At 69.3% G+C, this 56,352-nt stretch carries 53 protein-coding genes and 2 tRNA genes (2 of these 55 only partly in view); 28 read left to right on the forward strand and 27 right to left on the reverse strand.

Features of this window, described 5'->3' with window-relative positions; all coding sequences use genetic code 11:
- Positions 1 to 308 carry the beginning of an SGNH/GDSL hydrolase family protein gene (locus ACFUTX_RS06175; protein ID WP_378861506.1) on the reverse strand. Its footprint begins 547 nt before the window's first position, so 308 of the gene's 855 nt are visible here — the first part of the coding sequence; it begins with the start codon at positions 306 to 308; its stop codon lies off the left edge, out of view.
- 127 nt (positions 309 to 435) lie between these two features.
- Between ACFUTX_RS06175 and ACFUTX_RS06180 the strand changes: the two genes are divergently transcribed.
- The 5 genes from ACFUTX_RS06180 (at position 436) to ACFUTX_RS06200 (ending at position 5,999) form a co-directional block, all read left to right on the forward strand.
- Complete coding sequence (locus ACFUTX_RS06180; RefSeq protein WP_378862854.1) at positions 436 to 2,367, forward strand: DEAD/DEAH box helicase; 1,932 nt, start codon at positions 436 to 438, stop codon at positions 2,365 to 2,367.
- 113 nt (positions 2,368 to 2,480) lie between these two features.
- Positions 2,481 to 3,569 carry a VIT1/CCC1 family protein gene (locus ACFUTX_RS06185; protein ID WP_378861508.1) on the forward strand — a complete coding sequence of 363 codons (1,089 nt, stop codon included), beginning with the start codon at positions 2,481 to 2,483 and terminating at the stop codon, positions 3,567 to 3,569.
- Between the two features lie 82 nt (positions 3,570 to 3,651).
- Positions 3,652 to 3,736, forward strand: a tRNA-Leu gene (locus ACFUTX_RS06190).
- Positions 3,737 to 3,826: 90 nt separating this feature from the next.
- On the forward strand, positions 3,827 to 5,128 hold the full coding sequence (locus ACFUTX_RS06195; protein ID WP_378861510.1) for a M20/M25/M40 family metallo-hydrolase: 1,302 nt from the start codon (positions 3,827 to 3,829) through the stop codon (positions 5,126 to 5,128).
- 46 nt (positions 5,129 to 5,174) lie between these two features.
- The gene (locus ACFUTX_RS06200) at positions 5,175 to 5,999 is read left to right on the forward strand and encodes an undecaprenyl-diphosphate phosphatase (protein WP_378862857.1); all 825 of its coding nucleotides are present in this window, start codon (positions 5,175 to 5,177) and stop codon (positions 5,997 to 5,999) included.
- 10 nt (positions 6,000 to 6,009) lie between these two features.
- Here ACFUTX_RS06200 and ACFUTX_RS06205 read toward each other — a convergent pair whose 3' ends face one another.
- Entirely contained in the window at positions 6,010 to 6,876 is an 867-nt protein-coding gene (locus tag ACFUTX_RS06205) for a PAC2 family protein (protein ID WP_378861512.1), read from the reverse strand.
- A gap of 167 nt (positions 6,877 to 7,043) precedes the next feature.
- Between ACFUTX_RS06205 and ACFUTX_RS06210 the strand changes: the two genes are divergently transcribed.
- The 9 genes from ACFUTX_RS06210 to lnt all read left to right on the forward strand — a co-directional run bounded on the left by ACFUTX_RS06210 (position 7,044) and on the right by lnt (position 16,959).
- The gene (locus tag ACFUTX_RS06210; RefSeq protein WP_378862860.1) at positions 7,044 to 7,691 is read left to right on the forward strand and encodes an HAD family hydrolase; all 648 of its coding nucleotides are present in this window, start codon (positions 7,044 to 7,046) and stop codon (positions 7,689 to 7,691) included.
- Positions 7,688 to 8,728, forward strand: a complete 1,041-nt coding sequence (locus ACFUTX_RS06215) for a tRNA (adenine-N1)-methyltransferase (RefSeq protein WP_378861514.1) — start codon at positions 7,688 to 7,690, stop codon at positions 8,726 to 8,728. Before ACFUTX_RS06210 ends, ACFUTX_RS06215 begins: the two co-directional genes overlap by 4 nt.
- Positions 8,729 to 8,737: 9 nt before the next feature.
- Positions 8,738 to 9,670 carry a hypothetical protein gene (locus ACFUTX_RS06220; protein ID WP_378861516.1) on the forward strand — a complete coding sequence of 311 codons (933 nt, stop codon included), beginning with the start codon at positions 8,738 to 8,740 and terminating at the stop codon, positions 9,668 to 9,670.
- 53 nt (positions 9,671 to 9,723) lie between these two features.
- Complete coding sequence (locus ACFUTX_RS06225; protein WP_378861518.1) at positions 9,724 to 10,719, forward strand: helix-turn-helix transcriptional regulator; 996 nt, start codon at positions 9,724 to 9,726, stop codon at positions 10,717 to 10,719.
- Positions 10,716 to 11,678 (forward strand): helix-turn-helix transcriptional regulator, encoded by a 963-nt coding sequence (locus ACFUTX_RS06230; RefSeq protein WP_378861520.1) that lies wholly within the window; start codon positions 10,716 to 10,718, stop codon positions 11,676 to 11,678. Before ACFUTX_RS06225 ends, ACFUTX_RS06230 begins: the two co-directional genes overlap by 4 nt.
- 88 nt (positions 11,679 to 11,766) lie before the next feature.
- Positions 11,767 to 12,024, forward strand: coding sequence for a twin-arginine translocase TatA/TatE family subunit (tatA, locus tag ACFUTX_RS06235; RefSeq protein WP_378861522.1), 258 nt, complete (start codon positions 11,767 to 11,769; stop codon positions 12,022 to 12,024).
- A gap of 66 nt (positions 12,025 to 12,090) precedes the next feature.
- Positions 12,091 to 12,852, forward strand: a complete 762-nt coding sequence (gene tatC, locus ACFUTX_RS06240; protein ID WP_378861524.1) for a twin-arginine translocase subunit TatC — start codon at positions 12,091 to 12,093, stop codon at positions 12,850 to 12,852.
- Positions 12,849 to 15,344 carry a DEAD/DEAH box helicase gene (locus ACFUTX_RS06245; RefSeq protein WP_378861526.1) on the forward strand — a complete coding sequence of 832 codons (2,496 nt, stop codon included), beginning with the start codon at positions 12,849 to 12,851 and terminating at the stop codon, positions 15,342 to 15,344. Before tatC ends, ACFUTX_RS06245 begins: the two co-directional genes overlap by 4 nt.
- A 37-nt stretch (positions 15,345 to 15,381) precedes the next feature.
- Positions 15,382 to 16,959 (forward strand): apolipoprotein N-acyltransferase, encoded by a 1,578-nt coding sequence (gene lnt, locus ACFUTX_RS06250; protein ID WP_378861527.1) that lies wholly within the window; start codon positions 15,382 to 15,384, stop codon positions 16,957 to 16,959.
- 3 nt (positions 16,960 to 16,962) lie between these two features.
- Here lnt and ACFUTX_RS06255 read toward each other — a convergent pair whose 3' ends face one another.
- From ACFUTX_RS06255 to ACFUTX_RS06270, 4 genes are all read right to left on the reverse strand, one after another.
- A complete protein-coding gene (locus ACFUTX_RS06255) occupies positions 16,963 to 17,346 on the reverse strand; it encodes an RNA polymerase-binding protein RbpA (RefSeq protein WP_378861529.1) in 384 nt (127 codons plus the stop codon).
- Between the two features lie 118 nt (positions 17,347 to 17,464).
- A complete protein-coding gene (locus tag ACFUTX_RS06260; protein WP_378861531.1) occupies positions 17,465 to 18,259 on the reverse strand; it encodes a glycerophosphodiester phosphodiesterase family protein in 795 nt (264 codons plus the stop codon).
- A complete protein-coding gene (locus ACFUTX_RS06265; protein WP_378861533.1) occupies positions 18,256 to 19,221 on the reverse strand; it encodes an SPFH domain-containing protein in 966 nt (321 codons plus the stop codon). The genes ACFUTX_RS06260 and ACFUTX_RS06265 overlap by 4 nt, the downstream gene beginning before the upstream one ends.
- Positions 19,218 to 19,709 (reverse strand): NfeD family protein, encoded by a 492-nt coding sequence (locus ACFUTX_RS06270; RefSeq protein WP_378861535.1) that lies wholly within the window; start codon positions 19,707 to 19,709, stop codon positions 19,218 to 19,220. Before ACFUTX_RS06270 ends, ACFUTX_RS06265 begins: the two co-directional genes overlap by 4 nt.
- Positions 19,710 to 19,760: 51 nt before the next feature.
- Here ACFUTX_RS06270 and ACFUTX_RS06275 point away from each other — a divergent pair, with 51 nt between their 5' ends.
- Together ACFUTX_RS06275 and ACFUTX_RS06280 are read left to right on the forward strand one after the other, a co-directional pair.
- The gene (locus ACFUTX_RS06275; protein WP_378862863.1) at positions 19,761 to 20,525 is read left to right on the forward strand and encodes an SDR family oxidoreductase; all 765 of its coding nucleotides are present in this window, start codon (positions 19,761 to 19,763) and stop codon (positions 20,523 to 20,525) included.
- A gap of 1 nt (position 20,526) precedes the next feature.
- Positions 20,527 to 22,515 (forward strand): prolyl oligopeptidase family serine peptidase, encoded by a 1,989-nt coding sequence (locus ACFUTX_RS06280; RefSeq protein ID WP_378861537.1) that lies wholly within the window; start codon positions 20,527 to 20,529, stop codon positions 22,513 to 22,515.
- A 57-nt stretch (positions 22,516 to 22,572) separates the two neighbouring features.
- Here ACFUTX_RS06280 and ACFUTX_RS06285 read toward each other — a convergent pair whose 3' ends face one another.
- Positions 22,573 to 23,130 carry an HdeD family acid-resistance protein gene (locus ACFUTX_RS06285; protein WP_378861539.1) on the reverse strand — a complete coding sequence of 186 codons (558 nt, stop codon included), beginning with the start codon at positions 23,128 to 23,130 and terminating at the stop codon, positions 22,573 to 22,575.
- Between the two features lie 191 nt (positions 23,131 to 23,321).
- Between ACFUTX_RS06285 and ACFUTX_RS06290 the strand changes: the two genes are divergently transcribed.
- From ACFUTX_RS06290 to ACFUTX_RS06300, 3 genes are read left to right on the forward strand one after another with little or no spacing between them, the layout of a single operon-like run.
- The gene (locus ACFUTX_RS06290) at positions 23,322 to 23,915 is read left to right on the forward strand and encodes a sulfite oxidase-like oxidoreductase (protein WP_378861541.1); all 594 of its coding nucleotides are present in this window, start codon (positions 23,322 to 23,324) and stop codon (positions 23,913 to 23,915) included.
- Entirely contained in the window at positions 23,912 to 24,637 is a 726-nt protein-coding gene (locus ACFUTX_RS06295; RefSeq protein ID WP_378861543.1) for a ferredoxin reductase, read from the forward strand. Before ACFUTX_RS06290 ends, ACFUTX_RS06295 begins: the two co-directional genes overlap by 4 nt.
- Positions 24,637 to 24,906, forward strand: a complete 270-nt coding sequence (locus ACFUTX_RS06300; RefSeq protein WP_378861545.1) for a DUF6510 family protein — start codon at positions 24,637 to 24,639, stop codon at positions 24,904 to 24,906. The genes ACFUTX_RS06295 and ACFUTX_RS06300 overlap by 1 nt, the downstream gene beginning before the upstream one ends.
- Before the next feature lie 20 nt (positions 24,907 to 24,926).
- Here ACFUTX_RS06300 and ACFUTX_RS06305 read toward each other — a convergent pair whose 3' ends face one another.
- Positions 24,927 to 25,847: an AEC family transporter gene (locus tag ACFUTX_RS06305; protein WP_378861547.1), complete on the reverse strand. Its 921-nt coding sequence runs from the start codon at positions 25,845 to 25,847 to the stop codon at positions 24,927 to 24,929.
- Between the two features lie 72 nt (positions 25,848 to 25,919).
- The gene (locus ACFUTX_RS06310; protein ID WP_378861549.1) at positions 25,920 to 26,489 is read right to left on the reverse strand and encodes an NUDIX hydrolase; all 570 of its coding nucleotides are present in this window, start codon (positions 26,487 to 26,489) and stop codon (positions 25,920 to 25,922) included.
- 99 nt (positions 26,490 to 26,588) lie between these two features.
- Between ACFUTX_RS06310 and ACFUTX_RS06315 the strand changes: the two genes are divergently transcribed.
- A complete protein-coding gene (locus tag ACFUTX_RS06315; RefSeq protein ID WP_378861551.1) occupies positions 26,589 to 27,059 on the forward strand; it encodes a GNAT family N-acetyltransferase in 471 nt (156 codons plus the stop codon).
- A 10-nt stretch (positions 27,060 to 27,069) separates the two neighbouring features.
- On the opposite strand, the gene ACFUTX_RS06320 is transcribed toward ACFUTX_RS06315, so the two are convergent.
- Positions 27,070 to 27,816: a phosphotransferase gene (locus tag ACFUTX_RS06320; protein ID WP_378861553.1), complete on the reverse strand. Its 747-nt coding sequence runs from the start codon at positions 27,814 to 27,816 to the stop codon at positions 27,070 to 27,072.
- 117 nt (positions 27,817 to 27,933) lie between these two features.
- Positions 27,934 to 28,197, reverse strand: a complete 264-nt coding sequence (locus ACFUTX_RS06325) for a DUF6458 family protein (protein ID WP_378861555.1) — start codon at positions 28,195 to 28,197, stop codon at positions 27,934 to 27,936.
- 178 nt (positions 28,198 to 28,375) lie between these two features.
- Here ACFUTX_RS06325 and ACFUTX_RS06330 point away from each other — a divergent pair, with 178 nt between their 5' ends.
- From ACFUTX_RS06330 to ACFUTX_RS06345, 4 genes are all read left to right on the forward strand, one after another.
- Complete coding sequence (locus tag ACFUTX_RS06330; protein WP_378861557.1) at positions 28,376 to 29,293, forward strand: pseudouridine-5'-phosphate glycosidase; 918 nt, start codon at positions 28,376 to 28,378, stop codon at positions 29,291 to 29,293.
- Positions 29,290 to 30,129 (forward strand): carbohydrate kinase family protein, encoded by an 840-nt coding sequence (locus tag ACFUTX_RS06335; protein ID WP_378861559.1) that lies wholly within the window; start codon positions 29,290 to 29,292, stop codon positions 30,127 to 30,129. The genes ACFUTX_RS06330 and ACFUTX_RS06335 overlap by 4 nt, the downstream gene beginning before the upstream one ends.
- Positions 30,130 to 30,192: 63 nt before the next feature.
- Complete coding sequence (locus ACFUTX_RS06340) at positions 30,193 to 30,762, forward strand: dihydrofolate reductase family protein (RefSeq protein ID WP_378861561.1); 570 nt, start codon at positions 30,193 to 30,195, stop codon at positions 30,760 to 30,762.
- Positions 30,759 to 31,241, forward strand: coding sequence for a DUF2087 domain-containing protein (locus tag ACFUTX_RS06345; protein WP_378861563.1), 483 nt, complete (start codon positions 30,759 to 30,761; stop codon positions 31,239 to 31,241). The genes ACFUTX_RS06340 and ACFUTX_RS06345 overlap by 4 nt, the downstream gene beginning before the upstream one ends.
- Here the strand turns inward: ACFUTX_RS06345 and ACFUTX_RS06350 are convergent.
- The 3 genes from ACFUTX_RS06350 to ACFUTX_RS06360 are packed head-to-tail and all read right to left on the reverse strand — an operon-like array spanning position 31,230 to position 34,449.
- Positions 31,230 to 31,991 (reverse strand): SGNH/GDSL hydrolase family protein, encoded by a 762-nt coding sequence (locus ACFUTX_RS06350; RefSeq protein WP_378861565.1) that lies wholly within the window; start codon positions 31,989 to 31,991, stop codon positions 31,230 to 31,232. The genes ACFUTX_RS06345 and ACFUTX_RS06350 overlap by 12 nt on opposite strands.
- A gap of 19 nt (positions 31,992 to 32,010) precedes the next feature.
- Entirely contained in the window at positions 32,011 to 33,375 is a 1,365-nt protein-coding gene (locus tag ACFUTX_RS06355; protein ID WP_378861567.1) for an MFS transporter, read from the reverse strand.
- Between the two features lie 36 nt (positions 33,376 to 33,411).
- Positions 33,412 to 34,449, reverse strand: a complete 1,038-nt coding sequence (locus ACFUTX_RS06360; RefSeq protein WP_378861569.1) for an LLM class flavin-dependent oxidoreductase — start codon at positions 34,447 to 34,449, stop codon at positions 33,412 to 33,414.
- A 109-nt stretch (positions 34,450 to 34,558) separates the two neighbouring features.
- On the opposite strand from ACFUTX_RS06360, the gene ACFUTX_RS06365 reads away from it, so the two are divergent.
- On the forward strand, positions 34,559 to 35,191 hold the full coding sequence (locus ACFUTX_RS06365) for a phosphoribosyltransferase (RefSeq protein ID WP_378861571.1): 633 nt from the start codon (positions 34,559 to 34,561) through the stop codon (positions 35,189 to 35,191).
- Positions 35,192 to 35,193: 2 nt separating this feature from the next.
- Here ACFUTX_RS06365 and ACFUTX_RS06370 read toward each other — a convergent pair whose 3' ends face one another.
- The gene (locus tag ACFUTX_RS06370; protein WP_378861573.1) at positions 35,194 to 36,867 is read right to left on the reverse strand and encodes a DUF885 domain-containing protein; all 1,674 of its coding nucleotides are present in this window, start codon (positions 36,865 to 36,867) and stop codon (positions 35,194 to 35,196) included.
- Between the two features lie 46 nt (positions 36,868 to 36,913).
- Positions 36,914 to 39,553 carry a DNA polymerase I gene (gene polA / locus ACFUTX_RS06375; protein WP_378861575.1) on the reverse strand — a complete coding sequence of 880 codons (2,640 nt, stop codon included), beginning with the start codon at positions 39,551 to 39,553 and terminating at the stop codon, positions 36,914 to 36,916.
- A gap of 59 nt (positions 39,554 to 39,612) precedes the next feature.
- On the opposite strand from polA, the gene ACFUTX_RS06380 reads away from it, so the two are divergent.
- Complete coding sequence (locus tag ACFUTX_RS06380; RefSeq protein ID WP_378861577.1) at positions 39,613 to 40,038, forward strand: hotdog fold thioesterase; 426 nt, start codon at positions 39,613 to 39,615, stop codon at positions 40,036 to 40,038.
- Positions 40,039 to 40,122: 84 nt separating this feature from the next.
- Here ACFUTX_RS06380 and ACFUTX_RS06385 read toward each other — a convergent pair whose 3' ends face one another.
- Positions 40,123 to 40,743, reverse strand: a complete 621-nt coding sequence (locus ACFUTX_RS06385; protein WP_378861579.1) for an ANTAR domain-containing response regulator — start codon at positions 40,741 to 40,743, stop codon at positions 40,123 to 40,125.
- Between the two features lie 50 nt (positions 40,744 to 40,793).
- On the opposite strand from ACFUTX_RS06385, the gene ACFUTX_RS06390 reads away from it, so the two are divergent.
- A tRNA-Leu gene (locus tag ACFUTX_RS06390) sits at positions 40,794 to 40,876 on the forward strand.
- 162 nt (positions 40,877 to 41,038) lie between these two features.
- Here ACFUTX_RS06390 and ACFUTX_RS06395 read toward each other — a convergent pair.
- Positions 41,039 to 42,355 (reverse strand): MinD/ParA family protein, encoded by a 1,317-nt coding sequence (locus ACFUTX_RS06395; RefSeq protein WP_378861581.1) that lies wholly within the window; start codon positions 42,353 to 42,355, stop codon positions 41,039 to 41,041.
- Between the two features lie 200 nt (positions 42,356 to 42,555).
- On the opposite strand from ACFUTX_RS06395, the gene ACFUTX_RS06400 reads away from it, so the two are divergent.
- Positions 42,556 to 44,184 carry a RecQ family ATP-dependent DNA helicase gene (locus tag ACFUTX_RS06400; RefSeq protein ID WP_378861583.1) on the forward strand — a complete coding sequence of 543 codons (1,629 nt, stop codon included), beginning with the start codon at positions 42,556 to 42,558 and terminating at the stop codon, positions 44,182 to 44,184.
- A gap of 14 nt (positions 44,185 to 44,198) precedes the next feature.
- Here the strand turns inward: ACFUTX_RS06400 and ACFUTX_RS06405 are convergent, their stop codons facing one another.
- The 9 genes from ACFUTX_RS06405 to ACFUTX_RS06445 form a co-directional block, all read right to left on the reverse strand.
- Positions 44,199 to 44,576, reverse strand: coding sequence for a PLDc N-terminal domain-containing protein (locus tag ACFUTX_RS06405; RefSeq protein ID WP_378861585.1), 378 nt, complete (start codon positions 44,574 to 44,576; stop codon positions 44,199 to 44,201).
- Between the two features lie 83 nt (positions 44,577 to 44,659).
- Positions 44,660 to 46,108, reverse strand: a complete 1,449-nt coding sequence (gene pyk / locus ACFUTX_RS06410) for a pyruvate kinase (protein WP_378861587.1) — start codon at positions 46,106 to 46,108, stop codon at positions 44,660 to 44,662.
- 47 nt (positions 46,109 to 46,155) lie between these two features.
- Complete coding sequence (locus ACFUTX_RS06415) at positions 46,156 to 47,622, reverse strand: glutamate synthase subunit beta (protein ID WP_378861589.1); 1,467 nt, start codon at positions 47,620 to 47,622, stop codon at positions 46,156 to 46,158.
- Entirely contained in the window at positions 47,615 to 52,222 is a 4,608-nt protein-coding gene (gene gltB / locus ACFUTX_RS06420) for a glutamate synthase large subunit (RefSeq protein ID WP_378861591.1), read from the reverse strand. Before gltB ends, ACFUTX_RS06415 begins: the two co-directional genes overlap by 8 nt.
- A 63-nt stretch (positions 52,223 to 52,285) precedes the next feature.
- Positions 52,286 to 53,257, reverse strand: a complete 972-nt coding sequence (gene lgt / locus ACFUTX_RS06425; protein ID WP_378861593.1) for a prolipoprotein diacylglyceryl transferase — start codon at positions 53,255 to 53,257, stop codon at positions 52,286 to 52,288.
- Positions 53,258 to 53,312: 55 nt separating this feature from the next.
- A complete protein-coding gene (gene trpA / locus ACFUTX_RS06430) occupies positions 53,313 to 54,107 on the reverse strand; it encodes a tryptophan synthase subunit alpha (RefSeq protein WP_378861595.1) in 795 nt (264 codons plus the stop codon).
- Positions 54,104 to 55,369: a tryptophan synthase subunit beta gene (gene trpB / locus ACFUTX_RS06435; protein WP_378861597.1), complete on the reverse strand. Its 1,266-nt coding sequence runs from the start codon at positions 55,367 to 55,369 to the stop codon at positions 54,104 to 54,106. The genes trpA and trpB overlap by 4 nt, the downstream gene beginning before the upstream one ends.
- Entirely contained in the window at positions 55,366 to 56,142 is a 777-nt protein-coding gene (gene trpC, locus ACFUTX_RS06440; RefSeq protein WP_378861599.1) for an indole-3-glycerol phosphate synthase TrpC, read from the reverse strand. The genes trpB and trpC overlap by 4 nt, the downstream gene beginning before the upstream one ends.
- Position 56,143: 1 nt before the next feature.
- Positions 56,144 to 56,352 carry the 3' portion of a DUF6704 family protein gene (locus tag ACFUTX_RS06445; RefSeq protein ID WP_378861601.1) on the reverse strand. Its footprint extends 22 nt past the window's final position, so 209 of the gene's 231 nt are visible here — the last part of the coding sequence; its start codon lies beyond the right edge, outside the window — the gene reads right to left on this strand; it ends in the stop codon at positions 56,144 to 56,146.

Genomic DNA, 56,352 nt, shown 5'->3' on the forward strand with positions numbered 1-56,352 from the left:
ACGTCGTTGCCCCCCGCGGAGAACGTGATCAGGTCCGGCTTCAGCGCGAGCGCCGGCTCGACCTGCTCGTCGACGATCTGGCCGATGAGCCTTCCCCGGATCGCGAGGTTCGCGTACGCGAAGTCGTCGACCTGCTGCGACAGCACCTCCGCGACACGATCGGCCCATCCGCGGAGACCGTTGGGCGCCGTCGGCTCAGGGTCGCCCACGCCCTCGGTGAAGGAGTCGCCGATCGCGACCCAGCGGCGCCAGGGGTGCGGCTGGGGGTTGGGGACGTAGGGCGTGCGGTGATCATCTCTCGTGGGCATCGTCTTCCTCGGCTCGTGACCGATGCCAGGGTACCGCCACCGGCCGACAGGCACGGGCGCGTGCGCACCGGTGTCCGCGTCGTCGCATAGGGTGGTGACTCGTCGTCCGGAGCAGGTGGGAGGTGCGATGCACGACGAGACGGTCTTCGGTCCGCCCCACGTCTCCTCACCCCACCTCGACGGCGAACCCGCGGGCACATCGGGTGTCGGCTCGTCAGACGGCGGGTCCGGCGATGGAGCAGACGGTTTCGGCGAAGCTCACATCGGCAGCTTCAAGGCCGAGCACCTGTCTCCGTCCTACCCCCAGCGTGCTCCGTGGGGCACGGCCCAGCGCTTGCGTGCCTGGCAGGCCGAAGCGCTCGACCTGTACTTCGCACTGGACGGTCCCGACGGTCCCGGCGGCGGTCCGCGGGACTTCCTCGCAGCCGCGACGCCTGGGGCCGGGAAGACGACGTTCGCGCTGCGTCTCGCGAGCGAGCTGCTGCGTCGCAGGATCGTCGACCGCATCGTCGTGGTCGCTCCGACCGAGCACTTGAAGACGCAGTGGGCGGATGCCGCAGCCCGCGTCTCCATCCGCCTCGACCCCGCGTTCAGCAATCGGCACGCCGCACCCGCACGGCACTATCACGGGGTCGCCGTCACGTACGCGCAGGTCGCGGTGAAGGCATCCGTGCATCAGCGGCTCACCATGGACGCACGAACGCTGGTCATCCTCGACGAGGTGCACCACGGCGGGGACGCGCTCAGCTGGGGCGATGCGCTTCGCGAGGCCTACAGCCGTGCGACGCGGCGGCTCCTCCTGTCGGGGACGCCGTTCCGCAGCGACACCGCCCCGATTCCGTTCGTCGAGTACCAGCCCGACGAGAACGGCATCCGCATCTCGCGCACCGACTATGCGTACGGGTACCGTCGCGCTCTCGAAGACGGCGTCGTGCGGCCGGTGATGTTCATGGTGTACGCGGGGCAGATGCGCTGGCGCACCAAGACCGGCGACGAGATGGAGGCACAGCTCGGGCAGGACAACACGAAAGACATCACGTCGCAGGCCTGGCGCACCGCCCTCGACCCCGCGGGGGAGTGGATACCCGCGGTGCTGCGCTCCGCCGACCGCCGCCTGACCGAGGTCAGGGAGCAGGTGCCCGACGCCGGCGGTCTGGTGATCGCCACCGACCAGACCGCGGCACGCGCCTACGCAGACATCCTGCGCGACCTCACGGGCGAGCAGCCGACGGTGGTGCTTTCGGACGAGGCCGAGGCGTCCTCCCGCATCGAGCAGTTCTCGCAGTCCGAGAGTCGCTGGATGGTCGCGGTCCGCATGGTGTCGGAAGGAGTCGACGTCCCGCGCCTCGCGGTCGGCGTGTATGCCACGTCCGCATCGACTCCGCTGTTCTTCGCACAGGCCATCGGCCGATTCGTCCGGGCCCGCCGCCGCGGGGAGACGGCGAGCGTCTTCCTCCCGAACGTGCCGCAGCTGCTCGCGCTCGCGAACGAGCTGGAGCGCCAGCGGGACCACGCCCTCGACCGCGACGGCGACAGCGACGACTGGAACGCCGAAGAAGACCTCATGGACGCGGCGGAGCGCGAAGAGAAGGCCTCCGATGCACTCACGGAGGAGTTCGAGTACCAGGCGCTCGGCTCGCTCGCGCACTTCGACCGGGTCCTGTTCGACGGCAAGGAGTTCGGACAGCTCGCCGTCCCCGGCACGCCCGAGGAGGAGGAGTTCCTCGGGCTTCCGGGTCTGCTCGAACCCGAGCACGTCCACGAGCTGCTGATGCAGCGACAGGCTCGGCAGGGCCGCCATCGGCACGCGCGGGAGACCCGCGAGGCTCAGTCGCCGGGGGAGGAGCCGGCACTGCCGCAGGCGCTGCACCGCTCGCTGAAGGAGCAACGTCAACTGCTGAACAGCCTCGTCGGCCTGTACGCCCGGCAGTCGGGCGAGCCGCACGGCCTCGTTCACGCCGAGCTGCGTCGCATCTGCGGCGGGCCCGCCGTCTCGCACGCCACGGTGGCACAGCTCCAGGCTCGCATCGACGTGCTACGGCGGCGGGTTCGGTCGTAGTGCTCGTGCGTTCGGATCCCCGAAATGCTGTCAATCCGGGCATCGAGAGACAGCGCGATCCCCGCCGGAGCTAGCGTGGAGGAGTCCCCCCGAACCCGGCCAGGAGGCCTTCTGTGAGCGTGCCCGCCGCCCCGACCGCCCGCGATCGACGCCGGTGGGCGCAGTATCTCGTGAACGAGCGTGCCGAAGCCCGCGTCTACCGCGAACTGGCGGCACGGCGCGACGGCGAGGAGCGCGAGATCCTCACGGCCCTGGCCGAGGCCGAGGGTCGCCACGAGGAGCACTGGCTGGGTCTGCTGGGCGGCGAGCCCAGCAGGCTTCCTCGCCCCGACACCCGCACGCGTCTGCTCGGCTCGATGGCGAAGCGGTTCGGATCGATCTTCGTCCTGGCGCTCGCGCAGAGTGCCGAGGCGAGGTCTCCCTACGACGACGAACCGTTCGCCACCACGCGGATGGCGGCTGACGAGAAGATCCATCACGAGGTCGTCCGCGGCTTGGCCGCGCGAGGCCGCCGGCGGCTGTCGGGCACATTCCGTGCCGCGGTCTTCGGCGCGAACGACGGTCTGGTGTCGAACCTGGCGTTGGTGATGGGCATCGGCGCGACAGGGGTGCCCGCCCAGTTCGTCCTGTTCAGCGGCATCGCGGGACTCCTGGCGGGAGCCTTGTCGATGGGGGCGGGCGAGTTCGTCTCCGTCCGATCCCAGCGCGAGCTGCTCGCCGCGACGGAGCCGAGCGACTTCGCCGACGGCGCCATCCCGCACCTCGACATCGACGCGAACGAGCTCGCCCTCGTGTACCGCACCCGAGGGATGCCTGAAGCGGAGGCCACGGCCCGCGCGCGTCGCGCCGTCGAAGCCGCGCAGGCGATCGGCAGAGGCCGGGCCCACACCTCCCCGCTCGACATCGTGGACTCCGGCGAGGTGGTCGGCAGCGACTGGGGAGCGGCCGTCTCGAGCTTCCTCTTCTTCGCGTCGGGTGCCGTGATCCCGGTGCTCCCCTGGATCTTCGGTCTGTCCGGCCTCACAGCCGTCGCCCTCGCACTTGTTCTGGTGGGCGCCGCGCTCATGTGCACCGGCGCGGCGGTCGGCCTGCTGTCCGGTGCGCCGCCGCTGCGGCGTGCGCTGCGACAGCTCGCCATCGGGTTCGGCGCGGCGGCAGTGACCTACGCGCTGGGACTGCTCTTCGGCGTGAGTCTCGGGTGACGCGCGCGGGGCGGCGGCGGATTCGTCGGCGTGCCGCGGTCGTGGTAATGTCGTTCCTCGGTTGCGAAACCGAAAACCACCTGCGCGGGTGGCGGAATAGGTAGACGCGCTAGCTTGAGGTGCTAGTGCCCGTATAGGGCGTGGGGGTTCAAGTCCCCCCTCGCGCACACATCGAAGAAGGCCTCCGGAAGGGGGCCTTCTTCCGTTCGCCCGCCCCGTCGCGGGACCGTCCTGCTCCAGCAGATAGGTTGGTCGGCATGTCCGTTTCTGATCCGCAGCTGCCCGAGGTGGCCTCCGTCGCGCGGGACCTCATCCGCTTCGACACGACCAATCACGGCGGCGGTCGGGCGGCGGGGGAGCGCGAAGCGGCGGAGTACGTCGGGGAATACCTGACCGCGCTCGGCCTCTCGCCGCAGTTCTACGAACCGATTCCCCGGCGAACGAACGTCATGGCCCGCGTGCCCGGTCGCAACCCGACCAAACCCGCCCTCGTGCTCCACGGCCACCTCGACGTTGTCCCGGCCATCGCCGAGGACTGGACCGTCGACCCCTTCGAGGGTGTGGTGCGCGACGGGATGCTGTGGGGGCGCGGCGCCGTCGACATGAAGGACATGGACGCCATGATCCTCACTGCCGTCGGCGACCTGCTGCGCGCCGGCGAGCAGCCCGAGCGCGACCTGGTGCTGGCGTTCTTCGCGGACGAGGAGAACGGCGGCGTCGAGGGATCCGCGCTCGTGGTGCAGGATCGTCCGGAGTGGTTCGAGGGAGCGACCGAAGCGATCAGCGAGGTGGGGGGCTACTCGATCTCCGTCGGCGAGCGTCGCGCGTATCTGCTGCAGGTCGGAGAGAAGGCGCTCGTCTGGATACGCCTCGTCGCGCGGGGCCGAGCAGCCCACGGATCGAGCTTCCACGGCGACAACGCGGTGACCAAGCTCGCGGTCGCCGTGGCTGATCTGGGCCGGACGATGTGGCCGGTGACGCTGACCGACACCACCCGCGAGATGGTGGAACGTCTCGGCAAGCTCACCGGCGCCGGGTCGAGTGACCCCGACGACATCGCCGCCGCAGCGGGCGCGGCATCCGGATTCCTCCGTTCGACGCTTCGGACGACCACCAATCCGACGGGCCTCACCGCGGGCTACAAGCACAATGTGATCCCCGACCGAGCCGAGGCGCTCATCGACGTCCGCGTACTGCCCGGTACCGAAGACGCCGCGCTGGCCGACATCCGCCGCATTGTCGGCCCGCACGTCGACGTCGAGATCGTGCACCAGGACATCGGCCTGGAAGTCCCTTTCCGAGGCGATCTCGTGGACGCCATGGTCGGCTCGCTGGATCGGCACGATCCCGGCGTGCCCGTCATCCCATACCTCATGGGCGGTGGCACCGACAACAAGGCGCTGGCCGCACTCGGGATCGCGGGGTACGGCTTCGCGCCGCTGCAGCTTCCGGCAGGCCTCGACTTCACCGGGATGTTCCACGGCGTCGACGAACGAGTTCCCATCGACGCCCTCGTCTTCGGGCAGCGCGTGCTGACCGACCTCCTCCGTACGTACTGAAGAAGAGCGGATGCCGCGCCCGGCGGCTCCCCAGCGAAAGGCGCCCATGCTCCTCGAGGCGATCATCCTCGGCTTGGTCCAAGGACTCACCGAGTTCCTCCCGGTGTCCTCCAGCGCGCATCTGCGCATCCTGGGGGAGTTCCTGCCGTCGGCGCAGGACCCGGGCGCGGCCTTCACCGCCATCACGCAGATCGGCACCGAGGCGGCGGTCGTGCTGTTCTTCTGGCGCGACATCGTGCGGATCATCAGCCGGTGGTTTCAGGCGCTGCTGGGCAAGGTGCCGCGCAACGACCCCGACGCGCGCATGGGCTGGCTCATCATCGTCGGCAGCATCCCGATCGTGGTGCTCGGGCTGCTCTTCCAGGACCAGATCGAGACGGTGTTCCGGTCGCTGTGGCTCGTTGCGGCGATGCTGATCCTGTTCGGCGTGCTGCTGGGGATCGCCGACCACGTCGGCGCCAAGAAGCGCAAACTGCAGGACATCACGGTGGGCCACGGCGTGATCTACGGCTTCGCCCAGTCGCTGGCGCTCATCCCCGGCGTCTCACGGTCGGGTGGCACGATCACCGCCGGCCTCTTCATGGGATACGAGCGGGCCGCCGCCGCGCGCTATGCCTTCCTGCTCGCGATCCCGGCCGTCTTCGGCAGCGGCTTCTACCAGCTCTTCAAGAGCTGGAACGAGCCGGGCGTCTTCACCCTGGGCGAGACGGCGATCGCCACCGTCGTCGCCTTCTTCGTCGCGCTCGGCGTGATCGCGTTCTTCATGAACTGGATCTCGAAGCACAGCTTCCTGCCGTTCGTCGTCTACCGCGTGGCCGTGGGCGCGACGCTGCTGGTGCTCCTCAGCCTGGGCGTCATCGACGCCTACTGACCCGGTCTGCTCAGCGGCGGGGGTCGTCGCGACCAGGCTTGGTCGGACCCTCTCCGCCGCGGCGGAGATAGCGCTCGAATTCCTGCGCGATCGCGTCGCCCGACGCCTCGGGGGAGTCCCAGGTGTCGCGCGTGCGCTCGAGCTGCCGGATGTACTCGGTCATCTCCTCGTCGTCGGCCGCGGCCGCGTCGATGGATGCCTCCCACGCCGCCGCCTCCGTCGCGAGGTCGCCGCGCGGAACCGAGGCGCCCGTCAGGTCTTCCAGCCGGTCGAGCAGCGCCAGCGTCGCCTTGGGCGACGGCGTGTGGCCGGCGACGTAGTGCGGCACGCTCGCCCACAGGCTCGCGGCGGGGATGCCGGCGACATCGGCCGCATGGCCCAGCACGCTCAGGATGCCGACCGGCCCCTCGTAGGTGCTGCGCTCCAGCTCGAGGGAGGTGCGCAGCGCCTCGTTGTCGCTGCCGGCGAACACCGAGATGGGGCGGGTGTGCGGCACGTCCGACATCATCGAGCCGATCGAGACGAAGCCGGTGATGTCTTCGCTCAGCGCCATGTCGATGAACTCCGCCGCGAAGGCCTGCCAGGCGCGGGCCGGCTCGACACCGGTGAGCAGCCACAGCTGAGTGCCGCCCCGGGTCGTGCGGGTCGGGCGGAGGAGCACGGCCTCCGGCCAGCGGAGAGAGCGGCTGCCGTCGCCTTCGGTCGCGATGTGGGGCCTCGTGTACTGATAGTCGAAGTACAGCTCGGGGTCGACGGCGAACACCGTCTCGTAGTTCCCGCTGTCGCGCAGCTGAGCGATGGCGGACGACGCGGCTTCTCCGGCATCGTTCCATCCGTCGAACGCGGCGACGAGCACTCGGCGTCCCAGTCCGTCCACGAGACCTCCTCCACCCGCGGCGCGGGTTCCTTCCAGGATAGGCCCGGAGGGCCGCGAGGGCCTCAGGTCGGCCGCGTGCCCTCACCGGCCCGCGGCGAGGGTCGCCGTGACCCGCTGGCTAGGATGGACCGGTGAATCCACCGCCCCTGGCCGCCGTCCTGTGGGACATGGACGGCACGCTCGTCGACACCGAACCGTACTGGATGGCCGCCGAGACCCCGCTGGTCGAGAGCTTCGGGGGCACGTGGTCGCACGAGCAGGCACTCAGCCTCGTCGGGCTCGGCCTGGAGGACTCGGCTCGCATCTTCCAGGACGCCGGAGTGCGGATGGGAGTGCAGGCGATCATCGACCGCCTCACCGACGACGTGATGCGCCGGCTCGCCGAGACGGGCGTCCCCTTCCGTCCGGGCGCGCGCGAGCTGCTCGCCGACCTGCGCGCGGCGGGGATCAAGACGGGCCTCGTGACGATGTCGATGCGCCGGATGGCCGACAGGGTGGTCGACCTCATCGACTTCGACGCCTTCGACGTCGTGATCGCCGGCGACGAGGCGACGCGTCCCAAGCCGCACCCCGACCCCTACCTGCAGGCGTGCGAAGCTCTCGGCGTGACGGCGGACGAGGTCGTCGCGATCGAGGATTCCCCGAACGGCCTGCGCTCCGCCGTGGCGTCGGGCGCGGCGGTGATCGGCGTGCCCCTGATGGTGTCGATCGCCGGGGCCGGCGCCCACACCGTCTGGCCGACGCTCGAGGGACGCACCACGTCGGACGTCGCATCCTTCCATGCCGCCCACCGGGCGAAGGAGGCCCACCGATGATCGAGCGCCCCAGCGGTCCGTTCCGCCTCGGCGACCGCGTGCAGCTCACGGGTCCCAAGGGTCGCCTGCACACCATCACGCTGCGCGAGGGCGGCGAGCTGCACACGCATCATGGCGTCCTGAAGCACGAGCAGCTCGTGGGTCAGCCCGACGGCTCGATCGTGGCCAACAGCAGCGGGCACGAGTACCTCGCGCTGCGACCGCTGCTGCGGGATTTCGTGATGTCGATGCCCCGCGGTGCGGCGATCATCTACCCGAAGGACGCGGCGCAGATCATCGCCGAGGCCGACGTCTTCCCGGGAGCGGTCGTCGTCGAGGCCGGCGTGGGATCCGGCGCGCTCTCCCTCTGGCTGCTGCGTGCGATGGGCACCGGCGGCCGCCTCGTCTCGTTCGAGCGTCGGCCCGAGTTCGCCGACGTGGCGCGGGCGAACGTCGAGACGTACCTGGGCGACACGCCGCCGAACTGGGATGTCGTCGTGGGCGACCTGGTCGAGTCGCTGCCGGACGCCGTCGCGCCGGCCTCCGTGGACCGCGTCGTGCTCGACATGCTCGCCCCGTGGGAGTGCATCGACGTGGTAGCCGACGCCCTCACTCCCGGCGGGGTGGTGCTGTGCTACGTCGCCACCGCCACGCAGCTCAGCCGCGTCGCGGAGTACATCCGCAACACCGGGCTGTTCACCGACCCCGAGGCGAGCGAGACGATGGTGCGCGGCTGGCACGTGGAGGGACTCGCCGTGCGCCCCGACCACCGCATGGTGGCGCACACGGGATTCCTCCTCTCGGCCCGACGGCTCGCACCCGGCGCCGTCCCGCCCGAAGTCAAGCGGCGGGCGTCGAAGTCCAGCTACGGCGACGAGGACGTCGAGCTGTGGACTCCTGGAGCCGTGGGCGACCGCGACATCACCGACAAGAATCTGCGCAAGCGGGTCCGCGAGGCGCAGCGCGCGGCAGAGGGCGCGCGCCGTGCCTCCGGTGCCGCGGGCGGAACCGACGGAACCGGATCGGCCGTGCATGGCGACATCCCGCCCCGCATCTAGACTGTTCCGGTGCCCAAGTTCCCCGCTGCCTTCGCGATCCTCGGACTGACCGCCGTCGCACTCGTCGGGTGCTCGGCCGCCGGCACGGCCGACTGCGCCCGCACCGTCACGGACGACCCTGCCCTCGACCTCGTCGAGGTGACCGGTTCGACGGATGCCGCCCCCGACGTCGACCTCTACACGCCGTTCCGCGTCTCGGCGCCAGCGTACGAAGACCTCGCGCAGGGCGACGGCGAGGTGCCGATCACCTCGACCGACCAGCTCGTCGTTCTTGACCTGACCCTCTACAACGGCACGGATGGCGAGAGACTGCTCGGTTCGCCCTACGACGGCGATCTCTCGCAGCCGATTGCGCTGTCGCAGTTCACGCAGCCTCTCCCCGCGCTCGAGGACGCCCTGACCTGCGCCTCGGTCGGCTCTCGCGTCGTGGTCGCCATGAGCCCCGACGACATCGAGGACGAGGTGGCGGCCAGCATCCAGCTCGGGCCCGACGATTCCGCGGTGGCCGTCGTGGACGTACGGAAGGTCTACCTGCCTGCCGCCGACGGCGCCCTTCAGTTCAACAGCGGGATGGGCCTGCCCGCGGTGGTGCGCGCCCCGGACGGTCACCCGGGTGTGGTGGTGCCGGAAGGCGCGGCTCCGGACGAGCTCGTGGTGCAGACCATCAAGAGAGGCGATGGGCCGGTGGTGAGCGAGGATGCCCCCGTGCGCGTTCATCAGCTCGTGGTGTCGTGGGACGACCAGGAGGTCCTGCAGTCGACCTGGGAGGCCGCTCCCCAGTCGATCAACGTCTCCGACAACGAGGTCTACCAGGACATCTTCGATGGTGCGACGGTCGGGTCGCAGCTCATGGCGGTCGTCCCCGCCGAGCTGGGCGGCACCGAACAGACGACGGTCTGGGTCTTCGACATCCTCGGCGAGGACGCCGCTCCCGCGCAGTAGCCGAATCGCGCGCCATCGGGGTCGGTCCCCGCGCTCACACCTAGGATGATGGGGTGCCTGCCAACGCGCCCGCGAAGAACCCGCCCGAGGAGCGGCTCGTCAACCTCGTGGTGGCGCTGATGGCCACCGATCAGGGACTGACGAAGGACACCATCCTCACGTCGGTCGCCGGCTACCGCGAGCAGAGCGCGTCCGGTGCGTCCAAGGACGCGCTCGAGAAGATGTTCGAGCGCGACAAGGAGAGTCTGCGCGGACTGGGGGTGCCGATCGAGACGATCGGCGACTGGGCCGATCCGGACGACCTTCGCGAGGCGCGATACCGCGTGCCGACGACCGAGTACGAGCTCCCGGAAGACATCGAGTTCACCCCGGCGGAGCTGGCTCTGCTCAACCTCGCCGGCGGTGTGTGGAGCGAGAGCTCCATGTCGGACGAGGCTCGCAGCGGACTCCGCAAGATCCGGGCTCTCGGGATCCCGGTCGACGAGCCGATCATCGGGTACTCGCCGCGCATCAGCCTGCGCGACCCGGCCTTCCCTGCTCTGCAGCAGGCGATCGAGCAGTCCCGGGTCGTGAAGTTCCCGTACCTGAAGCCGGGGGAGGAGGCGCCGCGTACGCGTCGCCTGCAGCCGCTCGCGCTCGTGGAGTACGAGGCGCGCTGGCACGTCTACGGGTTCGATCTCGATGTCGGGGCCGACCGCACCTTCCTGCTCATGCGGATCGTCGGACCGGTGGCCATCACGCGGGAGTCCTTCGACGCCTCGCTGCGCGAGGGCGCCGGTGACCGTGCGCTGAGAGGACTCGAAGCGGTCGCGGCCAGCAACTGGTCGCTCCTGGAGGTCAACCCGGGAACCGAGGCCGCCCTGCGCCTCGCACGCCGCGCGGTGCCGGCTGAGCAGGGGATCAAGGTGTCCTACGTCGATGCGCACATCTTCGCCGAGGAGCTGGCGTCGTACGGACCCGAAGTGAGGGTGGTCGAGCCCGCCGAACTGCGGGATCGTGTGATCGAGAGACTCGCCGCCGCCCGCGACCTGAACGGAGCGGGAGCATGAGCGTGCGGCGTTCCCTCGTGGCGACGGACCGCGCGGCGCTGATGCTTCAGCTCGTGCCCTATCTGATCGGCAAGGGCGAAGTGTCCATCGCCGAAGCGGCCGACGAGTTCGATGTGAGTCCCGACCAGATGCGTGCGATGGTCGAGAAGCTGACGGTGATCGGCCTGCCCGGCGACGGCGGCTACTGGCAGATGGCGAACGACCTGTTCGACATCGACTGGGATCTGCTCGACGAGCAGGACATCGTGGTGATCACGAACTCCGTCGGTCTCGAGCGAGCGCCTAAGCTGACCGCCCGGGAGGCTGCGGCTCTGCTCGCGGGACTTCAGTTGGCGCGCGCCATCCCCGGGGTCGGCGACACCGAGGTGTTCGCGGGTCTGCTCGCGAAGCTCTCGCGGGGCGCATCGAGCGCGCCTGCCGAGGTGATCGTCGCGCCGGGCCCGGTCGACGAGGTGCGTGATGCCGTCGCCGCGGCCCTCCGGCGCGGCGTGGCGGTCTCGTTCACGTACAAGGCGCCGGACGCGGGGCCGACCACCCGCACCGTCGACCCGGTGAAGGTGCACATCGCGGACGGCCAGTGGTATCTGCAGGGGTGGTGCCATCTCCGCGAGGCGATGCGCACGTTCCACCTCGACCGCGTGAGCGATCTCCGGCTCACCGACATCGCGATCACGCACGCGGGCGATCCCGCGCCCGGCTGGTTCGAGACGGCCGACGACGAAGTGGTCGCGCGCATCCGATTCCCCGAGCCCGTCGCCCGCCTGCTCGGCGATTACCTGGATCGCGCCACCATCGAGACCGCCGAGGGAATGACGACCGCCACGATGCGCATCGCCGACGAGGTCAGCCTGCGGCGCCTCGCGGCACGGAGGGGCGGCGAGGTGGAGGTGCTCGAACCGTCCGCCGCCCGTCGGGCTGCGGCGGAGTGGGCCGACGCGGGGCTCGCTCAGTACCGCTGAGCGGCCGCTCGTCGCCGGGCGGCCGCTGGCGCCGGAAGCGGGACCCGCGGGTTACACTGAATGCGGTACCCGCCGAAAGGACAACGACATGCTGCAAGGCCTTACCGGGTGGCACTTCCTGATCATCCTGGCCGTGATCCTGCTGCTGTTCGGCGCGGCGAAGCTGCCGGCGCTGGCGAAGAGCATGGGTCAGTCCGCTCGCGTCTTCAAGGGTGAGATGAAGGCGATGAAGGACGACGATGCGTCGCGGCCCGACGCACCCGCGGCCGGGACGACCGCCTCGGCCGAGGCGCCCCCTGCCGAGGTGCGCACGGACGCAGGCGGAATCACCGACTCCAAGCCCTGATTCGCCGTGGCAACGGCGGGACCGCCGCGCGTCGGACGATCTGACGAGGCGCGGCGCGAAAAGCGCATGTCGCTCGGCCAGCACCTGGTCGAGCTGCGCAAGCGTCTGATGTGGGCGGCCGCTGCGCTGGTGGTCGGCATGGTGATCGCCTTCTTCATCACCGACCCCGTGATCCATCTCATCACCGAGCCGCTCCGCGTGGTCGCCGCCTCCGAGGGCGAAGAGGCCAAGGTCGAGCTGATGTTCAGCACCGTGACGGCTGCGTTCGACCTTCGACTTCGGATGTCGTTCGCCATCGGGCTGCTGATCTCCGCCCCGATCTGGCTGTGGCAGATCTGGGCGTTCATCATGCCCGGCCTGACGCGTAAAGAGGTGCGTTACACCGTCGGGTTCCTGGCCGCCGCGATCCCGCTCTTCTTCGCGGGGTGCGCGATGGGCCTCGTGATCATGCCGCACATCGTCGAGCTCATGGCTTCGTTCGTCCCGATGGGGGCGGCGTCCTTCTACGACGCCGCGTACTACTACGACTTCGTCTTCAAGCTGCTGATCGTGGTCGGCGTCGCCTTCGTGCTTCCGGTGTTCCTGGTCGCGCTGAACTTCGCGGGGGTCATGTCGGGCCGCGCGATCCTCAAGGGATGGCGGGTCGCGGTGCTCGTGTCCGTCATCTTCGCGGCGTTGGCAACCCCCGCGGCCGACGTGGTCAGCATGCTTATGCTGTCCGGCATCATGGTGCTCCTCTTCTTCGCCGCCGCCGGCGTCTCCCTGCTCTTCGACCGGCGCCGAGCCCGGCGCGACGCGCTCATCCTGCCGCCCGAGGCGAGCGCGTGACGGACCCCGGTCCGGCCGAACGCTACGCTCGCGCCCGAGAAGCGGCTGCTCTCGACCGGAGCCACCCTCGCACCGCCGACTTCGCGGCGGCGCAGCGATTCACGCTCGATGAATTCCAGCTCGAGGGCTGTCGCGCCCTCGAAGACGGCCGCAGCGTCCTGGTCGCGGCGCCGACGGGAGCCGGCAAGACCATCGTCGGCGAGTTCGCGGTGCATCTCGCCATGCAGGAATCCGGCGACAAGGCGTTCTACACCACGCCCATCAAGGCGTTGTCGAACCAGAAGTTCCGCGAGCTTCAGGACGTCTACGGTGCCGATCAGGTCGGCTTGCTGACCGGCGACACCAACATCAACGGCAACGCGAGGATCGTCGTCATGACGACCGAGGTGCTCCGCAACATGCTGTACGCGGACTCGCCGGCGCTTCGCGGTCTGAGGTTCGTCGTCATGGACGAGGTGCACTACCTCGCGGACCGGTTCCGAGGCGCCGTGTGGGAGGAGATCATCATCCACCTCCCGCCCAGCGTCCGACTCGTGTCGCTGTCCGCGACCGTCTCCAACGCCGAGGAGTTCGGCGACTGGCTCGACACCGTGCGCGGAGACACCGAGGTGATCGTCTCCGAGACCCGTCCGGTGCCGCTGGAGCAGCACGTCCTCGTTCGAGGCGACCTCCTCCCGCTCTTCGATGACCGCGCCGGCATCGCGACGGCGCAGGTGAACCAGGAGCTGATGCGGATCCGCTCCTTCAAGGGTCCTTCCTTCGAGGGCAATCGTCGGGCCCAGGCAGCCAGCAGTGCCCGCCATGCGGGGTACGAGGCGACGCGCCGGCGCCCTCAGCGTGGCGGCCGACGCCCCGTGCGCTCGGCGAACGTGCAGCGGATCGAGCGGCTGGACCGTCCCGAGGTCGTCGAGCTGCTCGCGCGAGCCAACCTCCTGCCGGCGATCTTCTTCATCTTCAGCCGCGCAGGGTGCGACGGCGCGGTCCAGCAGGTGCGGCGCGCGCGAGTGCGGCTCACCAGCCAGGAGGAGCGCGCCGAGATCCGCGCGATCGTCGAGGAGCGCACCCGCACGCTGTTGGACGAGGACCTCGCCGTGCTCGGCTATTGGGAATGGCTCGACAACCTGGAGCGCGGGGTGGCCGCCCACCACGCCGGACTGCTTCCGGCGTTCAAGGAGGTCGTGGAGGAGCTCTTCCAGCGCAAGCTGGTGAAGGTGGTGTTCGCCACCGAGACGCTGGCGCTGGGCATCAACATGCCCGCACGCACCGTCGTCCTCGAGAAGCTGGAGAAGTTCAACGGCGAAGCCCGAGTCGCGATCACCTCCGGCGAGTACACGCAGCTGACCGGCCGGGCGGGACGACGCGGCATCGACGTCGAGGGCCACGCGGTCATCCAATGGACGGAAGGGCTCGACCCGCAGGCGGTGGCGGCTCTGGCGTCGCGGCGAACCTATCCGCTCAACTCGAGCTTCCGACCGACGTACAACATGGCGGTCAACCTGATCGACCAGTTCGGCCGGGCGCGGGCTCGCGAGATCCTGGAGTCCTCGTTCGCCCAGTTCCAGGCGGACCGTGCCGTGGTGGGGATCGCCCGCCAGGTCCGCGAGCAGGAGGAGTCCCTGTCCGGGTACCGCAAGGCGATGACCTGCGATCGCGGCGACTTCACCGAGTACTCTGCGATCCGGCGGGAGCTCAGCGATCTCGAGAAGCTCAATCGCAAGGACGCGGGGGCTTCACGACGTACCCGCGACGAGCGGCAGCGCGAGATCGCGTCCCTCCGCAAGCGCATGCAGAGGCATCCGTGTCATTCGTGCCCCGACCGGGAGCAGCATGCACGATGGGCGGAGCGTTACTGGAAGCTCGAGCGGACGATCGCCAAGCTGCGGCAGCAGATCGACACCCGCACGGGAACGGTGGCGCGCATCTTCGATCGCGTCGTCGACGTTCTCACGCGCCTCGAGTACGTTCACGTCGACGCGGACAGGACCTCTCTCACCCCTGCGGGTCGGACGATGCGACGCATCTACGGCGAGCGCGACCTCCTGGTCGCCGAGTCGCTGCGACGCGGACTGTGGAACGATCTGGATGCCGCGTCCCTGGCGGCCCTCGCCTGCTGTCTCGTCTACGAGCCTCGGCGCGACGACGGCGGCCCCGGCGAGCGCGGGCTTCCTCGCGGTGCGTTCCGCACGGCGTATGCCGAGACGCTGGACCTGTGGCAGCAGCTCGACGACCTCGAGCGCGAGTACCGCCTGCCCGGGTCGGAGCCGGTGTCGGCGGGACTCGCTCAGGCGATGCACTCGTGGGCACGCGGGGCGGCGCTCGACCGCGTCCTCGAGGAGGCGGACATGGCAGCGGGCGACTTCGTTCGGTGGTCCAAGCAGACGATCGACCTGCTCGACCAGCTCTCCATCGTGGCGGACGTGCCGCTCGCGACCACGGCGCGGAAGGCTCTGGATGCCGTCCGCCGCGGCATCGTCGCCTACTCGGGCGTCTGACAGCGGGCGCTCAGTCCCCGCCGTCTAGGGTGGATTCGTGCCCCTCGCCGCCGCGCCGCGCCCGCTTCTGCCGCTGTGGGTCGCTGTCCTGACGTCTGTCGTCGGGGGAGTGGTGCTGGATCTCGCCTACCCCTCGGTCGGTTGGTGGCCGCTGGCCTTCGTCGGCGTCGGGCTCTCCCTGGTCGGGTTGATCGGGCGGTCGGTTGCGGGCGCGCTCCTGGTCGGGTTCGTGTTCGGGGCGACCTTCTATCTGATCCACATCGTCTGGATCACCCGCTATCTCGGGGTGGTGCCGTGGTACGCGTTGGCGGGGATCGAGACGGTCTTCATGGCCGTCGGGTCGATCGGGCTGACGCTGGCGTACCGGTGGTTCCCGCGGGTCTTCCCCTCACGATGGGGGTCGTTGATCCTTCTCCCGATCCTGATCGGCGGAGTCTGGACGGCACGGGAGCTCTTCATGGGCTCGTGGCCGTACACCGGCTTCCCGTGGGCGCGAATCGGCATGAGCCAGTCGGAGAGCCCCCTCGCTCACCTCGCCTCGTGGACGGGCGTCGCCGGGCTGACCTTCCTCATGGTGGCGTTCACGGCCGCGGTGATCGAATGGGTTCGGGCGGCGCGCCTTCGCGACATCCGGACCGCGCTCCCGGCGGCGGCGATGGCGGCGTTGCTCCTGCTCGTTCCCGCCTTTCCGACCAGCGCTTCCGGCTCGCTGCGCGTGGGAAGCGTTCAGGGGAACGGCCCGTCCGGCTATTTCGACGAGCGATCCCGCAACGACGTGCTGAATGCCCAGCTCGAGGCATCCGCCCCCCTCCTGGGGGAGGATGTCGACGTCGTCCTCTGGCCGGAGGGCGGGATCGATTCGGACCCGCTGGCCAACGAGGCGACGGCCGACATCCTCGATGCGTTCTCGACGCGCGTCGAGGCTCCGCTCATCGTCAACGCGGCGACCACCCGTGGGAACGACACGTTCAACACGTCGATGCTGTGGCTTGCCGGCGAAGGTGCGGTTCAGCTGCACGACAAGGCGAACCCGGTGCCGATGGGCGAGTACGTGCCGGACCGGTGGTTCTTCGAGGCGCTCGCGCCGGATCTCATCGGACTCATCCAACGGGAGTATACGCCCGGAACCAACCCGCCGTTCTTCGACGTCGAGAGCGTCGGGGTGGGGCTCGCGATCTGCTTCGACGTGATCTACGACGACGTGATCTGGGCCGGTGCGCGGGACGGTGCGCAGGTGTACATGTTCCAGACGAACAACGCCGACTTCCGCGATACGGACGAGAACCTGCAGCAGCTCGCGTTCGCGCGCATGCGGGCGATAGAGACGGGGCGGGCCGTGGTCAATCTGTCGACGGTCGGCACGAGCCAGGTCATCGCGCCGGACGGGACGACCATCGACGGTCTGCCGGCCGGGCAGCCGGGGCACATGGTGACGGATGTGCCCCTTCGCACCGGGCTGACACCGGCGGTGCTGATCGGGCCATGGCTGAAGCTGCTTCTCGGATGGGGGTCGCTCGTAGCCCTCGTCGCCCTGGGGACGGCCGTCGCGGTGCTCGGACGCCGGGATGCGAGAACGCCGGCCCCCGAGGGGACCGGCGTTGCTCGGCGCGGCTGATCGTCAGGCGCTGATCTTGTCGATCGTCACATCTTCGCCGGCGCCACGACGGGCACGGACGTAGGCGAGGCGCTCCTCCAGGAGCTCTTCGAGCTCGGGGATCGTGCGACGCTCGAGCAGCATGTCCCAGTGGCTGCGCGGGGTCTTGTCACCGGAGTGATCCACCGTCGCGGTGCCTTCGCCGACACGCAGCAGCGCCTCGGCACCGCAGGTGCGGCACTCCCATGCCGGCGGCACTTCGGCGTCGGCTGCGAAAGTCAGGGTCGTGTCGCGTCCGCAGACGGTACACGTGTAGATGTGCTGCGCACGCTCGTGGAACACGACGCCCTCTTCGCTCTGTAGGCTCTGGGCGCCGAGCCGGATGCCGCGCAAGCTGCGGTCTGCCATTTTGTGGTCCTCTCGTCGCTGTATAGGTATAACCAAGCGACCTGAGCGGATCATCCGAAAGGGGGTTGCGCAAAAGGCTTTCACAGTGGATTCACATGCGAACCGAGAGCCGACGGCATCACCCGGTGCCGGCGCCCCCGAAGAGGCGAAGAGCGTGGTCGGCCCTGTCGGTGACGATGCCGTCCACGCCCAGCCCGACGAGCCGCGCCATGTCGTCGCGCTCGTTGACAGTCCAGACGTGAATCTCGACGCCGCAGTCATGGGCCACGCGGATCAGCCGGGGAGTGAGGATCCTCAGTCGACCTTGCCTCTCGGGAATCTGGAGCGCGTCGATACCCCGCAGGACGCGGGCGATCAGCCGGGGCGACCGCAGCTGCAGCGCGGCGAGGAGTCGCGCGATGGTGGCGGAGCCTGCTGACGTGGCGGGGCGGATGCCTCGTCCCGCCGTCTCCGCGGCGCGAAGCGCCGTCCGGCGCCGATCGTCGGAGAAGCTCGTCACCAGCACCCGGTGACCATGCGGCGAGACGGCCTCACCGACCGGGGTGGCGGCGCCGGCGGCCTTCACGTCCAGGTTGAACCTGATCGTCGGGAAGGCCTCGAGCGCCTGATCGAGGGTCAGGAGTCCACCGCGCTCCGACATGAGGTCGTCGAGCTCGCGGGACCTCACCGCGGCGACAGGCCGCGGGTCGCCCGCGACGCGAGACAGGTCGGCGTCGTGGAAGAGCACCACGACACCGTCGGCGGTGAGGTGGCAGTCCGACTCGACGTAGTCCGCGCCCGCCGCATGGGCGGCGGCGACGGCGGCGAAAGAGTTCTCCACCACCCCGTGGAGCGCGTCTTCTGAGGTGACGAGCCCGCGATGCGCGAGGACCCGCGGAGTGCCGACGCCCTCGAACCAGGGGTGGCGCCTCACGGTGCCGTCGGCGAGGTCTCCGAGGGGGCGCTGGCGGCCGGCGACCGGCGGGCGGCGGCATCCGTCCCAGCCCCGGGGAAGGCGCTCGTGAGCCCCTTCAGCGCCTCCGTGAACTCGCTCGGGATGATCCAGAGCTTGCTCGAGGCGCTGTCGGCGATCTTGGGCAGAGTCTGCAGGTACTGGTACGCCAGAAGCTTGTCGTCGGGGTTGCCGACGTGGATCGCATCGAAGACCGTCTGGATCGCTTCCGCCTCACCCTGGGCGCGGAGAACCTGCGCCTGCTTGTCGCCCTCCGCCTTGAGGATCTCGGCCTGGCGACGCCCCTCGGCCTCGAGGATCTGCGACTGCTTGGAGCCCTCGGCAGTCAGGATCGCGGCGCGCCGATCGCGCTCGGCTCGCATCTGCTTCTCCATCGAGTCCTGGATGGAGATCGGCGGGTCGATCGCCTTCAGCTCGACGCGCCCGACGCGGATTCCCCACTTTCCGGTCGCCTCGTCGAGCACCACGCGCAGCTGGCCGTTGATGTTGTCTCGGCTCGTGAGCGCCTCTTCGAGGTTCAATCCGCCGACGACGTTGCGAAGGGTGGTCGTGGTGAGCTGCTCGACCGCCCCGAGGTAGTTGGCGATCTCGTACGTGGCCGCGCGGGCGTCGGTGACCTGGAAGTACACGACGGTGTCGATCGACACGACGAGGTTGTCTTCGGTGATCACCGGCTGCGGCGGGAACGACACGACCTGCTCGCGCATGTCGATGAGCGGACGCAGCCGGTCGATGAACGGCACGAGCAGATTGAGGCCCGGAGTCAGGGTCTTGTGGTAGCGCCCCAGACGCTCGACGATGCCCGCGTTCGCCTGCGGGATGATGCGGATGGACCGGATGATCACGACGAGCACGAAGATGAAGACCGCGATGGCGAGCAGCCAGGCGATGGCCGTGGGGACGAAGCTGTCGAGGTCGCTCATGCGCGCGGGTTCTCCAGGTGTTCGGTGTGCGGGGTGACGGGACGGACGACGGCGGTGGCGCCCTCGATGCGCCGGACGCTGATCTCGGTGCCGGGCTCCAGTTCGCCGGAGTCGCTGCGTGCGGTCCAGGTGTCGCCGTTGACGAGGCGCACCTGCCCGCCGTGCGCGCTCACGGTCGACACGACCCGGCCGCCCAGATCGATGAGCGCGTCGACGTTGGACGGCGTGGGGTCTTCGCCGCGCCGGAGTCGCCGCAGAAGCGGCGGGCGCAGGAAGAGCACCAGCACCGCGGCGACGACGCCGGCCACGATGACCTGCAGCCATAGCGGAGCGCCGAGCAGATCGGTGCCGAGGCCGGCGAGACCGCCGATGCTCAGCATGAGGAACGTGAAGTCGAGCGTGAGCATCTCGATGACCAGGAAGGCCAGGATCAGCACCAGCCATCCGATCCACGCGTACTGTTCGATCGTCTGGACGAGCTCCACCATGCGCCTCCTCGTCCTCCGAACCTAGCAGGTAGGGTCGAGGGCGTGACTGAGATATCCACAGTGCTTCCTGCCGGTTCGCTGAGCGGCAAGACCGCGCTCGTGACCGGGTCGTCGCGGGGCATCGGAGCCGATACCGCGCGCTATCTCGCCGAGGCGGGCGCGAACGTCGTCATCAACTACCGCAACAAGGCCCCGCGTGCCGAGAAGCTGGCGACCGAACTCCGCCAGCTCGGCGTCGAGGTGCTCGTGGTGGGTGCCGACCTCACCGATGCCGAGTCCGTCCAGGCGATGTTCGCCGCCGTCGAGCAGCAGTTCGGCGCCCTCGACGTCCTCGTCCTCAACGCGTCCGGGGGCATGGAGGCGGGCATGGCCGAGGACTACGCCCTGCAGCTCAATCGCGACGCCCAGGTGCGCGTTCTCGAGACCGCTCTGCCGCTGCTCGGCGAGGGCTCGCGGGTGGTATTCGTCACCAGTCATCAGGCCCACTTCATCCGTACGACCCCGACCATGCCCGAGTACGAGCCCGTCGCGCTGTCGAAGCGCGCGGGCGAAGACGCGCTTCGCGAGCGCATCCCGGTTCTCGCCGAGCGCGGCATCGACTTCGTCGTCGTCTCCGGCGACATGATCGAGGGAACGATCACCGCAACGCTTCTCGAGCGGGCCAACCCCGGCGCGATCGCCGCCCGGCGCGAGGGAGCCGGAAAGCTCTACAACGTCTCGGAGTTCGCGGCGGAGGTGGCAGCCGCTGCGATCGATCCGGTCCCATCAGACAACACGCGCCTCGTGGGTGACACCAGCTCCTTCGCGGGGGAGTGACGTGCGGGCTCACAACATCGAGACGCTGATCTCGGTCGGGCGCCCGTCGATCGCGCCCGACGGCTCGTTCGCCGTCTTCGCATCCTCCCGGCCGGACATCGAGGCGAACCGCTCGGTGGGGCAGGTCTGGCGCATCGACCTCCCGGCTGGAACGCCACGGCGGCTGACGCGGGGCGTCGCGGACGCGGCGCCCGCGATCTCACCGGACGGCGCGCGTCTGGCGTTTCTGCGAGGCGACGCGAAGGGCCGCTCCCAGGTCTTCGTGATCCCCTCGGCCGGGGGCGAGCCCGTTCAGGTCACCGACGCCCCCGTCGGGGTCGAGTCCTTCTCGTGGTCGCCCGACCGTCGTTCGATCGCCTTCGTGGCGCGCGTGCCGGAGCGCGGGCGGTACGGCACGGTGGAGGGGCTGGATGCCGCGGCCGAGGCCCCGCGTCGCATCACGGGGGTCCGGTGGAACGCCAACGGCCTCGGGTACATCGCGGACCGCCCCGCCCATGTCTTCGTGACCGCGGTGCCCGAGACCGACGCGGAGCCGTTCTACGAGCCGGCGCCGTCCGTGCGAGGCGAGGGTGATCCGGCACCGGTCCGGCCGGTGGTTCCGACCGAGGCTCGGCGCCTGACCGAGGGTCCGGCTTCGCACGGAGGCGCCGTCTTCTCCTCCGACGGCACGGAAGTCCTCACGGTCGTCGAAGAGATCGAACCCGACCGGCGCGACCTGCGCTCCCGGGTCGTCGCGCTGCCCGTCGATGGCGGCGCCGGCCGCGAGGTGGTCGGAGTGGATGCGGGGCTCTCGGTCTTCGGACTCGAGACGGCGCCCGACGGTGCGCTCGCCCTCCTCGCCCACGAGGTGGGGGAGCGGGGGGTCGACTTCGTCGCTCCGGGGGTCGGGCTCTGGTTGCTGGACGCCGACGGGCTCCGCCGCCTGACCGACGCCGAATCGATCGACCTCGGCGAGGTGGGAAGCCACCTGACGGCAGACGGCGACGACTTCCTGGTGCAGCATCGCACCCGGGGTCGGATCGTCCTGCTGCGCGTGTCGCGCGACGGCGAGCTGGCCGAGGTTCTGGCCGGCGACGTGGAGGTCGCCGGGCATGCCGCCGCGTCGGGCAAGGTCGTGGTGGCGGTGGCCACGCCCGAGTCGGCGGGCGAGCTGGTCGTGGTGGACGGCGGGTCCGCGCGCACCCTCACCGCCTTCGGGGCGCGGGCCGCGGCATCCGGAATCGTCTCGCCCCGCGAGCTCACCGTCGCTGGTCGCGACGGCTACCCCGTGCACGGATGGGTCGCGACGCCGGAGGGGGCCGGACCGTTCCCCGTGATCCTCCAGATCCACGGCGGACCGTATGCCTCGTACGGCATCCACTTGTTCGACGAGACGCAGGTGCTCGTCGACGCCGGCTACGCCGTCGTCTACTGCAACCCCCGCGGTTCCGCCGGATACGGGCGCGCGCACGGTCGCAGCATCCGTCAGTCGATGGGGACCGTCGACTTCGCCGACGTGGTCGACTTCCTCGAAGGAGCGATCGCGTCGGATCCGCGTCTGGACGGCGACCGTACGGGGGTCATGGGCGGATCGTACGGCGGCTACCTCACCGCATGGATCATCGCGCACGACCACCGGTTCGCCGGCGCGATCGTGGAGCGAGGCTTCCTCGACCCGGCGTCGTTCCAGGGCACGAGCGACATCGGCACGTTCTTCGGTGACGAGTACGTGGGAGTGTCGTCGGACGACATCGCCCGGCAGAGCCCGATGGCCGTGGTCGGACAGGTCAGCACACCCACGCTGGTGATCCACTCCGAGCTCGACTTCCGGTGCCCGCTCGAGCAGGCGACGAGGTACTACTCGGCGCTGAAGCGGCAGGGGACCGACGCGGAGCTGCTGATCTTCCCGGGCGAGAACCATGAGCTGACCCGGTCGGGCCAGCCGCGTCACCGCGTGGAGCGGTTCGACGCGGTGCTCGACTGGTGGCGGCGCCTGCTGCCGACGGACTGAGCGCATTCGAAAGGCCCCCGGGGATGAACCCCGGGGGCCTTTCGTGTCAGCGGAGGATCAGAGATCCTTCTTGCCGAAGGTGAAGGCGCGGACGATGTTGATGATTCCGAGCACGACGAGCGCGATGCCGAGGAGCCACCAGAGGAACGCGATGTACAGGGGCGAGAAGAGCAGGACGATACCCGCCAGGATGCTGATGATGGCGAAGAAGATCGACCACCCCTTCGACGCCGCGTCCCCCAGCGTCGAGAGCGCGACGATGCCCTCGACGATCCAGAGGATGCCCACGAGGATGCCGACGAACACGGCCAGCCATGCAGTGGTCTGACCCAGGTTGAACAGCGCCACGACGCCGGCGATGATGAACAGGATGCCGAGGGCGATGTGCCCGAGTCGGGCCCATCCGCCCTTCTCCTTGGAGAAGATGCCGAGGCCTGCGTAGACGAGGCCGGCCGCGATGGCGTAGATCGCGATGATGGCCGTCACGACCATCGCGGTCCTGCCGGGCCAGACCAGGATGAGGATGCCGACGATGACGGCGAGCACGCCGCCGACGCCGATCGCCGTGCGGATGCCGTTGAGAGCTGACTTCTCGGCGGGTGATGCGGTGGACATGCGAGGGGTGTCCTTTCTGAGAGTTGCCTGTGAAGGTGCCGCTAAGCCTAAACCCGAGGGCGAAGTTCCGCGGCATGAACATCGTGTGTCGCGGGAGGGAATCGACTCGGGACTTTGTACCCGCTCGCGCGCTCAGGTCCCAGAGCGTTACGGTGAGCGGTGAGTGTGGAGCGAGAAGTCGGAGGTTCAGCATGGCTGTGTTCTCGAGGGGTTTCGGTGCCCGCAGACGCGAGACGGATCCGAACCTGCCGCCGGGCCAGTACCTCACCGAGGATTTTCCGGTGCTCTCGGCCGGCCCCACGCCGCGCATCGACACCGATGAGTGGACCTTCACGCTCGTCGAGGACGGCAGGGGTCTCGCCCGATGGACCTGGGACGAGTTCCTCGAACTGCCCACCGAGGACATCACCACCGACATCCATTGCGTGACGCGGTGGTCGAAGCTGGGCACCTCGTGGCGCGGCGTTTCGGTCGACACTCTCCTCGAGTCCGTCGAGAGCGAAGCCACGCACGTCATGGCGCACTCCTACGGCGGCTACACGACGAACATCCCCATGGAAGACCTGACCGACGGGAAGGCGTGGGTAGCGTACGAGTTCGACGGCGAACCGCTCGATCCGGAGCATGGGGGACCGGCCCGGCTGCTGGTACCGCACCTCTACTTCTGGAAAAGCGCCAAGTGGGTGAGGGGTCTCGAGCTCATGGACGGCGACGCTCCGGGATTCTGGGAGCAGAACGGCTACAACATGCACGGCGACCCGTGGACCGAGGAGCGTTACTGGTGATCGTCGGCGGGTGGCGGCCCGCCCGCGTCACCGAGGTGATCGAGGCGACGCCCAGCGCTCGCGTCCTTCGGCTGCAGGTTCCGGGTTGGCCGGGCAGCGAAGCCGGTCAGCACGTCGACATCCGCTTGACCGCAGAGGACGGCTACCAGGCCGTGCGGTCGTACTCGATGGCGTCGTACGGGCCGAGCGAGACGATCGAGCTGGGCGTCGACGAAGTGCCCGAGGGCGAGGTCTCGCCCTACCTCGTGCGGGATGTGCTGCCCGGCGACGAGCTCGAGGTGAAAGGTCCGCTCGGAGGCTACTTCGTGTGGCGGCCCAGCGATCAGCGGCCCACTCAGCTGATCGCGGGAGGCTCGGGCATCGTGCCGCTGATCGCGATGGCCCGGGCGGCGACGGATGCCTCGGCTGCGGCATCCGTCCGGCTCCTGTACTCGGTGCGGAGACCCGAAGACGCGATATATCGCGACGAGCTCATTCAGCTCGCCGACGACGGGGGAGTGGACCTCACCTGGGCCTACACCCGGGCAGCTCCGGAGGCCTGGCAGGGGCGGGTCGGCCGGCTCGACGGCGACAGCATCCGCGCGGCGGTATGGCCGTCCGAGCGCGCACCCATCGTCTACGTCTGCGGGCCCACGGGTTTCGTGGAGCAGGTGGCGGACACTCTCGTCGCGTTGGGACACTCGGCGGGCAATGTGAAGACCGAGCGATTCGGAGGCTCGTGATGCGCAGGGACATCTCGACGGCGACCGTCGACGGCAATGCTCTCGCCGGGGTGATGGCGGACGTGGTCGACGGCGACATCACGCTGCTCATCGCCACCTGCGCCGGGTGCGGGGAGGCGGCGCCCCTGGCGGAGGCGGTGGTCGAGATCGACGAGACGGCCGCGATCGTGCGGTGCCGATCGTGCACGCACACTCTGATGACCGTTCTCGCGGACCCGGGCGGTGTCCGGATGGTGTTCGGGGCGCTGCGGGAGCTGCGGCGTCCCTGACCGGTCCGCCGGCGGTCGCGTCAGCCCAGCAGCAGCGTGACGGCGATCAGCACCGGGATGCAGCCGATGGTGGTCAGGAAGACGGTGTCGCGCGAGATCGTTTCTCCCACCCCGTACCGCTGGGAGTAGTTGAAGACGTTCTGTGCGGTGGGGAGCGCCGCAAGGACCACGACGATGAGCACGTCGTGGGCATCGAGCCGGAAGAGGAACGTCGCGACCACCCACGCGAGCGCCGGCATCGCGATCAGCTTGAGGGCCGTGGCGAGGATGACGTCGCGCCGGCGTCCGGACGGGGCGAGGACGCGCTGGCCGTGCAGTGAGATCCCGTATGAGATGAGCAGGATCGGCACGCAGGCGTTGGCGATCAGGGTGGCAGGCTCGATGACCACGGGCGGCAGGTCGATTCCGGACACCGACACGATCGTTCCCAGAACCGATCCCAGGACGATCGGATTGGTGAAGGTGCGAACAACCGAACGCCACAGACTCGCTCGGCCGGCGGTGACGGCATCCAGGATCGACATCGTGATCGGGGTGAAGACGAGGAGCTGCAGAAGGATGACGGGAGCGGGGTACGCGGCGCTCCCGAGCAGGTAGAGCGACAGCGGGATGCCGATGTTGTTGCTGTTGACCTGTCCGGCGCTCAGCGCGCCGATGACGGTCTCGCCGACCGATCGCTTCCACCACAGCCGCGCGACGAGCGCGTAGGCGGCGATGATGACGACGGCGGCGATGGCCGAAACCGGCAGCAGCGCGGAGAACAGCGTGCGAACGTCCGCCTGCGCGAGGACGACGAAGAGAAGGAACGGCGACAGAACGAAGAACGTCAGGCGTGCCAGAACGGGCCGCGCATGCTCGCCGAGCAGATCGATGCGGCCGATGATCCAGCCGACGACGATCGCGACGCCCACCACGACGAATCCGGTGAGCGACTCCAGCATCCTCCGAGCCTACGGACCCGTGGCACGTCGGCCCAATCAGCCGAAGCGTAATCGCTGATAATGCACATTATGTCAACTAGAGGTCTGGCGCGAGTCGTCCCTCTGCCCCGCGATCTGCGCTGTCGCCCGCATCGCGCGTCGCACCCGTGTCTCGAAGCGAGGTGGCGTGTCAGCGGGCAGGTTGTCGAGCGCGAACCAACGAACGTCGACGCTCTCGTCGCTGACCGCGACACGGGAATCCATGGACACGATCGCCGCATACCCGATGTCCCAATGCGCGGCGCATGAGAACCCGGAATGGAGTTCGTGACGGTCAAGGTCCACAATCTGCGGGGAAGCCAGCGTCAGGTCTCTGATCCCCGACTCTTCGCGCGCCTCTCGCTGTGCGGCGGCGTTCACCGATACATCGTCGTGCTCGATGTGCCCGCCGAACTGCACCCAGAATCGGCCCTTGCGATGGAAGCAGAGCAGAACGTGGTCGCGATCGGGCGAGAAAACGAAGCATGAGGCCGTCACATGCTCCGGCCCACCTTCTCGGCGCAAAGACGAATCTCCTCCCTCGCGGATGAAGTCTTCGTACGAATCGCGCTGCTCACTCGGCGGGAAATCCTTCAGGCGAGCGAGAAGGTCGTCGACAGGCATCCGAAAAGTTTGTCGTAACGATCCCGTCGCGACAAACCGAAGGGAGCCGCCGCGGTGGTGAGCCTGGCCGGGCCGGCTCCGCTCGGCCAGGATGAGACCATGGCGCACCCCATATCGATCCGCTCCGCCACCGTGGGCGATGCCGCCCTCGTCGGGAGACTGCTCTGGGACTTCAACCGAGAGTTCGACTCCCCGACTCCTGATGGCGAATTCTTCGCACGCCGGTTCGGGGTGCTTCTCGCGCTCGACGACGTCCTCGTGCTCCTCGCCGAGGACGCCGGAGACGCGGTCGGCTTCGGGTATCTGACCTTGCGTCCCACGCCGTATCACGACGGCCCGCTGGCCCAGCTCGAAGAGCTCTACGTGCGACCGGACCTCCGCGATCGTGGCATCGGCACCGCGCTCATCACGGCTGCCCTCGACGAGATGCGAGCGCGAGGCGTCGGCGAGATGCACATCAACGTGGACGAGATCGACCGCGACACCCGGCGGTTCTACGAGCGCCACGGCTTTGTGAACATCCTTCCCGGCGAGGACTACCGGATGCTCTGCTACATCCGGGAGCTGTGATCCCCACCGATCACGCGAGCGCCGCGGCCCACACGTCATCGTGGCTGCGGACGTACGCTGCCACGGTTCTCCAGTGCTCGCCGTGCCCCGCCACGAACATCGCGGACCAGGGCTCGCGTCCCGATTCGTGCGCGCTGCGCAGCAGCGCATGCATCGCATCGGCCCGCTCCCCCATGACGCGCGGCAGAGCGGTGCGCATCGCGCGGTCGGGACGATACCCCTCGACGAATGCCCGCAAGCGCTCCGCCGCGCGTTCGAGCGGCTCATGGGGGTCGTTCAGACAGAACGACTGGGCAGCGTAAGCAAGGTCCCACAACCGCGTACTGGGGGCCGCGCCGTCCCAGTCGATGAAGACCCACCGCTCCCCGACGACGAGGTTCCACGGCGCAAGATCGTTGTGGCAGATGAGGTCGTCGGCGGGAGCGGGAATGAGACTCTCCCATCGCGCGGAGGCGTCCACCGGGATCCCGCCGGACGCGTCGTGGATGGCTCGCACCATGCTGCCGACGCGCGCGAGCTCACCGAGATCGAGGGGCGGCAGATCCTGCGCCAGTTCACCGGGGACATACTCGAGGACTTGACGTCCCGCGTCGTCTCGCCCGAGATGCGCCGGAACATCGATACCCGCCATGGCGAGCGAACGCAGAAAGGATACGACGGCCGGAGTCGATGGGGTCCACGCCTTGCGCACGGTAGAGCCGACCCGCACGACCTCACCCGACGCATTGCCGCCCGCGAGCGCGGTCTCGTCTTCCACACGTCGAAACTAGCGAGATCAGCGAATGGACGGGAGCAGCCGGACCCGCCCGCGGCACCGCCTCACCGACGCGGCGGCGGGGCGAGGCTGACTGCGCCTCGCCCAGCCCCCGGGGTGTCAAAGTCCGACGGTGTCGTCCGTGGAACTGGTCGACCGGCGCGTGACGCGCTCGCCGGCGACAGGGTCGACCGCCGTGCGGGTGACCGTGTCGGTCGACCGGCGCCGCGCCATGAGGACGAGGCCGATGACGAAGATCACCGCTCCCGCGGCCATGAGGATGTATCCGATCATGTCGAGGTTGACCCACTCGACCTGGACGTTCACCGCGAAGGCCAGGATGGCTCCGATGGCGAACAGTGCGATTCCTGCTCCGATGCTCATGCGAGGTTCCTTTCCGGGGCACGACGATCGGCCCTCCCCTGATCCGGGACGCGAACGTCCCTGCGGTCAGGGTCGCGCACGGCGGGACGACGCAACAAGGCCTTGACAAACCGGCCAGGTCGGTTCGGCGGAGGCCAGCGGGTCTATAGGGTGACGTTACGACGTCGGAAGGATCGCCGTGACCGCCGCTCTCTCCCTCTCCCCCGAGGTCCGCGAGGCCGTGCGCGACGGTGCTCCGGTGCTCGCTCTCGAGTCGACGATCTTCACCCATGGCCTGCCCCGCCCTCGGAACATCGACGTCGCGCTGCAGGCCGAGGCCGAAGTGCGGTCGCACGGCGTCGTGCCCGCCACCATCGGCATGGTCGACGGCCGCCCGACGGTGGGATTGAGTCCCGACGAGATCGAGCGACTCTCCACGACCGACGGAGTGGTGAAGGCGAGCCTTCGTGATCTGCCGGTCGCGGCGGCGAAGGGGCTCAGCGCCGGAACGACTGTGGCCGCAACCGCGTTCCTCGCCGACCGCGCCGGCATCCGGGTCTTCTCGACGGGTGGTCTCGGTGGTGTGCATCGCGATGCGCAGCGCACCTTCGACGAATCCGCCGACCTGGGCACGCTCGCGGGCCTGCCGCTCATCGTCGTGAGCGCCGGCGTCAAGTCGATCCTCGACATCCCTCTCACCCTCGAAAGGCTCGAGACCCTCAATCTGGCCGTCGTCGGCTACCGCACGACGGACTACCCCGGGTTCTACATCGCCGACTCCGGACACGACCTCGAGTACTCCGCGGAGTCCCCGGACGAGATCGCGGCGATGGCCCGCACCCGCGACGATCTCGGCATCCGTTCGACGCTGCTGATCGCCAATCCTGTCGACGCGGAGCGGGAGCTCGACCCCGCGCTGCACGACGAGGTGCTCGCCCGCGCCCTCGCTGCCGCAGACGCGGCAGGCATCGCGGGCCACGACACCACGCCGTTCCTCCTCGACTTCATGCAGCGGGAGACGGACGGCCGCAGTCTCGACGTGAATGTCGACGTCTATCGCGGCAACGTCCGGCTGGGCGCCGAGATCGCCGTCGCTCTCGGTCGGAAAGGTCCGTGATCGTCGTGGTCGGCGACCTCGTCGCCGACATCGTCGTCCTCGGTGCGTCGGCCCTCGAGCACGCGACGGACAATCCCGCGCGGGTGGCGCTCACGCGGGGCGGAAGTGCCGCGAATGTCGCGGCGGCGGCCGCGCGGCAGCATCCGGTTCGCTTCATCGGTCGCGTCGGGGACGACACGATCGGACGGACGCTCGTCGCCGAACTGGAAGCGGTCGGCGTGGAGGCGCGCGTTCAGTGCGGTGGCCGCACCGGCGCGATCGTCGTGCTCGTCGACGACGCCGGCGAACGCACGATGATCACCGACCGCGGTGCCGCCGCTGACCTCGACCGCATCGATCCTTCCTGGATCCACGGGGCGGACTGGCTTCACCTCCCGCTCTACGGCTTCGCATCGGAGAGGTCGCGAACGGCGATCACGGATGCCGCGGCCGCCGTCTCCCGCCGGGGGGCGCCCGTGAGCCTCGATCTCTCCAGCGTCGCGACTCTGCGCGAGCTCGGGGGCGAGCAGCTGTCGGCGGTGGTGGGGCGCATCCGCCCCTCCGTCGTCTTCGCCAACGCTGACGAGGCCCAGGTTGCGCGCGATCTGGGCCTCGACCCGGCGGGAGCGGACTTCGTGGTGAAGCGAGGCGCGGACCCCGTGCGCGTGACCTCCCAGGGCAGGACCGCCGAGGTGCCGGTGACACGGGTGACCGACGTGGTCGACAGCACCGGAGCGGGCGATGCGTTCGCCGCCGGCTACATCGTCTCGGCTCTCCGGGGCGGGGATCCTTGGGCGAGCGCGGCCGCGGGGTCGCGCCACGCCGCGGCGGCGCTCCGCGTGGCCGGCGCGCTGTAGCAAGAAGACATCTCGCCACGGCCTCCGAGGACGAATGTCGTCACCGCGCGTTACCGTGGCGGGATGCCTCGCGTCATCTTCTTCACCGCCGCCACGCTCAACGGGTTCATCGCCGACGAGCAGCATTCCTTGGACTGGCTCTTCGCCACGCCGGGCGGCGAGGGCGGCGATGCCGATTTCCAGGGCTTCCTCGAAGGTGTCGGCGTGCTCGTGCAGGGGTCCTCGACCTACGAGTGGGTTCTCCGGCACGAAGATCTCCTGGCGCACCCCGAGAAGTGGCCGGGCTACTACGGCTCGAGGCCGACCTTCGTCTTCACCACGCGCGCGCTCCCGCCTGTGCCGGGAGCGGACGTGCGATTTGTGCGGGGCGATGTGGAGGCGACGTGGCCGCACATCGCCGAGGCGGCCGGCGACCGCGACGTGTGGCTGGTCGGCGGTGGCGACCTCGCCGGACAGTTCGCCGACGCCGGGCTGCTCGATGAGATCCGCGTCTCCGTCGCCCCGGCGACGCTCCCCGCGGGTCAGCCTCTCCTCCCCCGCCGAATCGGCGCCGACCGGCTGACGCTCCTCGGCGTCCGGCAGGCAGGCGCCTTCGCCGAGCTCACGTACTCGCTCGACCGGAGCGCGTCGTGAGCGATCGGTGGCGCGGCATCCTCGCGGTCCTGCTGAATCCCGAACTGCGCGCCGTGTTGGCGGACGCGATCTCCGAGCCATCGCTGCCGCCCGCTCGTCGTGAGCGAGCGATCACGCGGCTGGTCGATCTGGGACTTCTCCGCCGAGACGGCGACAACGTCGTTTTCGACGATCGGATCGTCCGCGAGATTCTCGCCGAAACGGCCCGGCCGCGCCCGACCGGACCGCACCGCTTCCTCGCCGACACCGGCCGCATCGATCGCTATCCGGTCCACGCGGCCGACCGCGAGGAACTGCTGCGGTGGGTGGCGAGCCGGGCCTTCGCGCAGGGCGAGGTCCTGACCGAGATCGAGACGAACGAACGGTTGGAGGCGTTCGCCGACGACGTCGCGGCTCTTCGTCGCTATCTCGTCGATGCCGGGCTGCTCGAACGCACGCGCTCGGGTTCGGAGTACGCGCTGGCGGATTCACCCGAGTGAGGGGCGCACCTCGAACCATTCGGCATGCTTGGGCTGCCGACCGTCGCCCGATGACGTGCCGGTAAGGCGCCGCTGAACCCACGGGCCGACGTGCTCGCGGTAGTACGCCGCCCCGCGCCTCGCCGAAGGTGGCAGCGGCGGAAGCGACCACCACGCCGCCGGCGGCTCCAGACCGAGCGCGGTGAGCACCCGTGCCGCAACGCGATGATGGCCACGGGAGTTCATGTGAAGCCGGTCCTCCGACCAGTACGGCGGCGTCGAAAGCTCGCGGTCCGGCCAGTTGAAGGCCGTCACGATGTCGGGCCGGTCGGCGATGCGGGCCGAGACCGCGGCCGAGAGCAGATCGCCCCGACGTTGGATGACGCGGCTCAGGGGAAGTTGAGCCGACGGGTTGGCCCCGGAGAGCACGATGAGCTGAACGCCCTCTTCGTCGCAGCGCCGCACCACATGGAGGAAGGCGTCGACGATCCTCGACACGCTCGTCCGCGGGCGCAGCATGTCGTTGCCACCGCCGTTGAAGGAGAGATGTGTCGGCTTGAGCGCCAGCGCAGGTTCGAGCTGCTGTTCGACGATCGGCCAGACGAGCTTGCCGCGGATCGCGAAGTTGGCGTATTCGACCGGCTGGGCCGAGGCATCCGCCCACCCCTCCGACACCAGATCAGCCCACCCGCGCACCCGGCCGTCGGGGAGCTCGTCGCCCACTCCTTCGGTGAACGAATCGCCGATGGCGACATATCGAACGCTAGCCATCAGCCCAGCCTACGGCGGCTCAGCGGTCGTCGAGAGCCGCCCCCCGGCGATCGGCGAGCCCCCACGCCGCCGCCGCGGCCACGACGAAGAACGCGGCGAAGACGACGAAGAGGAGGGGCGCGCCGCCGGTCAGGAGCAGCAGCGGAACGAGCAGCGGCGCGACGATCGACGCGATGCGCCCCACTCCTGCCGCCCAACCGGAGCCGGTCGCCCGGAGCGACGTGGGGTACATCTCGGGGGTGACCGCGTACAAGGCGCCCCACGCCCCGAGGTTGAAGAACGACAGCGCCATCCCCGCGCCGATGATCGCGGCCTCGCTCGTCGCCGTGCCGAAGAAGACCGCGGAGACGGCCGACCCGATGAGGAACACCGAGAGGGTGGCGCGACGCCCCCACACCTCGATGAGCCACGCCGCGACGGCGTAGCCGGGAAGCTGTGCGAGCGTGATCACCAGGGTGAACCCGAACGATCGCACGAGATCGAATCCCTGGCTGACCAGGATCGACGGAATCCAGATGAAGGCGCCGTAGTACGAGAAATTGACGCAGAACCACTCCAGCCACAGACACGCCGTCCGGATCCGGAACTCCGAAGCCCACAGCGCCCCGAGGCGCGACGCGACGGTGGAGGCCACGGCCGGCTCGCGCTGCGGCGAGGTCGGGGCGGGGGTGACGGTCTCGCGCGGGCGTTCACCCGCGGCTTCCTCGAAGGACCGTACGACCGCGTCGGCGTCGTCGTGCCGGCCGCGCCGCTCGAGCCAGCGTGCCGATTCCGGCAGTCCCCATCGGACGAAGAGGGCGTACGCCGCCGGAATCGCGCCCAGCGCGAACGCCCAGCGCCACCCGGCCTCGGAGGCCGGGATGACGAAGTAGCCGATGAGGGCGGCAGCCGTCCAGCCCACCGCCCAGAAGGCCTCGAGGATCACGATCAGACGTCCTCGCATGCGCGCGGGCGCGAACTCGCTCACGTAGGTCGACGCGACCGGCAACTCCGCGCCCAGACCGAGGCCGACGACGAACCGCAGGAGGAGCAGCGCCGCCAGTCCCCCGACCAGAGCGCTCGCACCGGTGGCGACTCCGTACACCAGGAGGGTGATCGCGAACACCGAGCGGCGGCCGAATCGATCGGCCAGCAGACCGCCCACGCTGGCGCCGATCGCCATTCCGACGAAGCCGATGGAGGCGATCCAGGCCGTCTCGGAAGGCTGCAGCTGCCACTGCACAGCCAGCGCGGCGATGATGAACGAGATGAGTCCGACGTCCATCGCATCCAGTGCCCAGCCGAGCCCCGAGCCGGTCAGGACCCTCAGGTGCCTGCGGGTGAACGGCAGCCGGTCGAGCCGCTGCGAGGCGCTCGGCGGTGCGGTGGTGGATGCGTCCGTCATGAGGTCATCGTACGAGCCGGTCGTACGGCTCGGCCCTCACGACAGCATGTCGCGAACGAGAGGCGCCACGCGCGATCCGTACAATTCGATCGAGCTCATCAGGTGCTGGTGCGACAGGGTGCCCGTCGAGAACTTCATGTCGAAGCGCTGCACCCCCAGGGTGAGGACCGTGTCGGCGATCTTGCGGGCGACGGTCTCCGGGGATCCCACATACAGGGCGCCCTCGGGCCCGACGTCGCGCTGGAAGCGCATGCGACTGTACGGCGGCCATCCGCGCTCGCGGCCGATCGTGTTGTTCATGGCGGCGAAGCCCTCGTACGCCTCCTCCCACGCCTGCTGGTCCGTCTCGGCGACGTGCCCGGGCGAGTGGACGCCGATCGGCTGAGGCTCGTGGCCGAACGTGGGCAGGGAACGCCGGTACAACTCCGCGAAGGGGCGGAACCTGTCCGCCGGTCCTCCGATGATCGCGAGCATCAGGCCGAAGCCGTACCGCGCGGCACGCACCACGGATTCCGGGCTGCCACCCACGCCGACCCAGGCGCGCAGGCCGTTCTCCGTCTTGGGGAAGACATCCGCCCCGGTCAGCGGAGCGCGCAGGGTGCCCTGCCACGTCACCGGGCGCTCCTCGAGAAGGTGCGAGAAGAGTTCGAGCTTCTCCTCGAACAGGGTCTCGTAGTCCCGCAGGTCGTAGCCGAACAGCGGGAACGACTCGATGAACGACCCGCGTCCGAGGATCACCTCCGCGCGACCGTGCGAGATCGCGTCAAGCGTCGCGAAGCGTTCGTACACCCGCACCGGATCGTCGCTCGAGAGCACGGTGACGGCTGTTCCGAGATGGATGCCGGTGGTCCGAGCGGCAGCGGCCGCCAGCACGATCTCGGGGCTGGAGATGGCGAACTCCCGGCGGTGGTGCTCCCCCACGCCGAAGAACGACAGGCCCACCTCGTCGGCCAGCACCGCCTGTTCGACGACGTTCCGGATCGTCTCCGCATCGCTGAGGAGGTTGCCGTCGGCGTCGCGCGTGACGTCGCCGAAGGTGTCCAGTCCGAGTTGCACAGCGGCGAGGTCGCTCATGGCCGGAGCCCTTTCATTCTCGTGAATAGATCAGTCGAGATCATGGAACCGTGAGCCGCCACGAGGAATTCCGCAGACAGGTGCGCGCGCCGCGCGTACCGTGACTCTCATGGCCATCTTCGCCGACAGAGTCGAGGCCGGGAAGGACCTCGCCCGCTCGCTCGACGCCTGGCGCGGTACGAACGCGGTGGTCGTCGGGATTCCGCGGGGCGGTGTCGTGGTCGCCGCAGCTGTCGCGAGCGAGCTCGGACTCGAGCTGACCGCGGCGGTCGTGCGGAAGCTCGGCTCCCCCGTGCATGAGGAGTACGCGCTGGGTGCGATCGCCGACGGTGTGAGAGTCGTGGATGACGACGCTGCTCGTCGGGAGCGAGTGTCGCCTGCGCAACTGGCGGGCGTCGAGCAAGCCGAGCGACGCGAGCTGCGTCGACGGTCGGAGGCCTTCGGAGGGAGCACGGTCGAGGTCGCCGGGCGCGATGTCATCGTGGTCGACGACGGGATCGCCACCGGCGCGACCGCGACAGCCGCGTGCCGTTGGCTGCGGTTGCGGCATCCGTCACGCATCGTCCTCGCCGTGCCCGTCGCCCCCGCGGCATGGCGTCCCCAACCCGAAGATGCGGATGCGTACATCTGCCCCCACCCGCAGCGCGATTTCTGGGCGGTCGGTGCCTTCTACACCGACTTCGCCCAGACGACCGACGCGGAGGTCGTGGAACTGCTGTCGCCCGACCTCCGCGCCGAGTGACGTCAGCGCGACAGGGCGCTGCGCAACGTGTCGAGTCCGACGCCGCCGATGTCGAGCGCGCGCTTGTGGAACCGCTTGATGGAGAAGTCCGCGCCCTCGCGCTCGGCCACCTCGTCGCGGAGCTGCTCCCAGATGCGCTGCCCCACCTTGTACGAGGGAGCCTGCCCAGGCCAGCCGAGGTAGCGGTTGACCTCGAAGGTGACGAACTCGTCGGACATGTTCACGTTGTGTCGCATGAAGTCGAGGGCGAAGTCCGCGTCCCACGTGCCGTTGCCGTCAGGGCGCTGCTTCTCGAGGTGCACACCGATGTCGAGCACGACGCGCGCCGCGCGCATGCGCTGACCGTCGAGCATCCCGAGCCGGTCGGCCGGATCGTCGAGGTAGCCGAGCTGCTCCATGAGCCGCTCCGCGTACAGCGCCCACCCTTCCGCGTGGCCGGAGGTTCCGGCGAGCAGCCGCCGGTAGGTGTTGAGCTGCGCACGGTTGTAGACCGCCTGGGCGATCTGCAGGTGGTGACCCGGGACACCCTCATGGTAGACGGTCGTGAGTTCGCGCCACGTGTCGAACGACTCCACGCCCTCGGGCACGGACCACCACATGCGGCCGGGACGCGAGAAGTCATCGGTGGGGCCGGTGTAGTAGATGCCGCCTTCCTGAGTCGGGGCGATCATGCACTCGAGTCGGCGGATCGGGTCGGGGATGTCGAAATGCGTGCGCCCGAGCTCTTCGACGGCACGGTCGCTCGTCGCCTGCATCCAACGCTGAAGCGCGTCGGTACCGTGCAGCTTGCGACTCTCGTCCTGTTCGAGGAAGGCGACTGCTTCTTCCACGGACGCGCCCGCCTTGATCTCCGACGCGATCGACTCCTGCTCGGCCACCATCCGGGCGAGCTCTTCCACTCCCCACTCGTAGGTCTCGTCGAGGTCGATCGTCGCGCCGAGGAAACGGCGGGAATGCAGCGCGTAGAGCTCACGACCCACGGCATCCTTCTCGGACGCCGCCGGGGCGAGCTCGGACGCGAGGAACCCGGCGAGTTCGTCGTAGGCGACGCGGGCGGCGTTGGCGTTGTCGGCCAGCTCGCGCGCGAGAGACGCGGGCAACTGGCCCTCTGCGGGGGCGGCGTCGGCGGCGAAGGTCGCGAAGAAGCCTCGATCGTCGGTGTAGCGCTCGATCTGCGTGACCACCTCGACGACCTGCCGGCGGGCGGGGACGACGCCCTCGGCGATGCCCGTCCGCAACGACGCGACGTACCCCTCGATCGCAGCGGGAACGGCCTTCAGCCTGGTGGCGATGACGGACCAGTCGTCGGTCGTATCGGTCGGCATGAGGTCGAAAGCGGATCGGATGTTCTGCGCGTGCGAGGCGATCACATTGAGATCGCGGAGGTGCCACTTGGCCTCGTCGAGCTCGAGCCCGAGTTCGATCTCGCGCGACAGGTCTTCTTTCGTGACGGCGTCGATGTCGTCGACCGGGGTGGCGGCGGAGAGCGCGGCGAGCGTCTTGCGGCCCTCCTCGGTGAGGCGTTCCTGGCCGGCCGGGCTGTAGTCCCCGAACCTGTCGTTGAACTCCGAGCGTCCGATGTAGGTCGCGATCGTCGGCTCGAGCTCGGCGAGCGTGTCGACCCACGCGTCAGCGATCGTGTCGATCTGCGTGGGCGTGCGTGATTCTTGAGTCATGAGGTCGAGCCTAGGGAGCGTTCGGATGCCGCGCCAACCGGCCGGCTCAGTGTCCTGCCTCGTTCCAGTCGGCCCCGCGGCCGATCTGCACGTCGAGCGGGACGGAGAGCTTCGCGGCATCGCCCATGCGCTCCCGCACGATCCGTTCGGCGGCGTCCCACTCACCCGGCGCGACCTCGACCACGAGCTCGTCGTGGATCTGGAGCAGAACCCGCGAGGCCAGGCCCGCCGCGGCGAACTCGTCGTGGATGTGGAACAGGGCGACCTTCATGATGTCGGCGGCGGACCCCTGAATCGGGGCGTTGAGTGCGGCGCGTTCGGCGTTCTCGCGCAGCACCCGGTTGGGACTGGAGAGGTCGGGGAAGGGCCGGCGGCGGCCGAAGATCGTCTCGGTGTACCCGTCGATCCGCGCCTGCTCGACGGATGAGCGAAGGTAGTCGCGCACGGCCCCGAATCGCGCGAAGTACTCCATCATCAGCTGCTTGGCTTCTGCCTGCTCGATGCGCAGCTGCTTGGACAGGCCGAAGGCCGACAGGCCGTAGACCAGCCCGTACGACATGGCCTTGACCTTCGTGCGCATCTGCGGCGTGACGTCTGCCGGATCGACGGCGAACACGCGCGCTCCGACGAACCGGTGGAGGTCTTCGCCGGAATTGAAGGCTTCGATCAATCCCGGGTCTTCGGACAGATGGGCCATGATCCGCATTTCGATCTGCGAGTAGTCGGCGGTGAGGAGCGTCTGGTAGCCCTCGCCGACCTGGAACGCCGACCGGATGCGGCGGCTCTCCTCCGTGCGGATGGGGATGTTCTGCAGATTCGGGTCGGTGCTCGACAGGCGGCCCGTTTGGCTGCCCGTCTGCACGTACGTGGTTCGGATGCGCCCGTCGGGACCGATCGCGGTGTCGAGCGACTCGATGATCTGACGCAGCTTCGTCGCCTCGCGGTGCTGAAGCAGCAGATCCAGGAACGGGTGCGGGTTGGTCTCTTGCAGGTCGGCCAGCACCGCGGCATCCGTCGAGTAGCCGGTCTTGGTCTTGCGGGTCTTCGGCAACTGGAGTTCGTCGAACAGCACCTCCTGCAGCTGCTTCGGCGACCCGAGGTTCACCTCCCGGCCGATCGCTGCGAACGCCTCCTGGGCGATGGCGTCGGCGCGCCGGCCGAGCTCGGTCGAGAACTCGGACAGCCGCTCGTGCGACACGGCGACGCCCGCCAGTTCCATGTCGGCCAGCGTGAGGAGCGTCGGCAGCTCGATGTCGGTGAGCACGGTCTCGACGCTGTCGGGGAGCTCTTCACGCAGGGCCGCGGTCACCCGCACGGCGAACCAGGACAGCTGCCCGGGGGTCGCCCCCTCCGTCTCGGGAACGAGCTGGCTGGGATCTGCCTCGGGAAGCCGCTCGTCGAGGTAGCGATCCACGAGGTCGGCCAGCGTCTTGTCGGGGAAGCTGGGTCGCAGCAGCCAGCCGGCGACGATCGCGTCGAACGCCAGACCGCCTACCCGCAGCCCCGCCCTGCGGAGCGCCTTCACCTGCGGCTTCGCGTCGCTGAAGACCTTCGGGGCGTCAGAGGCGAGCCAGCCGGTCAGAGCCTGCTGCACGTCGTCGGTCCAGTCGGCCTCGACCGCGGCGTCAGCGGTCGCGAACCCGACGCGACGGGGAAGACCGCCCTCGATCACGAATGTGACGCCGACCTCGCCGTCGGCGCTCTCGAGCCACGCGAGCAGGTCGGCCGGTGACGGCTGCAACGGCACGGGCATCGGCACGGCGGCGGCCGATGCGACGGCTGCCATCTGCTGCTCGATGCCCGCCAGTTCGGCGACCCGTGGGATGAGCGTCTTGAACTCCAGCCGCGCGAAGATATCGCGGACGGCCTGGGCGTCCATCGGCTTCACCTCGAGATCGTCGACCGTGAGCGGCAGCTCGACGTCGGTGAGCAGGCGGTTCAGCGAGCGGTTGCGCCGGACGTCGTCGAGGTGCTCGCGCAGGTTGTTGCCGACCACGCCGGTGACCTTGTCGGCGTTGTCGAGCAGCTCGTCGAGCGAACCGAACTGGTTGAGCCACTTGACCGCCGTCTTCTCGCCGACTTTGGGCACGCCGGGCAGGTTGTCGCTCGTCTCGCCCACCAGCGCGGCGATGTCGGGGTACTGCTCGGGAGGGACGCCGTATCGGTCGATCACCGCTTGACGGTCGTAGCGCTTGAGCTGCGAGACCCCCTGCACGTTCGGGTACAGCAGGATGATGTCGTCGTTGACGAGCTGGATCGTGTCGCGGTCGCCGGAGCAGACCAGCACGTCGTAGTGCTGCTCGGCCGCCTGGGTCGCGAGCGTGGCCAGGATGTCATCGGCTTCGACGTCTTCCTTCTGGATGACCGTGATGCTCATCGCCGCGAGGCAGTCCTGGAGGATCGGGATCTGGCCCTTGAACTCGGACGGGGTTTCGGACCGATTCGCCTTGTACTCGCTGTATTCGCGCGTACGGAAGGACTGGCGTGACGTGTCGAACGCGACCGCCATGTGGGTGGGTCTCTCCGCCTTGATGAGGTTGATGAGCATCGCGAGGAACCCGTAGATGCCGTTCGTGTGCTGGCCGTCCTTCGTCGAGAAGTTCTCGACGGGAAGGGCGTAGAACGCCCGGTAGGCCAGCGAATGGCCGTCCACGACAAGAAGGGTAGGCTTTGCGGAGTCCGTCACCCTGCAAGCCTAGACGGGGGCGGCGACACCCCCTCCCCCTCCCCCTGCCGAAGGTGACCATGCCCGAGAACGCCCCCACGAACGCGAACGGCCTGGAATGGGCGGCACGGCGCGGGATGGGCGCGCTGGCCGAGAAGATGGGCATGGAGTTCACCGAGTTCTCGGTCGAACGGTGCGTCGCGACGATGCCGGTGGAGGGCAACACCCAGCCGGTCGGCCTCCTCCACGGCGGCGCGTACGTCGTGCTGGGCGAGTCGCTCGGGTCGATGGCGGCGAACCTCCACGCCGGGCCGGGGCGCTTGGCGGTCGGTGTCGACATCAACGCGACCCACACGCGCTCGGCGACGTCGGGCATCGTGACCGGCGTGTGCACCCCGGTCCACCTCGGCAACACGATCACGGTCCACGAGATCGTCGTCACGGACGATCAGGGCCGCCGGTGCTCGACCATCCGCATCACCAACCACATCCGCCGGATCGACTGACGGCGCCGCGTCCGCCGCGCCACGTCGTGACGAACGAGAAGAGCGGATGCCGCGGCATCCGCTCTTCTGACGTGCGAGGTCGGGTCAGCCCTTCTTGGGAGCGAGCTGCTCGATGATGGCCTTGGCCACGTCCTGCATCGTCAGGCGGCGGTCCATCGACGCCTTCTGGATCCAGCGGAACGCCTCGGGCTCGGAGAGACCCATCTTCTCGTTGAGCAGGCCCTTGGCGCGATCGACCAGCTTGCGCGTCTCGAAGCGCTCCACCATGTCGGCGACCTCGGCCTCGAGCGTGATGATCTGCTCGTAGCGCGCCAGCGCGATCTCGATCGCGGGGAGAAGGTCGTTCGGAGTGAAGGGCTTGACGACGTAGGCGAGCGCGCCGGCCTCGCTGGCCCGTTCGACCAGCTCTTTCTGGCTGAAGGCGGTGAGGAGCACCACCGGCGCGATGTGGTTCTTGCTCAGCTTTTCGGCGGCCGAGATGCCGTCGAGCTGGGGCATCTTGACGTCCATGATGACCAGGTCGGGCCGCAGATCGGTGGCCAGCTGCACCGCCGTCTCACCGTCTCCCGCCTCGCCGACGACGTCGAAGCCGTTGTCGCGCAGGATCTCGACGATGTCGAGTCTGATCAGCGACTCGTCCTCGGCCACCACCACGCGACGGGGGGTCGAGGCCGGGGTTGCGGGGGTCTGCTCCTGCTCAGTCACCTTTGAATCCTACGGTATGGTCAATCGCGGTAGTGCGGCTCGCGCCGCGGGCCGGTGTGGCGGAATGGCAGACGCGACCGACTCAAACTCGGTTGCCCGCGAGGGCGTGTGGGTTCGACTCCCACCACCGGCACAAGAAGAGGGCGTCCCTTTCGGGGGCGCCCTCTTCTCGTGCCGAAGGTGCGGCTCAGTCGAAGCCCAACGGTGGGCGGGGTCAGTGGAAGCCCGACGGTGGGCGGGGTCAGTGGAAGCCCGACGGTGGGCGGGGTCAGTGGAAGCCCAACGGTGGGCGGGGTCAGAGACGGTCGGCCACTGTCGCCGCGACGGTGAGCCAGGCGTCGCGCGTCTCGGGAGAGAGAGCGTCGAAGTCGACCGGACCGCCGTCGACGAGCGAGGCGTCGAAGGGCGCGATCACGACGGCCGAGGTGACCTGCTCGAAATGGCGCGACAGGCGGGCTTCGAGGCGGCGGTCCGGACGCGACGACGGAGCAGTGAGGACGGTCACCGCCTGGTCGACCTTGTCGCCGAACCCCTTCTCGCGCAGGCCGTCGAGCAGCCATGCCGCACTGGCGGCGGTGTCCTCCCTGACCGTCGACACGATGACCAGCTGGTCTGCGGCCGCCACCGAGGCGATCCAGTTGGAGGCGCGCATGTTGTTCCCGGTGTCGATGATCATCAGCCGGTAGTAGCGGCGCAGGAGGCCGTGCAGCCGATCGAACGCCGCGGCGTCGATCGTCGACGAAGCGGCGGCGTCCTCGTCGGATGCCAGCACGTCGAACCGGGCGTCGACCTGCGTGCGCACGTACGTGTCGAGCGTCGCGAGACCGGAGCCGTCCGGGTCGGAGAAACGATCGAGATCTTCGAGCAGGTCGACGGCAGTACGGTGGTGCGGCGCGTTCTGGGCGCGCCAGCCGAGGGTTCCGCGCGTCTCGTTGTTGTCCCACGCGAGTGTGGCGCCGCCCCGAAGGGTGCCGAAGGTGGCTGCCAGCAGCAGCGTGCTGGTCGTCTTGTGGGCTCCGCCCTTCGGGTTCAGCACCACGATCGTTCGGGGTGCGTCGAGCCGGCGCTGAACCCTCTTCTCGCGGTCCAGTCGCGACTGCTCGCTTCGCCCCGGCCGGGGCGAGATCGCTCCCCCGGTCGCACGACGGACGGCGCCCTGCCAGCCTTCGGTGGCGCGGGGCCGGTCACCGCCGCCGCGCGAATCGAGGAGGTCCTGCACCGTCGGTCTGGCGGCGTCCCGCGACGACGCAGAGAGCGCACTCCGAGTCGGCGCGGAGGAAGCCGGTGCCGGCGCGGAAGCAACAGTCGTCGCCGGTCCTGACACCGCGTCGGCCACGGGCTCCTGTTCGACCACTGGGGCGGCGGGCTCGAGCGACTCTGCGAATCTTCCATCGGGGTGTACGACGAGCGGCCACCGCGATGACCCCTCCACGAGCGTGGCACGGGCGGGTTCACCAGCCGATGCGGCCAGGAGGCGGATCTCCTCGACGACCCGATCCCGAAGCGCCCGACTGTCGGCCGCGACGACCTCTTCGACTTCGCTTCCGACGTGGACCTCCGCCACGGTGCTCGACAGGATGTGCACGGTCGCTTCGGGCGTGGTTGAGCTCATCGGGTCCTCCTCAGGGGGCTCGAGGTCCGGGTCGGGGCCGTTCGCGCCCTCCGACACGTTAGCCGAGCGGAGGTCGCTCGCCCGCGAGGCGTGCCGCGGGACAGGCGCTTCGGGGAGGTTGTCAATCCCCGCCCGAGGGCTTCTCATCGGATGTCAGCATGAACCTCCACGAGAGGGGTCGGATGGCGAACGCGTCGATCATGAGGACGGCAAGAGAGCGCTTCGGATGGGAGGAGCTCCGTGACGGGCAGGAGGATGCCGTGGCCGCTCTCCTCCGCGGGCGCGACGTCATCGCGGTGCTCCCCACCGGCGCCGGGAAGTCCGCGGTGTACCAGCTGGCCGGTGCCATGCGCCAGGGGACGACGGTCATCGTCTCACCGCTCATCGCGCTGCAGGCCGATCAGTTGGCGCAGTTCAGGGATCTGCCCGACGCTCCCGACGCCGTCGCCGTCAACTCGGCGATGTCCGACGCGGCGGTGGAGGATGCCTGGTCCGCCCTCGCATCCGGCTCCGCGCGCTACGTCTTCCTCTCCCCCGAGCAGCTGGCCAAGGACGAGACCCGCCGTCGGCTGACCTCGCTCGACGTCGGGCTTCTCGCCGTGGACGAGGCGCATTGCGTCGCCAGCTGGGGGCACGACTTCCGCCCGGACTATCTGCGACTGGATGCGGTTCGCCACGACCTCGGCGATCCGCCCACCGTGGCGCTGACGGCGACCGGAGCGGAACCGGTGCGACGCGAGATCGCTCGTCGGCTCGCGCTCGACGATCCGCTCGTCGTCGTGCGCGACGTCGATCGGCCGAACATCTCGCTGGAGGTCGTGCGCGCCGCCTCCGACGAAACGAAGCGCGCGGCGGTCGCCGATCTGCTCACCGAGCTCGCCGGGCCGGGGCTGCTCTACACGGCCACGCGTCGCGATGCCGAGGAGTACGCCGGATCGCTCGCCGCACGGGGGCTCCGGGCGGAGGCGTACCACGCGGGGCTCTCGGCCGCCGCCCGCAAGCGGGTGCACGAGCGCTTCCTCGACGACGAGCTGGATGTCGTCGTCGCCACCAACGCCTTCGGGATGGGCATCGACAAGCCCAACGTCCGCTACGTCGTCCATGCCTCGGTGCCCGAATCGCTCGACGCCTATTACCAGGAGATCGGGCGCGCCGGCCGCGACGGCGACCCCGCCCGCGCGACCCTCTTCTACCGGCAGGAGGATCTGGGGCTGCGAAAGTACTTCGTGTCGCGCTCGAGCGATCCGGACCTGCTCGAGCGGGCCTACGCCGTGATCGAGGCATCCGCTTCCCCGCTGTCCTCACGAACCGTCGGAGAGGCCATCGGGGTGTCGACGCGGGCCGCCACGGGGTTGATCAACCTCCTCGTCGAGGGTGGCGCTGTGCGCCTCGGCCGGCGCGGCGCGACGACCGTCGGCGCAGCGAGTCGGGCGGAGGCCGCAGCCGCGGCGCAGGATGCCTCCGAGCGACGAGCGCGGATCGAGCAATCCCGGCTCGCCGTGATGCAGCGCTACGCGGAGACCCGCGACTGCCGTCGGCGAGTACTGCTCGCCTATTTCGGCGATCAGCTGCTCGAGCCGTGCGGCAACTGCGACACGTGCCGCGAGGGCACCGCGACGCGGGACGCGGAACCCGCCGAGGCGAAGGCTGACCCCGGCGCATCCCCTTATGCGCGCGGCAGCGCGGTGGAACACGCGGAGTGGGGCGCGGGAAGCGTCGTCGACGTGGAGGACGACCGCATCACCGTGTTCTTCGAGGAGCAGGGATACAAGGTGCTCGCCCTCGAGCTCGTCGAAGTGAAAGGACTGCTGACGCCCGCGGGTCGGTGAGACCAAGGCTGCGCTCAGGCGCCGAAGTACTGGTTCCCCAGCGCCTTGCTCTTGAGCGCTTCGAACTCTCCCTGGGTGATCGAGCCGGCATCGAGGAGCGCCTTCGCCTTCGCGATGTCGTCCGCGGGGCTGGCGGAGGCGGCCGGCCTGTAGTCGTCCACCTCGGGCGCTGTCGCGTAACGTGCCCGTGCCCGCTCGGCCATACCCCGCCCTCGGGCGATCACGTAGACCAGAGCCGTGAGGAACGGCACGAAGACGAGTGCGATGATCCAGAGCGCCTTAAGCCAGCCGTTCAGTTCTTCGTCGCGGAACAGGTCCGTGATCACGACGATGACGACGTAGATGTAGGCGGTGAACCAGAAGATCCACAGCAGCCACCAGAAGAAGTCCATGCGAGGGCCCCCTGTCAGAAAAGGACGACGGTCGCGCTCAGCATAGTGAGCGCGACCGTCGTCAGGACAGTACCGGGTGGCGTCTACTCGCCCGACTGATAGATCGGCGCCTTCCCGTGGACGGCGTCGCCGACCTTGTGGATGCGGATGTCGTTGGTCGAGCCGATGATTCCAGGAGGCGATCCCGAGATCACGACGACCTTGTCGCCCACCTTCGCGAGGTCGTTGGAGAGGAAGTAGTCGTCGACCTGGATGAACATGCGGTCGGTGTGGGCCACGTGCTCGACCAGAGCCGACGTCACGCCCCACGTGAGAGCCATGCGGCGACGGATCGCCGGTTCGGGCGTGAAGCCGATCATGGGGATCCGCGGACGCAGGCGCGACATACGGCGCGCGGTGTCGCCCGACTCGGTGAAGATGCAGAGATACTTCGCCTCGACGAACTCCGCGACCTCGAGCGCGGCGAGGGTGATCGCGCCTCCCTGGGTCCGCGGCTTCGTCGTGAGGGGCTGGATGCGCTCCAGGCCGTGCTCCTCGGTGGAGTCGACGATGCGCGCCATGGTCTCGACGACCACGACCGGATACTTGCCCACGCTGGTCTCGCCCGACAGCATCACGGCATCCGCACCGTCGAGCACGGCGTTCGCCACGTCGCTCGTCTCCGCACGGGTGGGAACCGGGTTCTCGATCATCGACTCGAGCATCTGCGTCGCCACGATGACGGGCTTCGCCATGCGACGGCAGAGCTCGACCGCACGCTTCTGGACGATCGGCACGGCCTCGAGCGGGAGCTCGACTCCCAGGTCGCCGCGCGCGACCATGATGCCGTCGAACGCATCGATGATCTCTTCGAGGTTGTCGACGGCCTGCGGCTTCTCGATCTTGGCGATGACGGGGATGTGACGCCCTTCCTCGGCCATGATCACGTGGACGCGCTGCACGTCCTTGGCGCTCCGGACGAAGGAGAGGGCGATGATGTCGGCGCCGGCCCGCAGGCCCCAGCGCAGATCCGCCTCGTCCTTCTCGGAGAGCGCGGGGACGTTGACCGCCACGCCGGGCAGGTTGATGCCCTTGTTGTTCGAGACGGGTCCGCCGACGACCACCTTCGTGGTGACGACGGTGCCGTCGGTGTCGACCACCTCGACGCGGACCTTGCCGTCGTCGATGAGAAGGAAGTCTCCCGGACGGACGTCCTGCGGCAGACCCTTGAAGGTGGTGCCCACGATCTCTTTGGTGCCGAGGATGTCCTCGGTCGTGATCTTGAAGATGTCGCCCACCGCGAGCTCGTGCGGACCGTTCTCGAACTTGCCGAGACGGATCTTCGGCCCCTGCAGGTCGACGAGCACGGCCACGGCGCGACCGGCGTCGTCAGCCGCCTTGCGCACGTTGGCGAAGTTGTTGTCGTGGACCGAGTAGTCACCGTGACTCAGATTGAATCGGGCGACGTCGACCCCGGCGTCGATGATCGCGCGAACGCTCTCATAGGTCGACGTGGCGGGTCCGAGGGTGGCGACGATTTTGGCGCGTCTCATCCTGTGTGTTTTCTCCGGGTGGTTCGAGGGCGAATGCCGTGGCCAGCCTACGCGGGCTGCAGGCCGATCGCGACATCGGTGGGGCGGACGGGAGCAGGCAGCTGGGTCTCGCCCATGAGGTATGCGTCGACGCCGGCGGCGGCGGCGCGGCCCTCGGCGATCGCCCACACGATGAGCGACTGCCCGCGGCCGGCGTCCCCGGCGACGAAGACGCCGGGAGCGGTCGTCTGGTAGTCGCTCTCGCGGTGGACGTTTCCCCGGCTCGTGAACTGCGTGCCGAGCTGCTCCTCGAGCAGCGAGCGCTCCGGACCGGTGAAGCCCATCGCGATCAGCACGAGGTCTGCGGGGATCTCTCGTTCGGTGCCGCTCTTGGGGACGCGCCGGCCATCCACGAACTCGGTCTCGGCGACGCGCAGGGCGCGGACTTCGCCGGCTTCATTCCCGAGGAACTCCACGGTGCTCGCGAGGTAGGTGCGCTCGCCACCCTCCTCGTGCGCGGAAGACACCTCGAACAGCGTCGGCGACATCGGCCAGGGCTGATGATCAGGCCGCTCCCCCGGGGGGCGGCGGCCGATCGCGAGGTTGGTCACGCTGAGGGCGCCGTGCCGATGGGCGGTTCCGATGCAGTCCGCGCCCGTGTCGCCGCCGCCGATGACGACGACGTGCTTGCCCTCCGCTGTGATCTGGTGGGGCACCGCGTCGCCCGCGACCGCCTTGTTCGACTCGATCAGGTACTCCATGGCGAAGTGGACGCCGGCGAGGTCGCGACCGGGAATCGCCAGCTCGCGCGGAAGGGTGGCGCCGGTCGCGATGACGACCGCGTCGTATCGCGCCCGCAGGTCGGCCCACGAGATGTCCTTGCCGATCTCGACGCCGGCTCGGAAGCGCGTGCCCTCGTCTCGCATCTGGCGCAGGCGCGCCTCGAGGTGGCGCTTCTCCATCTTGAAGTCCGGGATGCCGTACCGCAGCAGTCCGCCGATGCGGTCGTCGCGCTCGAAGACCGCCACCGTGTGACCCGCGCGCGTGAGCTGCTGGGCGGCGGCGAGACCGGCCGGGCCCGAACCGACGACCGCGACCGTCTTGCCGGTCAGACGCCCCGGCGGCTCGGGCTCCACCCAGCCGCGCGAGAACGCCTCATCGATGATCGAGACCTCGATCTGCTTGATCGTCACCGCGGGCTGATTGATCCCCAGCACGCACGAGCTCTCGCAGGGCGCGGGGCACAGGCGACCGGTGAACTCCGGGAAGTTGTTCGTCGCGTGAAGTCGCTCGATCGCCGCGCGACCCTCGCCGCGCCAGGTCAGGTCGTTCCACTCGGGGATCAGGTTGCCCAGCGGGCACCCCTTGTGACAGAACGGCACACCGCAGTCCATGCAGCGGCCGGCCTGCCGCCGCAGCACGGCGGAATCACCCGGCTCATAGACCTCTTTCCAGTCCATGATGCGCACCGGCACGGGTCGCCGAGGCGGCAGCTCCCGTTCGGTGACTTTCAGAAAGCCTTTCGGGTCAGCCACCCGTCACCTCCAGAATGCGGTTCCAGACGACATCGCCGTCGGGGTCGAGTCCTTCCGCCACAGCGTTCTGGCGCGTCTCGAGGACCGCGGCGTAGTCGCGCGGGAGGACCCGGACGAAGTTTGCCGACTCGGTCTCGAAGTCGGCCAGGAGAGCGGCCGCGAGGGTCGAATCGGTCTCGGCGACGTGCTGAGTCAACAGGTCGCGCAGAATCTCTGCGTCGCCCGCTCCGAGCTCGCCCAGCTCGAGCTCGCCGGTCGCGAGGGCCTCGCGGTTGACCAGCTTGCGGTCGAGCTTGTAGACGTAGGCGGTTCCGCCGGACATGCCCGCGCCGAGGTTGCGCCCGGTCGCCCCGAGGATCACCGCCAGACCGCCCGTCATGTACTCGAGGGCGTGGTCTCCGACGCCTTCGACGACCGCCGTCGCGCCCGAGTTGCGCACGAGGAAGCGCTCGCCCACCACGCCGCGCAGGAACAGGGTGCCCTGCGTCGCGCCGTACCCGATGACGTTGCCCGCGATCACGTTCTGGGACGCATCGAAGGTCGCTCGACGTGGCGGCCGCACCACGATCTGCCCACCCGACAGGCCCTTGCCGACATAGTCGTTCGAGTCGCCCTCCAAGCGGAGGGTGATGCCGGCAGGCATGAAGGCGCCGAGCGACTGGCCGGCCGAGCCGGTGAGGTTCACCACAATGCTTCCCGACGGCAGCCCGTTCTCGCCCCGGGCCCGCGTCACGTGGTGGCCGAGCAGGGTTCCCACGGCGCGCTCGGTGTTGCGGATCGGCAGGTCGATGGTGATCTGGCCGCCGTGCTCGATGACATCGCGGGCTCGCTCGATCAGCGCGACATCGAAGTGATCCTCCAGTTCGTGCCGCTGGCTCGACGTGTTGCGGCGCGGCTCGTCCTCGGCGAAGACGGGGCCGGACAGCACCGGTGCGAGGTCGAGGCCGCTCGCCTTCCAGTGCTCGACCGCGCCGTCGATGTCGAGCAGTTCGCTGTGGCCGATCGCCTCGTCCAGCGAGCGGAACCCGAGCTCGGCGAGGTATTCCCGCACTTCTTCCGCCACGAACTCCATGAAGTTCACGACGAACTCGGGCTTGCCGTTGAAGCGGGCCCGGAGCGCCGGGTTCTGCGTGGCCACGCCGACCGGACACGTGTCGAGGTGGCAGACGCGCATCATGATGCACCCCGACACCACGAGCGGCGCGGTGGCGAAGCCGAACTCCTCGGCGCCGAGCAGCGCGCCGATGATGACGTCGCGGCCCGTCTTGAGCTGACCGTCGACCTGGACCACGACACGGTCGCGCATGCCGTTGAGCATGAGCGTCTGCTGCGTCTCGGCGAGGCCGAGCTCCCACGGTGTGCCCGCGTGCTTGAGTGAGTTGAGCGGGCTGGCGCCGGTGCCGCCGTCGTGGCCGGACACGAGGATGACGTCCGCCAGCGCCTTCGCGGTTCCGGCGGCGACGGCCCCGATGCCGGACTGGCTCACGAGCTTGACGTGCACGCGAGCGCCCGGGTTCGCCCGCTTCAGGTCGAAGATCAGCTGCTTGAGGTCCTCGATCGAGTAGATGTCGTGGTGCGGGGGCGGCGAGATGAGCCCGACACCGGCGGTGGCGTGCCGGGTGCGTGCCACCCACGGGTACACCTTGGTCGGCGGCAGCTGACCGCCCTCCCCTGGCTTGGCGCCCTGCGCGAGCTTGATCTGGATGTCGTCGGACTCGGTCAGATAGAGGCTCGTCACGCCGAACCGTCCCGACGCGACCTGCTTGATCGCGGAGCGGCGCTCGGGGTCGAGCAGCCGGTCCACGTCCTCGCCGCCCTCGCCCGTGTTCGACTTGCCGCCGAGACGGTTCATCGCGATTGCGAGGGTCTCATGAGCTTCCTTCGAGATGGAGCCGTAGCTCATCGCGCCGGTCGAGAACCGCTTGACGATGGACGACACGGGCTCGACCTCGTCGATGGGCACCGGCGTGCGCCCGGCGGTCTTGAGCTTGAACAGCCCACGCAGGGTCTTGAGCTCGCCCGCCTGGTCGTCGACGAGTTTGGTGTACTCGCGGAAGATGTCGTACCGGCGCGTGCGTGTGGCGTGCTGCAGACGGAACACCGTGTCGGGGTTGAAGAGGTGGGGCGAGCCGTCGCGCCGCCATTGATACTCGCCACCGGTCCACAGGCGCTCGTGCGCCCGCACCGCGGCATCCTCCGGATAGGCGTACGCGTGCCGTGCGGCATTCTCGGCCGCGATGACGTCGAGGCCGACGCCGCCGAGCTTGGTCTCGGTGCCGGTGAAGTACTTCGCGACGAACTCCTCCGAGAGGCCCACCGCCTCGAAGACCTGCGCGCCGGCGTACGACGACACCGTCGAGATGCCCATCTTCGACATGATCTTGAGCACGCCCTTGCCGAGCGCGTAGATCAGGTTCCGGACCGCCTTCTCCGGCGCGATACCGGTGATGTAGCCGGCTCGCACCAGGTACTCGACGGTCTCCATGGCGAGGTACGGATTGACGGCGGATGCTCCGTAGCCGATCAGGGTGGCGACGTGATGGACTTCGCGCACGTCGCCCGCCTCGACCACCAGACCGCACTTCATTCGGGTCTGGTTGCGGATGAGGTGGTGGTGCACGGCCGCGAGCATGAGCAGCGACGGGATCGGCGCGAGGTCCTTGTTGGAGTCGCGGTCGGACAGCACGATGAACTCGGCGCCGTCCTCGATCGCCTGGTCCACTTCCTGGCACATCTGCGCCAGGCGCTTCTGCATGCCCTTGTGACCGGCCTCGACCCGGTAGAGCCCACGGATGGTGACCGACGTGCGCCCGGGAAGGGCGGTGTCGATGTGCTGGATCTTGGCGAGCTCGTCGTTGTCGATCACCGGGAAGTCCAGCGTGACGACCCGCGTATGCTCCGGCCCCCACTCCAGGAGGTTGCGCTCAGGCCCGAGTCCGAGCGAGAGCGAGGTCACGACCTCTTCGCGGATGGAGTCCAGCGGCGGGTTGGTGACCTGCGCGAACTGCTGGGTGAAGTAGTCGAACAGCAGACGCGGCCGTTCGCTGAGAACGGCCACCGGGGTGTCGCTTCCCATCGCGCCGAGCGGTTCCGCGCCGGTCTGCCCCATCGGGGTGAGGAGGATGCGCACCTCCTCCTCGGTGTACCCGAAGGTGCGCTGACGCCGGGTGATGGAGGCGATCGGGTGCACGATGTGCTCGCGCTCGGGCAGGTCGGCGAGCCGCACCCGCCCCGCGTCCAGCCACTCCTGCCACGGTTCGAGTTCTGCCAGGTCGCGCTTGATCTCGTCGTCTTCGACGATCCGACGCTGCGCGGTGTCGACGAGGAACATCCGGCCGGGCCGCAGGCGACCGCGACGCTTGATGCGCTCGGGCTCGAAGTCGAGAACGCCGGTCTCGCTGCCGATGACGACCAGGCCGTCGGTGGTCTCGGTCCAGCGGCCGGGCCGGAGCCCGTTGCGGTCGAGGGTGGCGCCGACCAGTGTGCCGTCGGTGAAGATCAGCGCTGCGGGCCCGTCCCACGGCTCCATCTGCATGGAGTGGAATTCGTAGAACGAGCGCAGCTTCGGGTCGATGTCGGCCTGCTTCTCGTAGGCCTCCGGAACCATCATCATGATGGCGTGCGGGAGGCTGCGCCCCGTGAGGGTGAGCAGCTCGAGGACCTCGTCGAACGAGGCGGAATCGCTGGCGCCCTCGGTGCAGATAGGCAGCAGCGGCTCGATGTCGCCGAGAAGCTCGGACTCGAGCTGCGACTGACGCGCCCGCATCCAGTTGCGGTTGCCGTTGACGGTGTTGATCTCGCCGTTGTGGGCCAGCATGCGCAGCGGCTGCGCGAGTGGCCACGACGGGAAGGTGTTCGTCGAGTACCGGGAGTGCACGACCGCGAGCTCCGAGGCGAAGCGCTCGTCCTGCAGGTCGGGATAGAACGGCTCGAGCTGAAGCGTCGTGACCATCCCCTTGTACCCGAGGGTGCGCGCCGAGAGCGAGACGAAATAGGCGTCCAGCTCGGTGCGCGCGCGCTTGCGGAGCCGGAACGTGCGCCGATCCAGCGCGATCCCCGAGAGCGCCGGGGCGTCGCCGACGGCGGGGCGCGCCACGAACAGCTGCTCGAAGACGGGACGGGCGGCGAAGGCGAGCTTGCCGAGGTTCTCGTCGGCGGTCGGCACCTCGCGCCAGCCCAGCACGGTGAGGTTCTCGGATGCTGCGATCCGCTCGATCCCGGACTTCTGGGCCGCGCGCTCCTCGTCGTCGCGAGGAAGGAACACCATGCCGGCGGCGTACTCCCCCACGGGCGGGAGATCGAAGTCGACCACCGCTCGCAGGAAGGCGTCGGGCATCTGGGTCAGGATGCCGGCACCGTCGCCGGTTCCCGCGTCGGAGCCGATGGCCCCGCGGTGCTCGAGGTTGCGCAGGGCCGTCAGGGCCAGGTCGATGATGTCGTGGCCGGCCTCGCCCCGGAGGGTGGCGACCATGGCCAGCCCGCACGCGTCCTTCTCGAACGCCGGGTTGTACATGCCCTGCTTGCGCGGGAATCCGGCGATTCCGGCGCTCACGGGCGTCTGCGCCTCTGTCGAGGCGAGGTGACGGGGGCTCGCAGCCATACCAACCGTCCTCACGTTGATGCTCAATATGGGACGACGTCGGCCCGGGGGCGCGCTGAGGCGCTATTTCGTGGCGGGAGTGCTTGTGGCGCTGGCCTCGGCGACTGCGGACGTCGGGGGTTCGCTGACGTCGACGTAGTCGTCGGTGTCTTGTGATTGTACAGCCTGTCCGGCAGTCCACTCGCGGCCGGACACATAGGGCGACGGCTCGAACCCGGGGTGGCGGCGTCGCTGGACGAAGAAGATGGCCAGGCCGACCACGACGCCGAGGATCGCCGACCACACGTTCGTCCGCAGTCCGAGGATGATCTCGCTCGGGTCGATGCGGATCGACTCCCAGACGATGCGCCCCGCGCTGTACCACACGAGGTAGAGACCGAAGAGCCGTCCCCACTGCAGACGGAAGCGCTTGCCCGCCCAGAGCAGCACGACCACGCCGATGACGTTCCAGATCACCTCGTACAGGAAGGTCGGATGGAACAGCGTCCCCTCGGGGAGTCCGACGGGCCACGCCGGGTTGGGGTAGTCGATCTCGAGGCCCCAGGGCAGGTCGGTGGGCAGCCCGAACAGCTCCTGATTGAACCAGTTGCCGAAGCGCCCGATCGCCTGGGCCAGCAGGAGCCCCGGGGCCAGCGCGTCTGCGAAGGTCCAGAAGCGGATGCCGGTCCAGCGGCAGCCCAGCCAGGCGCCGACGGCGCCGCCGATGAGCGCCCCGTAAATGGCGATGCCGCCCTCCCAGATGAACAGCGCCGTGATTGGATCCGCGCCGGGCCCGAAGTAGAAGTCCCAGTGGGTGACCACGTGGAAGATCCGCGCCCCGATGATGGCCAGCGGCACCGCGAGCAGCGCGATGTCGATGACGACCCACGGCTCGGCGCCCCGCTTCGTGAGACGGTGATTCGTCATCAGGACGGCGACGATGATGCCCAGGATGATGCACAGGGCGTAGATGTGGATCGTCAGCGGTCCCAGAGGAAACGAGCTGATGCCGGGGCTCGGGATGCTGGCGACGACGCTCGCGGCGGCAGTGATCATGGGCGATCGAAATCCTTGCTGGTGGGGATGCCGGCGGCGAGCCGACGGGAGAAGTCTAGTTCGCGGGTCGTGCGGTGCCCGCAGCGAGTGCGCGTGCGGACTGGGCGAGCCCGTCGAGCCCGCCGTCGCGGAGGGCTCGCACCAGCGCGGTTCCGACGATGGCCCCGTCCGCGTAGTCAAGCACGCCGGCCACCTGCTCGGCGTTGCTGATGCCGATGCCGACGCAGGCGTTGCTCACGCCGTGACGGCGCAGTCGTTCGACCAGCGTCCGCGCGGCGGCGTCCAGCTGGGCGCGTTCGCCGGTGATGCCCATGGTCGAGACGGTGTACACGAACCCCGTCGAGTGCTGGACGATCAGGTCGAGCCGCTCGTCCGTGGAGGTCGGCGCGGCGAGGAAGATGCGGTCGAGCCCGGTGCGCTCACTGGCGGCGATCCACTCCGCCGCGGCGTCGGGGGTGACGTCCGGCGTGATGAGGCCGGCGCCCCCCGCGGCGAGGAGGTCGTCGGCGTACCGGTCCACGCCGTACTGCAGGACCGGGTTCCAATACGTCATCACGAGGACGGGGATGTCGACATGCCGGGTGATCTCCGCGACCGCGGTGAACGTGTCGCGCAGCTTGAAGCCGCCCGCGAGAGCGGCCTGCGTGGCTTCCTGGATGACGGTGCCGTCCATCACCGGGTCGGAGTACGGCGGACCGAGCTCCAGGATGTCGGCGCCGTTCTCGGCGAGCGTCACGGCGGCGTCGATGCTGGTCTGCAGGTCGGGGAATCCCAGCGGCAGGTAGCCGATGAGCGCACCGCGCCCGTCGGCGCGAGCCGCGTCGATGGCGGCCGCGACGCGGGAGGTCACAGCTTCTCCCCCTCGCCCTTGGCCGCATCGTCGGCCGGCGCGGCGGCGGCGGTCGCGGCATCCGTGCCCTCGTCGTACAGCCCGAAGTAGCGGGCGGCAGTGTCCATGTCTTTGTCGCCGCGGCCCGAGAGGCAGACGGCGAGCACCGCGTCGGGACCGAGCTCGCGGCCGAGGCGCAGCGCGCCGGCGAGGGCGTGCGCGGATTCGATGGCCGGGATGATGCCCTCGGTCTCGGACAGCAGCCGCAGCGCCTGCATGGCCTCGTCGTCGGTGGCGGGGATGTACTCCGCACGGCCGATCGACGCGAGCCACGCGTGCTCGGGGCCGACGCCCGGGTAGTCCAGACCGGCCGAGATTGAATGCGATTCAATTGTCTGGCCGTCTTCGTCCTGGAGGACGAAGGTCTTCGCCCCATGGAGCACACCCGGGCGGCCGCGCTCGATCGACGCCGCGTGCCGGGGCGTGTCGACCCCGTCGCCCGCCGCCTCCACCCCGAGGAGCCTCACGTCGGGGTCGTCGAGGAAGGCGTCGAACATGCCGATCGCGTTGGACCCGCCGCCGACGCACGCGAGGACCGCATCGGGCAGTCGCCCGACCTGCTCGAGCAGCTGTGCCCGCGCCTCTTCGCTGATCACCTTCTGGAAGTCGCGGACCATCGCGGGGAACGGGTGCGGTCCGGCGGCGGTGCCGAAGATGTAGTTCGTGGTGTCGACCGAGGCGACCCAGTCCCGGTAGGCGTCGTTGATCGCGTCTTTGAGCGTGCGCGAGCCGGTCTTCACCGGGACGACCTCCGCCCCGAGCAGGCGCATGCGCGCCACGTTGAGCGCCTGGCGCTCGGTGTCGACCTCGCCCATGTAGATGGTGCATTCGAACCCGAAGAGCGCGGCGGCTGTCGCCGTCGCCACGCCGTGCTGGCCGGCGCCGGTCTCGGCGATCACCCGCGTCTTGCCCAGGCGCTTGGTGAGCAGCGCCTGTCCGAGCACGTTGTTGATCTTGTGCGAGCCGGTGTGATTCAGGTCTTCGCGCTTCAGGAACACCCGCGCGCCGCCGGCGTGCGCGGCGAACCGCGGGACCTCGGTGATCGGCGACGGTCGCCCGGCGTACGAATGCAGCAGACCGAGCAGCTCGGCCTGGAAGGCGGGGTCGGCCTTCGCCGACTCGTACTCGGCGGTGAGCTCGTCGATCGCGGCGATCAGCGACTCCGGCATGTACCGACCGCCGAAGTCGCCGAAGAACGGGCCGGCGGCCGTGCGAAGACTCATGACCCGGCCTCCAGGAACGAGTGAAGCGTGGATACGGGATCGCTGGTGACGAGCGCCTCGCCGACGAGGACGACGTCGGCACCGGCGCGTCGGTAGTGGGCGACGTCGGCCGGTTCGAGGACGGCCGATTCCGCCACCTTGACCGCATCGGCGGGGATGCGATCGACGAGCCGCCCGAACAGGTCGCGGTCGAGCTCGAACGTCGACAGATCGCGCGCGTTCACGCCGACGAGCCGCGCCCCGAGATCGGCGGCCCGGTCGACCTCCGCGCCCGAGTGCGCCTCGACGAGCGGCGTCATGCCGAGTTCGATCACGAGGCGATGGAGTCGGGCGAGGACGTCCTGCTCGAGGGCCGCGACGATGAGGAGAACGAGATCCGCCCCCGCCGCGCGGGCTTCGAGCACCTGGTACTCGTTGGCGATGAAGTCCTTGCGCAGCACGGGGAGGTCGACTGCCGCGCGGACCGCTTCGAGGTCGGCGAGGCTCCCCTTGAACTTGCGGCCCTCGGTGAGCACCGAGATCGCGGACGCTCCGCCGTCCTCGTAGCGGCGAGCCTGCAGAGCGGGATCGGGGATGGCGGCGAGGTCGCCGCGAGAAGGGCTCGCCCGCTTGACCTCGGCGATGATCTTCACCCGGGCTGCGGGCGCGAGTGCGGTCAGGGCGTCACGCGCCGGCGGCTGCGCGAGGGCATCAGCCTCGACGACGGCGAGAGGCCGTACCGAGGCGCGAGCCTCGGCATCCTGAACCGCGCCGGCCGTCAGGTCGGCAAGCACGTCAGTGCTCTTTCGAGGAGTACTTCGAGCCGTTCACGCCGTAGCCGGCCTTGGCCATGACCCACCCGACGATCAGCCCGACGACGAGCAGGCCCGCCGACGCCCACACCAGTGCGGGCATGTCGAACCAGAAGAACACCACGCCGAGAGTGACCGCGACGAGCATGATCACCACGGCCGTCCAGGCGGCGGGCGAGTGTCCGTGGCCGG

Origin of the sequence: Microbacterium sp. NPDC057407 (assembly GCF_042803895.1) — a bacterium.
Classification (GTDB): Bacteria; Actinomycetota; Actinomycetes; order Actinomycetales; family Microbacteriaceae; genus Microbacterium.

Excerpts from the sequence above, each read along its gene's own strand:
- pyk (WP_378861587.1), bottom strand. The coding sequence starts at position 46,108 with ATGAGACGCGCCAAAATCGTCGCCACCCTCGGACCCGCCACGTCGACC.
- ACFUTX_RS06230 (WP_378861520.1), top strand. The coding sequence starts at position 10,716 with ATGAGCGTGCGGCGTTCCCTCGTGGCGACGGACCGCGCGGCGCTGATG.
- ACFUTX_RS06350 (WP_378861565.1), bottom strand. The coding sequence starts at position 31,991 with ATGGCTAGCGTTCGATATGTCGCCATCGGCGATTCGTTCACCGAAGGA.
- tatA (WP_378861522.1), top strand. The coding sequence starts at position 11,767 with ATGCTGCAAGGCCTTACCGGGTGGCACTTCCTGATCATCCTGGCCGTG.
- lgt (WP_378861593.1), bottom strand. The coding sequence starts at position 53,257 with ATGATCACTGCCGCCGCGAGCGTCGTCGCCAGCATCCCGAGCCCCGGC.
- ACFUTX_RS06365 (WP_378861571.1), top strand. The coding sequence starts at position 34,559 with ATGGCCATCTTCGCCGACAGAGTCGAGGCCGGGAAGGACCTCGCCCGC.
- ACFUTX_RS06255 (WP_378861529.1), bottom strand. The coding sequence starts at position 17,346 with ATGGCAGACCGCAGCTTGCGCGGCATCCGGCTCGGCGCCCAGAGCCTA.
- ACFUTX_RS06380 (WP_378861577.1), top strand. The coding sequence starts at position 39,613 with ATGCCCGAGAACGCCCCCACGAACGCGAACGGCCTGGAATGGGCGGCA.
- ACFUTX_RS06395 (WP_378861581.1), bottom strand. The coding sequence starts at position 42,355 with ATGAGCTCAACCACGCCCGAAGCGACCGTGCACATCCTGTCGAGCACC.
- ACFUTX_RS06400 (WP_378861583.1), top strand. The coding sequence starts at position 42,556 with ATGAGGACGGCAAGAGAGCGCTTCGGATGGGAGGAGCTCCGTGACGGG.
- ACFUTX_RS06305 (WP_378861547.1), bottom strand. The coding sequence starts at position 25,847 with ATGCTGGAGTCGCTCACCGGATTCGTCGTGGTGGGCGTCGCGATCGTC.
- ACFUTX_RS06195 (WP_378861510.1), top strand. The coding sequence starts at position 3,827 with ATGTCCGTTTCTGATCCGCAGCTGCCCGAGGTGGCCTCCGTCGCGCGG.
- ACFUTX_RS06200 (WP_378862857.1), top strand. The coding sequence starts at position 5,175 with ATGCTCCTCGAGGCGATCATCCTCGGCTTGGTCCAAGGACTCACCGAG.
- ACFUTX_RS06340 (WP_378861561.1), top strand. The coding sequence starts at position 30,193 with ATGCCTCGCGTCATCTTCTTCACCGCCGCCACGCTCAACGGGTTCATC.
- trpB (WP_378861597.1), bottom strand. The coding sequence starts at position 55,369 with ATGAGTCTTCGCACGGCCGCCGGCCCGTTCTTCGGCGACTTCGGCGGT.
- ACFUTX_RS06370 (WP_378861573.1), bottom strand. The coding sequence starts at position 36,867 with ATGACTCAAGAATCACGCACGCCCACGCAGATCGACACGATCGCTGAC.
- ACFUTX_RS06300 (WP_378861545.1), top strand. The coding sequence starts at position 24,637 with ATGCGCAGGGACATCTCGACGGCGACCGTCGACGGCAATGCTCTCGCC.
- ACFUTX_RS06210 (WP_378862860.1), top strand. The coding sequence starts at position 7,044 with ATGGACGGCACGCTCGTCGACACCGAACCGTACTGGATGGCCGCCGAG.
- ACFUTX_RS06180 (WP_378862854.1), top strand. The coding sequence starts at position 436 with ATGCACGACGAGACGGTCTTCGGTCCGCCCCACGTCTCCTCACCCCAC.
- ACFUTX_RS06325 (WP_378861555.1), bottom strand. The coding sequence starts at position 28,197 with ATGAGCATCGGAGCAGGAATCGCACTGTTCGCCATCGGAGCCATCCTG.
- ACFUTX_RS06360 (WP_378861569.1), bottom strand. The coding sequence starts at position 34,449 with ATGAGCGACCTCGCCGCTGTGCAACTCGGACTGGACACCTTCGGCGAC.
- ACFUTX_RS06315 (WP_378861551.1), top strand. The coding sequence starts at position 26,589 with ATGGCGCACCCCATATCGATCCGCTCCGCCACCGTGGGCGATGCCGCC.
- ACFUTX_RS06290 (WP_378861541.1), top strand. The coding sequence starts at position 23,322 with ATGGCTGTGTTCTCGAGGGGTTTCGGTGCCCGCAGACGCGAGACGGAT.
- ACFUTX_RS06265 (WP_378861533.1), bottom strand. The coding sequence starts at position 19,221 with ATGAGCGACCTCGACAGCTTCGTCCCCACGGCCATCGCCTGGCTGCTC.
- ACFUTX_RS06285 (WP_378861539.1), bottom strand. The coding sequence starts at position 23,130 with ATGTCCACCGCATCACCCGCCGAGAAGTCAGCTCTCAACGGCATCCGC.
- ACFUTX_RS06355 (WP_378861567.1), bottom strand. The coding sequence starts at position 33,375 with ATGACGGACGCATCCACCACCGCACCGCCGAGCGCCTCGCAGCGGCTC.
- ACFUTX_RS06405 (WP_378861585.1), bottom strand. The coding sequence starts at position 44,576 with ATGGACTTCTTCTGGTGGCTGCTGTGGATCTTCTGGTTCACCGCCTAC.
- ACFUTX_RS06215 (WP_378861514.1), top strand. The coding sequence starts at position 7,688 with ATGATCGAGCGCCCCAGCGGTCCGTTCCGCCTCGGCGACCGCGTGCAG.
- ACFUTX_RS06310 (WP_378861549.1), bottom strand. The coding sequence starts at position 26,489 with ATGCCTGTCGACGACCTTCTCGCTCGCCTGAAGGATTTCCCGCCGAGT.
- ACFUTX_RS06270 (WP_378861535.1), bottom strand. The coding sequence starts at position 19,709 with ATGGTGGAGCTCGTCCAGACGATCGAACAGTACGCGTGGATCGGATGG.
- gltB (WP_378861591.1), bottom strand. The coding sequence starts at position 52,222 with ATGGCTGCGAGCCCCCGTCACCTCGCCTCGACAGAGGCGCAGACGCCC.
- tatC (WP_378861524.1), top strand. The coding sequence starts at position 12,091 with ATGTCGCTCGGCCAGCACCTGGTCGAGCTGCGCAAGCGTCTGATGTGG.